The 43,159-nt window shown below is 72.7% G+C and carries 36 protein-coding genes and 2 pseudogenes; 21 read left to right on the top strand and 17 right to left on the bottom strand.

Annotation, left to right across the window (positions count from 1 at the left end; genetic code table 11):
* Window positions 1-98: 98 nt before the first annotated feature.
* On the top strand, window positions 99-770 hold the full coding sequence (locus GKQ77_RS02745; RefSeq protein ID WP_219686958.1) for a class I SAM-dependent methyltransferase: 672 nt from the start codon (window positions 99-101) through the stop codon (window positions 768-770).
* A gap of 42 nt (window positions 771-812) precedes the next feature.
* On the opposite strand, the gene GKQ77_RS02740 is transcribed toward GKQ77_RS02745, so the two are convergent.
* The 3 genes from GKQ77_RS02740 to GKQ77_RS02730 all read right to left on the bottom strand — a co-directional run bounded on the left by GKQ77_RS02740 (window position 813) and on the right by GKQ77_RS02730 (window position 1,980).
* Window positions 813-1,175: a VOC family protein gene (locus GKQ77_RS02740; RefSeq protein WP_219686957.1), complete on the bottom strand. Its 363-nt coding sequence runs from the start codon at window positions 1,173-1,175 to the stop codon at window positions 813-815.
* Window positions 1,176-1,304: 129 nt separating this feature from the next.
* The gene (locus GKQ77_RS02735; protein WP_219686956.1) at window positions 1,305-1,676 is read right to left on the bottom strand and encodes a fic family toxin-antitoxin system, toxin component; all 372 of its coding nucleotides are present in this window, start codon (window positions 1,674-1,676) and stop codon (window positions 1,305-1,307) included.
* Between the two features lie 4 nt (window positions 1,677-1,680).
* Window positions 1,681-1,980 carry an antitoxin gene (locus GKQ77_RS02730; RefSeq protein ID WP_219686955.1) on the bottom strand — a complete coding sequence of 100 codons (300 nt, stop codon included), beginning with the start codon at window positions 1,978-1,980 and terminating at the stop codon, window positions 1,681-1,683.
* Window positions 1,981-2,145: 165 nt separating this feature from the next.
* Between GKQ77_RS02730 and GKQ77_RS02725 the strand changes: the two genes are divergently transcribed.
* From GKQ77_RS02725 to purB, 7 genes are all read left to right on the top strand, one after another.
* Window positions 2,146-3,024, top strand: a complete 879-nt coding sequence (locus GKQ77_RS02725; RefSeq protein ID WP_258020742.1) for an ABC transporter ATP-binding protein — start codon at window positions 2,146-2,148, stop codon at window positions 3,022-3,024.
* Window positions 3,025-3,037: 13 nt separating this feature from the next.
* The gene (locus tag GKQ77_RS02720; RefSeq protein WP_219686954.1) at window positions 3,038-5,602 is read left to right on the top strand and encodes an ABC transporter permease; all 2,565 of its coding nucleotides are present in this window, start codon (window positions 3,038-3,040) and stop codon (window positions 5,600-5,602) included.
* 90 nt (window positions 5,603-5,692) lie between these two features.
* Window positions 5,693-6,118, top strand: coding sequence for a GNAT family N-acetyltransferase (locus tag GKQ77_RS02715; protein ID WP_219686953.1), 426 nt, complete (start codon window positions 5,693-5,695; stop codon window positions 6,116-6,118).
* A gap of 172 nt (window positions 6,119-6,290) precedes the next feature.
* Window positions 6,291-7,622: a hemolysin family protein gene (locus tag GKQ77_RS02710; protein ID WP_219686952.1), complete on the top strand. Its 1,332-nt coding sequence runs from the start codon at window positions 6,291-6,293 to the stop codon at window positions 7,620-7,622.
* Window positions 7,619-8,632, top strand: coding sequence for a hemolysin family protein (locus tag GKQ77_RS02705; RefSeq protein ID WP_219686951.1), 1,014 nt, complete (start codon window positions 7,619-7,621; stop codon window positions 8,630-8,632). Before GKQ77_RS02710 ends, GKQ77_RS02705 begins: the two co-directional genes overlap by 4 nt.
* Before the next feature lie 78 nt (window positions 8,633-8,710).
* The gene (locus GKQ77_RS02700) at window positions 8,711-9,490 is read left to right on the top strand and encodes an SGNH/GDSL hydrolase family protein (protein WP_219686950.1); all 780 of its coding nucleotides are present in this window, start codon (window positions 8,711-8,713) and stop codon (window positions 9,488-9,490) included.
* A gap of 77 nt (window positions 9,491-9,567) precedes the next feature.
* Window positions 9,568-11,010, top strand: coding sequence for an adenylosuccinate lyase (gene purB, locus GKQ77_RS02695; RefSeq protein ID WP_219686949.1), 1,443 nt, complete (start codon window positions 9,568-9,570; stop codon window positions 11,008-11,010).
* A gap of 83 nt (window positions 11,011-11,093) precedes the next feature.
* On the opposite strand, the gene lysA is transcribed toward purB, so the two are convergent.
* Both lysA and GKQ77_RS02685 read right to left on the bottom strand, forming a co-directional pair.
* On the bottom strand, window positions 11,094-12,524 hold the full coding sequence (gene lysA / locus GKQ77_RS02690) for a diaminopimelate decarboxylase (protein WP_219686948.1): 1,431 nt from the start codon (window positions 12,522-12,524) through the stop codon (window positions 11,094-11,096).
* A 26-nt stretch (window positions 12,525-12,550) separates the two neighbouring features.
* A complete protein-coding gene (locus GKQ77_RS02685; RefSeq protein WP_219686947.1) occupies window positions 12,551-12,970 on the bottom strand; it encodes an SAV_915 family protein in 420 nt (139 codons plus the stop codon).
* Window positions 12,971-13,262: 292 nt separating this feature from the next.
* On the opposite strand from GKQ77_RS02685, the gene GKQ77_RS02680 reads away from it, so the two are divergent.
* From GKQ77_RS02680 to GKQ77_RS02665, 4 genes are read left to right on the top strand one after another with little or no spacing between them, the layout of a single operon-like run.
* Complete coding sequence (locus GKQ77_RS02680) at window positions 13,263-15,110, top strand: methylmalonyl-CoA mutase family protein (protein WP_219686946.1); 1,848 nt, start codon at window positions 13,263-13,265, stop codon at window positions 15,108-15,110.
* Complete coding sequence (gene scpA / locus GKQ77_RS02675; RefSeq protein ID WP_219686945.1) at window positions 15,110-17,311, top strand: methylmalonyl-CoA mutase; 2,202 nt, start codon at window positions 15,110-15,112, stop codon at window positions 17,309-17,311. Before GKQ77_RS02680 ends, scpA begins: the two co-directional genes overlap by 1 nt.
* Window positions 17,312-17,329: 18 nt before the next feature.
* On the top strand, window positions 17,330-18,337 hold the full coding sequence (meaB, locus tag GKQ77_RS02670; RefSeq protein WP_219686944.1) for a methylmalonyl Co-A mutase-associated GTPase MeaB: 1,008 nt from the start codon (window positions 17,330-17,332) through the stop codon (window positions 18,335-18,337).
* A gap of 57 nt (window positions 18,338-18,394) precedes the next feature.
* A complete protein-coding gene (locus GKQ77_RS02665) occupies window positions 18,395-19,462 on the top strand; it encodes an enoyl-CoA hydratase/isomerase family protein (protein WP_219686961.1) in 1,068 nt (355 codons plus the stop codon).
* Here GKQ77_RS02665 and GKQ77_RS02660 read toward each other — a convergent pair.
* A complete protein-coding gene (locus tag GKQ77_RS02660; RefSeq protein WP_219686943.1) occupies window positions 19,459-19,926 on the bottom strand; it encodes a hypothetical protein in 468 nt (155 codons plus the stop codon). The genes GKQ77_RS02665 and GKQ77_RS02660 overlap by 4 nt on opposite strands.
* Window positions 19,927-20,204: 278 nt before the next feature.
* Here GKQ77_RS02660 and GKQ77_RS02655 point away from each other — a divergent pair, with 278 nt between their 5' ends.
* The gene (locus GKQ77_RS02655) at window positions 20,205-21,362 is read left to right on the top strand and encodes an ROK family transcriptional regulator (RefSeq protein ID WP_219686942.1); all 1,158 of its coding nucleotides are present in this window, start codon (window positions 20,205-20,207) and stop codon (window positions 21,360-21,362) included.
* Window positions 21,363-21,520: 158 nt separating this feature from the next.
* On the opposite strand, the gene GKQ77_RS02650 is transcribed toward GKQ77_RS02655, so the two are convergent.
* Both GKQ77_RS02650 and GKQ77_RS02645 read right to left on the bottom strand, forming a co-directional pair.
* Window positions 21,521-22,282 (bottom strand): GntR family transcriptional regulator, encoded by a 762-nt coding sequence (locus GKQ77_RS02650; protein ID WP_219686941.1) that lies wholly within the window; start codon window positions 22,280-22,282, stop codon window positions 21,521-21,523.
* Between the two features lie 306 nt (window positions 22,283-22,588).
* Window positions 22,589-23,476, bottom strand: coding sequence for an RNA polymerase sigma-70 factor (locus GKQ77_RS02645; protein ID WP_219686940.1), 888 nt, complete (start codon window positions 23,474-23,476; stop codon window positions 22,589-22,591).
* Between the two features lie 200 nt (window positions 23,477-23,676).
* Here GKQ77_RS02645 and GKQ77_RS33165 point away from each other — a divergent pair, with 200 nt between their 5' ends.
* Window positions 23,677-24,507, top strand: coding sequence for an alpha/beta fold hydrolase (locus tag GKQ77_RS33165; protein WP_258020740.1), 831 nt, complete (start codon window positions 23,677-23,679; stop codon window positions 24,505-24,507).
* Between the two features lie 477 nt (window positions 24,508-24,984).
* Here the strand turns inward: GKQ77_RS33165 and GKQ77_RS34215 are convergent.
* Window positions 24,985-25,392, bottom strand: a pseudogene (locus GKQ77_RS34215) (EamA family transporter); the annotation flags it as partial.
* Between the two features lie 147 nt (window positions 25,393-25,539).
* On the opposite strand from GKQ77_RS34215, the gene pdxR reads away from it, so the two are divergent.
* Window positions 25,540-27,006, top strand: a complete 1,467-nt coding sequence (gene pdxR, locus GKQ77_RS02635) for a MocR-like pyridoxine biosynthesis transcription factor PdxR (protein ID WP_219686960.1) — start codon at window positions 25,540-25,542, stop codon at window positions 27,004-27,006.
* Here the strand turns inward: pdxR and GKQ77_RS02630 are convergent.
* Complete coding sequence (locus GKQ77_RS02630; RefSeq protein WP_219686938.1) at window positions 26,964-27,374, bottom strand: VOC family protein; 411 nt, start codon at window positions 27,372-27,374, stop codon at window positions 26,964-26,966. The genes pdxR and GKQ77_RS02630 overlap by 43 nt on opposite strands.
* 277 nt (window positions 27,375-27,651) lie before the next feature.
* Here GKQ77_RS02630 and GKQ77_RS02625 point away from each other — a divergent pair, with 277 nt between their 5' ends.
* Together GKQ77_RS02625 and GKQ77_RS02620 are read left to right on the top strand one after the other, a co-directional pair.
* Window positions 27,652-29,232 (top strand): alkaline phosphatase D family protein, encoded by a 1,581-nt coding sequence (locus tag GKQ77_RS02625; protein ID WP_219686937.1) that lies wholly within the window; start codon window positions 27,652-27,654, stop codon window positions 29,230-29,232.
* Window positions 29,233-29,383: 151 nt separating this feature from the next.
* Window positions 29,384-30,826, top strand: a pseudogene (locus GKQ77_RS02620) (GNAT family N-acetyltransferase); the annotation flags it as partial.
* Here GKQ77_RS02620 and GKQ77_RS33160 read toward each other — a convergent pair.
* Window positions 30,816-32,150 (bottom strand): trans-sulfuration enzyme family protein, encoded by a 1,335-nt coding sequence (locus GKQ77_RS33160; protein ID WP_258020743.1) that lies wholly within the window; start codon window positions 32,148-32,150, stop codon window positions 30,816-30,818. The pseudogene GKQ77_RS02620 and the gene GKQ77_RS33160 sit on opposite strands and share 11 nt — an antisense overlap.
* Before the next feature lie 84 nt (window positions 32,151-32,234).
* Here GKQ77_RS33160 and GKQ77_RS02615 point away from each other — a divergent pair, with 84 nt between their 5' ends.
* Both GKQ77_RS02615 and GKQ77_RS02610 read left to right on the top strand, forming a co-directional pair.
* Window positions 32,235-32,750 carry an Lrp/AsnC family transcriptional regulator gene (locus GKQ77_RS02615; protein WP_219686935.1) on the top strand — a complete coding sequence of 172 codons (516 nt, stop codon included), beginning with the start codon at window positions 32,235-32,237 and terminating at the stop codon, window positions 32,748-32,750.
* A 32-nt stretch (window positions 32,751-32,782) separates the two neighbouring features.
* Entirely contained in the window at window positions 32,783-34,498 is a 1,716-nt protein-coding gene (locus GKQ77_RS02610) for a DUF885 domain-containing protein (RefSeq protein WP_258020739.1), read from the top strand.
* Window positions 34,499-34,548: 50 nt separating this feature from the next.
* Here GKQ77_RS02610 and GKQ77_RS02605 read toward each other — a convergent pair whose 3' ends face one another.
* Together GKQ77_RS02605 and GKQ77_RS02600 are read right to left on the bottom strand one after the other, a co-directional pair.
* Entirely contained in the window at window positions 34,549-35,394 is an 846-nt protein-coding gene (locus tag GKQ77_RS02605; RefSeq protein WP_219686934.1) for an SDR family oxidoreductase, read from the bottom strand.
* A 152-nt stretch (window positions 35,395-35,546) separates the two neighbouring features.
* Entirely contained in the window at window positions 35,547-36,074 is a 528-nt protein-coding gene (locus GKQ77_RS02600) for a rhodanese-like domain-containing protein (RefSeq protein ID WP_219686933.1), read from the bottom strand.
* 94 nt (window positions 36,075-36,168) lie between these two features.
* Here GKQ77_RS02600 and GKQ77_RS02595 point away from each other — a divergent pair, with 94 nt between their 5' ends.
* Window positions 36,169-36,615 (top strand): Lrp/AsnC family transcriptional regulator, encoded by a 447-nt coding sequence (locus GKQ77_RS02595; protein WP_125510884.1) that lies wholly within the window; start codon window positions 36,169-36,171, stop codon window positions 36,613-36,615.
* Window positions 36,616-36,648: 33 nt separating this feature from the next.
* Here the strand turns inward: GKQ77_RS02595 and GKQ77_RS02590 are convergent, their stop codons facing one another.
* From GKQ77_RS02590 to GKQ77_RS02575, 4 genes are all read right to left on the bottom strand, one after another.
* Window positions 36,649-37,194: a hypothetical protein gene (locus tag GKQ77_RS02590; RefSeq protein ID WP_219686932.1), complete on the bottom strand. Its 546-nt coding sequence runs from the start codon at window positions 37,192-37,194 to the stop codon at window positions 36,649-36,651.
* Between the two features lie 147 nt (window positions 37,195-37,341).
* Window positions 37,342-40,392, bottom strand: a complete 3,051-nt coding sequence (locus GKQ77_RS02585) for an AAA family ATPase (RefSeq protein ID WP_219686931.1) — start codon at window positions 40,390-40,392, stop codon at window positions 37,342-37,344.
* Window positions 40,389-41,552: an exonuclease SbcCD subunit D gene (locus tag GKQ77_RS02580; protein ID WP_219686930.1), complete on the bottom strand. Its 1,164-nt coding sequence runs from the start codon at window positions 41,550-41,552 to the stop codon at window positions 40,389-40,391. Before GKQ77_RS02580 ends, GKQ77_RS02585 begins: the two co-directional genes overlap by 4 nt.
* 95 nt (window positions 41,553-41,647) lie before the next feature.
* Window positions 41,648-42,274, bottom strand: coding sequence for a YigZ family protein (locus GKQ77_RS02575; RefSeq protein WP_219686929.1), 627 nt, complete (start codon window positions 42,272-42,274; stop codon window positions 41,648-41,650).
* A gap of 160 nt (window positions 42,275-42,434) precedes the next feature.
* On the opposite strand from GKQ77_RS02575, the gene GKQ77_RS02570 reads away from it, so the two are divergent.
* On the top strand, window positions 42,435-43,124 hold the full coding sequence (locus GKQ77_RS02570) for a 4'-phosphopantetheinyl transferase family protein (protein ID WP_219686928.1): 690 nt from the start codon (window positions 42,435-42,437) through the stop codon (window positions 43,122-43,124).
* Window positions 43,125-43,159 lie beyond the last annotated feature (35 nt).

Below are 43,159 nucleotides of genomic sequence, written 5' to 3'. Positions count from 1 at the left end.
GCGTACGCCCCGCGAGGGACCCGTCGCCGTGGGCGGGAGGGGAATGGGGCCCACCGGGGCACCATTGCGGTAACCGCTCGCCCCGCCGAGGAGGGCCCATGTCACCGCGCTCCGCCAGACCGGCGTCCCGGGACGCCGTGCACCACCCCGTCTTCGCCCGGTTCTACGCTCGCCAGAGCGTGGCCGTCGAGCCCGTGATCTCCGCCCACCGCGAGGAGCTGCTCGCCGGGCTCTCCGGCCGGATCATCGAGGTCGGAGCGGGCAACGGACTGAACTTCGCGCACTACCCGGGCGCGGTCTCCGAGGTCGTGGCGATCGAACCGGAGCGCGTCCTGCGGCGGCTCGCCGTCTCCGCGGCCCTGCGCGCCGACGTCCCCGTCGACGTGGTGCCGGGTGCCGCGGAGGCGCTGCCCGTCAAGAGCGAGGCGTTCGACGCGGCCGTCGCCTCGCTGGTGCTGTGCAGCGTGCGCGATGTGCGGCGGGCGCTCGGCGAGCTGCGCAGGGTGCTGCGACCCGGCGGTGAGCTGCGCTTCTTCGAGCACGGGCGGGCCCCGGGCGCCTTGATGGCCGCCACCCAGCGCGTCCTGGACCGCACGGTGTGGCCCCCGCTGTTCGGGGGTTGCCACGTCGCGCGGGACCCGCTGGCGGCGCTGCGCGAGGCGGGCTTCGAACTCGGCGCGTACCGCCGGGTCCTGGTGCCCGCGAAGGGGCCTCGCCTGCCCACCTCGTACTGCGTACTGGGCACGGCGCGCCGCCCGCGGGACTCGTGACGCCCGGGGCTCGGGTCGCGCCCCGGGCGCCCGTGCCCGGGGTCAGATCGGCTGGGTCAGGTTGAGCGCGTTGCCGTCCGGGTCCCTGACGTGTGCGACGCGCTGGCCCCAGGGCATGTCGTTCGGCTCCCCCAGCACCGTCCCGCCAAGCGGCTCGACCCGCTTGAGCACGTCGTCCACGGCGTCCACCCGCACGCTCAGAAGCACCCGCCCCGGTGTGCCGGTCACGGCCTCGGCGTTGGCGACGATGCCGAGTTCCGCGTCGCCGATCCGCAGGCCCACGAAGAAGACGTCGCCGTCCGGCGGATACCGCTCGGCCGGCTCGGCTCCGAGGAGGTCGCGGTAGAAGGAGTGGAGGCGGTCGACGTCCGGGGTGACGACGATCGGATGGATCGCGGCGGGCATGGGGTTCTCCTCCTGCTGACGGGCGTGACTGTCCTCTCTGACTGTTCTCGAGGTGACAACTCATCGCCCGGCCGTGGCCCAAAGTGCTCTAGTGCTCTAGGGCACAAGGGGCTCAAAGGGCTCGAGGGTTCAAAGGCTCCACTGGCGCAACCGCTCCGCGATCGCGTGCACGCTCGCGCCCTCCTCCTTCGCCAGGCGGGCCAGGTCACGCACCTGCTCGGGCGAGGTGACGACCTTCAGGCCGCTGGAGACGAGGTAGGCGTAGGCGACGGAGCAGGCGAAGAGCGCGTTCGAGCGTTCCAGCGCGGGGATGTGGAGCAGCAGTTGCAGGAGCGCCGCGGCCTTGTCGTGCGGCGTTTCGTAGACGGGCACGCCGAATATCTCCGCCTCGTGCCGGCTGAGGGCGGCGACGAGCGCGCCCCAGTCGGTGACCTGGGGGTCTCCGGGGGTCTTGTGTTCGGCGATCATCAGGAGCCAGGCAAGATCGATTCTGAGGTTCAACGGCTCAACGACGACCTTCACCGAGCGGCCGCGCGGCGTCCTGCACGGTGTGCACGAGGCGGGGGGCCTCGCGGACCGGGCGGCTTCCCTCGCGGTCCGTCCCGAACTCCTCGGCGAACACGCTCTCGTACTGCTTCATGAAGTCGGCGGCCGCCTCGACGAACGTATGCCCGACTTCGCCCGCGTCCTGTCTCACAAGTTCCTCTATGTAGCGGTTCACACTCATGCCTCGGGCCAGCGCGCGCTCCCGCGCGGCCCGGGCGGTGTCCTCGTCCACCCGCACGTTCAGCTGCGTCTTCGCCATGCCTTCAAGCTAGCGCCGGGGTGCTAGCGCGACAAGGGCCAGAAAGTCATGTCCCTTACATACGTCTACGGGGCCCGACTTCGGAGGGATACCGCAGCGCCGGTCCCCACCACTACTCTCGGCGCAGTCAAGGGAGTTGACACGGGCACAACCCAGGAGGCGGCCTTGTCCACACCTGCTTCGGCACCGTTCACCGGCCGCTCCGGAGCCGCCGGGACCGCCGCGCGCGCCCGCGGCCTGACCAAGGCGTACGGTTCGGGCGAGACGACCGTGCTCGCCCTCGACTCGGTCGACGTGGACATCGCGCGCGAGCGGTTCACGGCCGTCATGGGCCCTTCGGGTTCGGGGAAGTCCACGCTGATGCACTGCCTCGCCGGGCTCGACAACGTCTCGGCGGGCCAGGTGTGGCTCGGCGACACGGAGATCACCGGTCTCAAGGAGCGGGAGCTGACGCGGCTGCGGCGCGACCGCGTCGGCTTCATGTTCCAGTCGTTCAACCTCATCCCCACGCTCAGCGCGCGGGAGAACATGACGCTCCCGATGGACATCGCGGGGCAGCGGCCCGACGAGGCCTGGCTTGAACACGTGATCGACACGCTGGGGCTGCGGGACCGGTTGACGCACCGCCCCGCGCAGCTCTCCGGAGGGCAGCAGCAGCGGGTGGCCTGTGCGCGGGCGCTGGCGTCGAAGCCGGAGCTGATCTTCGCCGACGAGCCGACGGGCAACCTCGACTCGCGGGCCGGCCTCGAAGTCCTCGGCTTCCTGCGCGACGCGGTCGACCAGCTCGGCCAGACCGTCGTCATGGTGACCCACGACCCCGGCGCCGCCGCCCACTCCGACCTGGTCCTCTTCCTCGGTGACGGGCGGATCGTGGACGACATGGAGCGCCCGACGGCGGACGCGGTCCTCGAACGCATGAAGCGGTTCGACACCCTGCACGCGGTGGCGAGCGGCCCACCACCCGGCTCGCGGGGCGGCCACGACACCGCCCGCGGTGCGCACAGCGGGCAACCGCCCACCGACAGCGCGTCCGAGCAGAGCTGAGGCGGGGGCCACGGTGCTGAAGGCGACACTCAGGAGCTTCCTCGCGCACAAGGGCAGGCTCGTCCTGTCCGCCCTCGCCGTCATCCTCTCGGTCGCGTTCGTCGCGGGCAGCCTGATCTTCTCGGACACGGTGACCCGCACCTTCGACCGCCTGTTCGCCTCCACCTCGGCCGATGTGCTGGTCGCGCCGGAGGAGGACCTCGACGAGTCGGTGCCCTCCGGGCGGACGCCGACCCTGCCCGAGAGCCTCAAGGAGAAGGTGGCGCGGGTCGAGGGTGTCGCGGACGCCCATGTCGACGCCTCCGTCGAGAACGTCACCGTCGTCGACCGCGACAACGAATCGGTGGGGCCCACGACCGGCGCGCCGACCATCGCCACCAACTGGTACGTCACCGACCGCAGCCCCGTGGAGCTCACCTCGGGCCACGCCCCGCGCGGCGCGGGGCAGGCGATGCTCGACGCGGACACGGCCGACGCGAAGAACGTGGAGATCGGCGACACCCTCACCGTCCTCGCCCGCCCCGGCTCGTTCAAGGTGGAGATCGTCGGCATCGCCACCTTCACCACCACGAACCCCGGCGCCGCCCTCGTCTTCCTGGACACCCCGACCGCCCAGCGCAAGCTCCTCGGCTCGGCGGACGTGGCGTCGAGCATCTCGGTGACCGCGGAGAAGGGCGTGGACGACGGCGTGCTGAAGCGCCGGATCGCCGCCGCAGTGGGCGGTGGCTACGACCTGCAGACCGCCGATGAACAGGCCGAGTCCGCCGCGTCCTCGCTCGGCGGCTTCCTGGACGTCATCAAGTACGTGATGCTCGGCTTCGCCGGTGTCGCCGTGCTCGTGGGCATCTTCCTGATCGTCAACACGTTCTCGATGCTGGTCGCGCAGCGCACCCGCGAGCTGGGCCTGCTGCGCGCGCTCGGCGCCGACCGCAGGCAGGTGCGCCGCTCGGTGCTGATCGAGGCGCTGCTGCTCGGTCTGGTCGGCTCGACGCTGGGGCTCGCCGCCGGCATAGGGCTCGCCCTCGGCCTCATCGCGCTGATGGGCACGTTCGGGATGAACCTCAAGTCGACGGAGATGGTCGTCACCTGGGTGACCCCCCTCTCCTCGTACGTCGTCGGGGTCGGCGTCACCTTCGTCGCGGCGTACCTCCCCGCGCGCCGGGCCGCGCACGTCTCGCCCATGGCGGCGCTCGCGGACGCGGAGATCGCCGGGGTGGGGCGGCCGCTCAAGGTGCGGGCGGTGGCGGGGTCCGTCGTCGCGGTGGCCGGGGCGGCCGCGCTGGTGGGCTGCGCGGTCGCCGACGAGACCTCGTCGGCGGCCTCCCTGCTCGGGCTCGGCATCGTCCTCACCCTCGTCGCCACCGTCATCGCGGGGCCGCTCCTGGTGCGCCCGGTGATCCGGGTGCTCGGCGGCGCGTTCCCCGCGCTCTTCGGCTCGGTCGGCCGGATGAGCCAGCGCAACGCGCTGCGCAACCCGCGCCGCACGGGCGCGACGGCGGCCGCGCTGATGGTGGGGCTCGCGCTGGTCGGTGGCCTCTCGGTGGCGAGCGCGTCGATGACCAAGTCGTTCGATCGGCAGATCGACGAGACGCTGGGCGCCGACTTCGTCGTGCAGAACAGCAACTTCACGCCGTTCTCCCCGGAGATCACCGGGAAGGTCGAGGAGACCGAGGGCGCGGGCCTCGTCGTACGCCAGCGCTTCAGCCCCCTGAAGGTGGCGCTGCCCGACGGCGAGAAGGTGGAGACGACCGCGGCGGGGTACGACACGCGGCTCGACGAGGTCGCCAACGTCAAGTTCGCCGAGGGCGGTTCGCGTGCCGCGCTCGCGCCGGGGCGCATCGGCATGGACAAGGAGTTCGCGGCCGAGCACGAGGTGCGCGTCGGTGACGTGCTGCCGGTGACGTTCCCCGGTGGGCGTACGGCGAAGCTGACGGTGGGGGCGTTCACCGACCAGGCCTCGCCCGAGGGGTTCGCCCTCGAGGGCGGGCTCTTCCTCGGGCTCGACACGGTCGAGAAGTACGTGCCGGACGGGCAGGACTCGGCCGTGTACGTCAACGCGGCCCCCGGCACGGACGCGGACGCCCTGCGCGCCCGCCTGGAGAAGACGCTCGATCCGTATCCGCAGGTGCAGGTGCGCGACCAGGCCGACTACAAGGAGCTGATCCGCCAGCAGATCGCCGTGATGCTCTACCTCGTCTACGCGCTGCTGGGGCTCGCGATCGTCATCGCGGTGCTCGGGGTGGTCAACACCCTGGCGCTGTCGGTCGTGGAGCGCACCCGGGAGATCGGACTGCTGCGCGCCATCGGTCTCGGGCGGCGCCAGCTGCGCAGGATGATCCGCCTGGAGTCGGTGGTGATCGCGGTGTTCGGGGCGGTGCTGGGGCTTGCGCTCGGTCTGGTCTGGGGTGTCGCCGTGCAGCAGGTGCTCGCGCTCCAGGGCATGAAGGACCTGGCGTTCCCGTGGGCGACGATCGTCGCGGTGGTGATCGGCTCGGTGGTCGTGGGCCTGGCCGCGGCGCTGCTGCCCGCGCTGCGCGCGTCCCGGATGAACGTGCTGGAGGCCATCGCGCACGAGTGACGGGCCGGGTCCGCCGGTCGGTGGACCCCGCCCTGTCCGCATCCTGGAAAGCGTCTGCGGCACGGCCCGGGCCGGTGATGAGATGGATCCATGGACGATCTCCGGATTCGGGCCGCCGTGCCCAAGGACCTGGACGCGGTGCTCGCCTTCTGGAAGGTGGCCGCCGAGGGCACGAGCATCAGCGACGACAGCACGGGAGTGGAGCGCCTGGTCTCCCGCGACCCCGAGGCGCTGATCCTCGCCGAGCGCGGCGGGGAGCTGGCGGGCACGGTCATCGCGGGCTTCGACGGCTGGCGCTGCCACCTGTACCGCCTCGCCGTCCACCCCGAGCACCGGCGCCGGGGTGTGGGGTCGGCGCTGCTGGCCGCCGCGGAGGAGCGCTTCGTACGCCTGGGCGGGCGGCGCGGCGACGCGATGGTCCTGGACCGCAATGACCTCGCCCACCACACCTGGCGCGCGGCGGGCTACGCCCCCGAACCGCAGTGGAGCCGCTGGGTGAAGCACCTCACGGAGTGAGTCCGGACCTTGCTCCAGGGGAGTTCCGGAGTGGTTTTGCTGATCCTTTACCATGGACGCACCACTCGTATCCGACTGAAAGGTGTGAGCGTCCGCCCATGGGCGAGCCTCCTAGTACCCGACATCGCGCATTCCTCCCGCCCCTGCCCGATCATGGGACGGAGGTGACCCGATGACCGAAGTGCTCCTGCTCCTCGTGGCGGTGCTGCTCTGCGTGATGTGCGGTGTCTTCGTCGCGGCGGAGTTCTCCCTCACCACGGTCGAGCGCAGCGAGCTGGAACGGGCGGCCGAGCGCGGCGAGCGCGGCGCCGCCGGCGCCCTCAAGGCCGTCAAGAACCTCACCTTCCAGCTCTCCGGCGCCCAGCTCGGCATCACCGTCACCAACCTCGTGGTCGGCATGCTCTCCGAGCCCTCGATCGCCAAGCTGATCGCGGGCCCGCTGCGCGACGTCGGCCTGCCCCGCTCGGCGGCGTCCTCGGTGGCCCTGGTCATCGGTACGGCGCTCTCGACGGTCTTCTTGATGGTCATCGGCGAGCTGGTCCCTAAGAACTGGGCGATCTCCTCCCCTCTCACCATCGCCAAGCGGGTGGCGACGCCGCAGCGGCTGTTCAGCGCCGCGTTCCGGCCGTTCATCGCCCATCTGAACAACACGGCGAACCGTTCGGTGCGCCGCTTCGGCATCGAGCCCACCGAGGAGCTGGCCTCCGCGCGCGGCCCCAAGGAACTCATCGCCCTGGCCCGGCACTCCGCCAAGGAGGGCGCGCTGGAGGCGGACACCGCCGAGCTGTTCGTGCGCACGCTGAACCTCGCCGACCTCAGCGCGGAGAACGTGATGACGCCGCGCGTCCAGGTGATGGCCCTCGACGCCCACGCGACCTGCGAGGACGTGGCGAACGCGACGCGCGCCACGGGGCTTTCCCGCTTCCCCGTCTACCGCGGCAATCTCGACTCGGTGGTCGGCGTCGCCCACATCAAGGACGTACTCGCCGTACCGGCCGAGCGCCGCGCACGCGTGCCCGTCGCCGAACTGATGCGGGAACCCCTGCTCGTCCCGGAGTCGCTGACCGTCGACCGGCTCCTTGACCGGCTCTCGGGCAAGCGCACGATGGCCGTGGTCATCGACGAGTACGGCGGCACGGCCGGGGTCGCCACCCTGGAGGACATCGTCGAGGAGGTCGTCGGCGAGGTGCGGGACGAGCACGACCCGCACGAGACGCCCGACATCGCCCACGCGGGCGCCGACGACGACGGCAGGGCGCTCTACTCCGCCGACGGCGCTGCCCGTACCGACCAGCTCGAGCGGGTCGGCCTGCGCGCCCCCGACGGGCCCTACGAGACGCTTGCCGGACTCGTCGCCACCGAACTCGGCCGCATCCCGGCCGTCGGCGACAGCGTCGAGGTCGGCGGCTGGCGGCTCGACGTGACGGACGCCGCCGGGCGGCGCGCCGCGCGCGTCCTGCTGCATGCCCCGTTGACCCCGGACAAGGCGGAGGACGCCCGATGATCGCCATCCAGTTGCTGATCGGTTTCGCGACGCTCGTCGTCAACGGCTTCTTCGTGGGCGCCGAGTTCGCCCTCATCTCCGTACGCCGCAGCCAGATCGAACCCCACGCCGACGAGGGCGACCGGCGCGCCGAGAGCGTGCTGTGGGGTCTCAAGCACGTGTCCGCGCTGATGGCGGCCGCGCAGCTGGGCATCACGCTGTGCACGCTCATCCTCGGTGTCGTCGCGGAGCCCGCGATCGCGCATCTCCTGGAGCCCGCGTTCGACGGGGTCGGGGTGCCGCACGGTCTGGTGCACCCCATCTCCTTCGTCATCGCGCTGACCCTCGCGACGTATCTGCACATGCTGCTCGGCGAGATGATCCCCAAGAACATCGCGCTCGCCGAGCCGGTGCGCACCGCGCTGCTGCTCGGTCCGCCGCTGGTGGCGCTGGCGCGGGCGCTGCGCCCGGTGATCTTCGCGGTCAACGCGTTCGCCAACGGTCTGCTGAAGCTGCTGCGGGTCGAGGCGAAGGACGAGGTCTCGGCGAGCTTCTCCGACGACGACCTGGCCCGCATGGTCAAGGACTCCGGTGACGCGGGCCTGATCGACGACCGCGCGCAGGAGCGGCTGCACGACGCGCTCGAACTGGGCCGCCGTCCGGTCAGGGACGTGGTCCTGCCGCTGGAGGACGTGGTCTACGCGCGCGTGGGCGTCACTCCGGAGCAGTTGGAAAGCCTCTCCGCCGAGTCGGGGTTCTCCCGCTTCCCGGTCGTCGACGAGGGCCGTCGCATCGTCGGCTATCTGCACGTCAAGGACGCCCTGGACCGGGCGCCGCGCGATCTGCCGTTCCGGGTGCCGGACATGCGGAAGATCGCCCAGGTGCGCGAGACGACACCGCTCGACGACGTGCTGACCGCGATGCGGGGCAGCCGTACGCACGTGGCGGCGGTGCTCGGCTCCGACGGCAGGCTCGCGGGCATGGTCACCATGGAGGACGTGCTGCGCGAGCTGTTCGGGCAGCGGGTGTGAGGTAACCCGCCGGGGCCCGGGCATGGCGGTGGTGGTGCCCGGTGACCTGACCCTCCGGCGGGATACCATCGCTTCGCCATGGAGATGAATGCCAACTACACCAGTCTTGTCGCGCTCGGCGACTCCTTCACCGAGGGCATGTCGGATCTGCTGCCCGACGGCACCTACCGCGGCTGGGCCGACCTCCTGGCCGCGCGGATGGCGGCGCACACGCCCGGCTTCCGCTACGCGAACCTCGCGGTGCGCGGCAAGCTCATCGGGCAGATCGTCGCCGAACAGGTGGACGTGGCGGCCGCGATGCAGGCCGACGTGGTCACCCTGGTGGGCGGGCTCAACGACACCTTGCGGCCCAAGTGCGACATGCAGCGCGTACGCGACCTCCTCGAAGAGGCCGTGGAACGCCTCGCCCCCTCCTGCAAACAGCTCGTCCTGATGCGCAGCCCGGGGCGGAACGGCCCCGTGATGGAGCGGTTCCGTCCGCGCATGGAGGAGCTTTTCGTCCACATAGACGACCTGGCCTCCCGGCACGGCGCGCTGGTCGTGGATCTCTACGGCGCGTCCGTCCTCGGGGACCAGCGCATGTGGGACGTGGACCGGCTGCACCTCACGGCCGAGGGGCACCGCAGGGTGGCCGAGGCCGTGTGGCAGGCGCTCGGCCACGCGCCGGAGGAGGACTGGCAGACCCCGCTCTCCGAGTCCGCGCCCCTCAGGTGGGCCGCCCGCCGCGTCGCCGACGCCCGGTTCGCCCGCCAGCACCTGGTGCCGTGGATCGGGCGCCGCCTGACCGGCCGCTCCTCCGGTGACGGCCGCCCGCCCAAGCGGCCCGAACTGCTGCCCTACGACGGCCCGCTCCCCTAGGACATGCCCCTCTCGTAGCTTCCGACGAACAGGGCCGTGGCGCTGGCCTGCATGAACGCCCAGTAGAATCCGTTTACGTGACTGCCGCGCCTGCAAAGCCCCGTATCCCGAACGTCCTCGCAGGACGTTATGCCTCCGCCGAGCTCGCCACCCTCTGGTCGCCCGAGCAGAAGGTGAAGCTGGAGCGTCAGCTCTGGCTCGCCGTGCTGCGCGCGCAGAAGGACCTCGGGATCGAGGTCCCGGACGCCGCCATCGCCGACTACGAGCGCGTCCTCGACCAGGTCGACCTGGCCTCCATCGCCGAGCGCGAGAAGGTCACGCGCCACGACGTGAAGGCCCGTATCGAGGAGTTCAACGCCCTCGCCGGGCACGAGCACGTACACAAGGGCATGACCTCGCGCGACCTCACCGAGAACGTCGAGCAGCTGCAGATCAGGCTCTCCCTGGAGCTGATCCGCTCCCGTACCGTCGCGGTCCTCGCCCGGCTCGGCAAGCTCGCCGGTGAGTACGCCGAGCTGGTCATGGCGGGCCGCTCACACAACGTGGCCGCGCAGGCGACGACGCTCGGCAAGCGCTTCGCGACCGGCGCCGACGAACTCCTCGTCGCCTACCGCCGCCTCGACGACCTCCTCGGCCGCTATCCGCTGCGCGGCATCAAGGGCCCGGTCGGCACCGCCCAGGACATGCTCGACCTGCTCGGCGGCGACGCGGACAAGCTCACCGAGCTGGAGGACCGGATCGCCGGGCACCTCGGCTTCGACCGCGCGTTCACCTCGGTCGGCCAGGTCTACCCGCGCTCCCTCGACTACGAGGTCGTCACCGCGCTGGTGCAGGTCGCCTCCGCGCCGTCCTCGCTCGCCAGGACGATCCGGCTGATGGCCGGGCACGAGCTGGTCACCGAGGGCTTCAAGCCGGGCCAGGTCGGCTCGTCCGCGATGCCGCACAAGATGAACACCCGCTCCTGCGAGCGCGTCAACGGCCTCACCGTCATCCTGCGCGGCTACGCCTCGATGACCGGAGAGCTGGCGGGCGACCAGTGGAACGAGGGCGACGTCTCCTGCTCGGTCGTGCGCCGGGTCGCGCTGCCCGACGCGTTCTTCGCGCTCGACGGCCTCCTGGAGACCTTCCTGACCGTGCTCGACGAGTTCGGCGCCTTCCCGGCGGTCGTCGCGCGCGAGCTGGACCGCTACCTCCCCTTCCTCGCCACCACCAAGGTCCTGATGGCCTCGGTGCGCGCGGGCGTCGGCCGTGAGGAGGCCCACGAGGCGATCAAGGAGAACGCGGTCGCCTCCGCGCTCGCCATGCGCGAGCAGGGCGCCGAGCGCAACGAACTGCTCGACAAGCTCGCGGCGGACTCCCGCATCCCGCTCGACCGCGCGCAGCTCGACGAGCTGATGGCCGACAAGCTCTCCTTCACGGGGGCGGCGAGCGCCCAGGTCGCCACGGTCGTCGCGCAGATCGAGGCGCTTCTCAAGGAGCACCCGGAGGCCGCGGCGTACACGCCGGGCGCCATTCTCTGAGGCTCGTGTCGCACGCCGCGGCCCCGGGGCATGGCGCCCCGGGGCCGCGGCGTTCTCCGTAGAGCTACAGCCCCGCGTCAGGGCTACAGGCCCACGTCCCTGCTGCGGAAGTCCTCAAGGGACTCGCGGCGCACCAGCAGCCTGGCGTGTCCGTCGGCCACCGCGACGACGGGCGGCCGGCCCACGAGGTTGTACCCGGACGCCATCGACAGGTGGTACGCCCCGGCCACCGGCACGGCGAGCAGGTCACCCGGGCGTACGTCGCCGGGGAGCGGCACGTCCGAGGCGAGGACGTCGCCCGCCTCGCAGTGCCTGCCCACCACCGTCATCGGCTCGGGCGCGGTGGTGGAGCGCCGGCCGACGAGGCGCGGCGCGTACCGCACCCCGTACAGGGCCGGCCGCGGGTTGTCGCTCATGCCGCCGTCCACCGCGACGAAGATCCGCTCGCCGGTCCGCTTGACCGCGAGGATCCGGTAGAGCGCCACCCCGGCGGGACCGGCGATCGCCCGGCCGGGCTCCACGATGAGCCGCGGCACGGGCAGGCCCGCCGCCGCGCAGCTCTCGGCCAGTTCGGCACGGACCTTGGGGGCGAGCGAGGCGATGTCGAGGGCGTCCTCGCCGGGGCGGTACGCGATGCCGTGCCCGCCGCCGAGGTCCAGTTCCGGGAGGGTGACCCCGTGCTGGTCCTTGATCCGTGCCATGAGCCCGACCAGGCGGCGCACCGCGCACAGGAAGGGCTTCTCCGCGGTGATCTGTGAGCCCAGGTGGCAGTGCAGGCCCACCAGGTCGAGGGTGGGCTGGCCCAGGATGCGGGTGATGGCGTGCTGTGCCGAGCCGTCCGTGAGGGAGAGGCCGAACTTCTGGTCGTCCGTGCCCGTACGGATCTTGGCGTGGGCGCCCGCCGCGATGCCCGGCACCACCCGGACCATCACCTTCTGGCGGCTGCCCGGCGGCACGGCAGCGGCCAGGCGCGCGATCTCCGACGCGCTGTCGATGACGATGCGGCCGACGCCGAGCCGGAGCGCGGCCCGCAGATCGTCGGGGCTCTTGGCGTTGCCGTGCAGCACGATGCGCTCGGCGGGGAAGCCCGTGGTGACGGCCAGCTCCAGCTCCCCGGCCGAGCAGACGTCGAGGCCAAGGCCCTCCTCGTCGATCCAGTGCGCCATCGCCCGGCACAGGAACGCCTTGGCGGCGTAGAGGACCTCGGCGTCCTTGAAGGCGTGCAGGTAGCCGCGGCAGCGGGCGCGTACGTCACCTTCGTCGAGGAGGTAGGCGGGGGTGCCGAAGCGCTCGGCGACCTCGGTGAGCGGCACACCGCCGACGGCGAGGTCACCGTGGGCGAGCGGCGTGGTGGACCCGGGCCAGACGGACAGGGCCCCGTCGCGCGGGGTGCCGGTACCGGGGCTGGTGCTGGTGTCGGCCCCGTCGCGCGGGGTGCCGGTGCCGGTCTCGTAGGCCGGGGACGGCGTACGGGCGGCGGGCGCCGGGAACGGGGGTACGTGCAGAGTGGTCATGGCAGCTTTCTCTCTTCGCCTCGTCCTCAGCCGGTCCACGGGGTCGGCGCGCCCACGAGGGCGGCCGTGCCGGTCGCGCGCGGTGCGCCAGGTGTCTGCGGGGCCCGGTCGCGCCGGACGTCGGCCCGCCGCTCGCCGGGCCGGACGGGCGCGTGGCCCACGGGGTGGGCGGCGAGCCGGGGGTCGACGGTGATGCCGCTGACGCCGAGCGGCACGGCAAGGGCACGCAGTGCCGGTTCCGAGAGCCTGATCCACGGCTGCCCGGCGCCGAGGGCCGCGCTCAGGCGGCCCCGGCTGGTGAAGGCGACGGCGGTGCGCTCGCCGACGGGTGTGCGGAACAGGCGGGCCACGCAGCCCGCGGGTCCCGGCCGGACGGGGACGAACAGCTGCCCGGCCGGGCCGGGTTCACAGGGTTCGGGGTCCTCGCCGCAACGAAGCTCTGCCATGGGGGGGTTCCTCCGGTTGGGGAGTGGGAGAGAGAAGGTGGCGCCTATGGAGACGTTATGCCCGGCACGCAGTGCCAACCGAGCCTCGGTGACGCGACGTTGACGCGTCGCCGTCTCTCCCTGACGCGATTCTGGCGCGCCTTCCGCCTACGCCGTCTACCGGTGCGTGCCCTTCCTGAGCCCGGGGCACGCCTAGCCGTCCACCCGTTCGAGATCAAGAGCGGCAAGAAGAGGGCAAGGTCACAGGCCCTGATGACACCGTGTGCCAGGGGTTGCGCCCTAGCATCAGGGCATGACGGTCCTGCCTGACGACGGGCTTTCCCTGGCCGCCGAGTTCCCTGATGCGACCCATGAGCAGTGGCACCGCCTGGTGGAAGGCGTGCTGCGCAAGTCGGGTAAGGACGTATCGGGCACGGCCGCCGAGGAAGCACTGTCCACCGCTCTCGAGGACGGGCTCACCACCCGCCCCCTGTACACCGCGCGCGACGCCGCGCCCGCTGTCGGCCACCCCGGCTTCGCCCCCTTCGTACGGGGCGGCACTCCCGGCGGCAGCGCCGCCGCGGGCTGGGACGTACGGCAGCGGCACGCGAGCGCCGATCCCGCCCGTGCGAACGAAGCCGTCCTCGGTGACCTGGAGAACGGCGTCACCTCGCTGTGGCTGGGCGTGGGCGCGAACGGCGTACCGGTGTCCGGTCTCGCGCGGACGCTGGACGGTGTCTATCTGGACCTCGCCCCGATCGCGCTCGACGCGGGCGCCGAATTCGGTCCCGCGGCGGGCGCGTTGCTCCGTCTGTACGAGACCGCGGGCGTCCCCAAGGAGTCCGCGCGCGGCACGCTCGGCGCGGACGTGCTCGGCCACGAGGCCCGGTCCGGCGAGGCGTTGGACCCGGCGGAGGCCGTCGAGCTCGCCCGGCTGTGCGACCGGGAGTATCCGGGGCTGCGGGCCCTCGCCGTGGACGCGCTGCCGTACCACGAGGCGGGCGGCTCTGCCGCGCAGGAACTCGGCGCCTCCCTCGCCACGGGCGTCGCCTATCTGCGGGAGCTGACCTCGGCGGGCCTGACGGTCGAAGGGGCCTGCGCGCAGCTGGAGTTTCGCTACGCGGCGACCGCCGACCAGTTCCTGACCATCGCCAAACTCCGTGCGGCACGCCGCCTTTGGGCGCGTGTGGCCGAGGTATGCGGGGCGCCCGGCGCGGGCGCGCAGCGGCAGCACGCCGTCACGTCGCCGGTGATGATGACCCGCCGCGACCCGTGGGTGAACATGCTGCGCACGACGGTGGCGTGTCTCGGCGCGGGTGTCGGCGGTGCCGACGCCGTCACCGTACTTCCGTTCGACCACTCGCTGGGTCTGCCGGACGCGTTCGCACGCCGCATCGCCCGCAACACCTCCACGATCCTGATCGAGGAGTCCCACCTGGCCCGGGTGATCGACCCGGCGGGCGGCTCGTGGTACGTGGAGCGGCTCACCGACGAACTCGCCCACGCGGGCTGGGAGTTCTTCCAGGAGATCGAGCGGGCCGGCGGCCAGGCCGCCGCCCTGCGCTCGGGGATGGTCGGCGAACGGCTCGCCGCCACCTGGGCCGAGCGCAGCACGAAGCTCGCCCGGCGCCGCGAACCGATCACCGGTGTCAGCGAGTTCCCCCATCTGGCGGAGCGCCCCGTGGAACGCGAGGCCGCACCGGCCGTGCCCGCCGGAGGGCTGCCCCGGGTGCGCCGCGACGAGGCGTACGAAGAGCTGCGTGCCCGCTCGGACGCGCACCTGGCGTCGACCGGCGCCCGCCCCAAGGTCTTCCTCGCCGCGCTCGGCCCCGCCGCCGCGCACACGGCGCGTGCCACCTTCGCCGCGAACCTCTTCCAGGCGGGCGGCATCGAGGCCGTGCACGAACCGGCCACCGTGGACGCGGCGACGGCCGCCGACGCCTTCAAGGCGAGCGGCGCCCCGGTGGCGTGCCTGTGCTCCAGCGACGCCCTCTACGCCGAGCAGGCCGAGGCGGTCGCCCGGGCGCTCAAGGAGGCGGGCGCGGAGCAGGTGTTCCTCGCGGGCCGCGGCGAGTACGACGGCGTCGACTCCTCTGTCTTCGCCGGTTGCGACGCCGTTGCCGTGCTCTCCTCCACCCTCGACCGTATGGGAGTGGCGTAATGCGCATCCCCGATTTCTCCTCCGTCGATCTCGGTCCCGGCGCGGCAGCGGAGGGCTCGCACGAGCAGTGGCGCACCGCGGTGAAGGAGTCCACGGGCAGGTCCGAGAGCGACCTGCTGTGGGAGACGCCCGAGGGCATCGCGGTCAAGCCGCTGTACACGGGCGCCGACCTGGAGGGCCTGGACTTCCTGGACACCTATCCCGGTGTCGCCCCGTATCTGCGCGGGCCCTATCCGACGATGTACGTGAACCAGCCCTGGACGATCCGGCAGTACGCGGGTTTCTCCACCGCCGAGGAGTCCAACGCCTTCTACCGGCGTAATCTCGCGGCCGGTCAGAAGGGCCTCTCGGTCGCCTTCGACCTGCCGACGCACCGCGGTTACGACAGCGACCATCCGCGCGTCACCGGCGATGTCGGCATGGCGGGCGTGGCGATCGACTCCATCTATGACATGCGTCAGCTCTTCGACGGCATTCCGCTGGACAAGATGACGGTGTCGATGACGATGAACGGCGCAGTGCTGCCCGTACTCGCGCTGTACATCGTGGCGGCCGAGGAACAGGGCGTGCCGCCGGAGAAGTTGGCCGGGACCATTCAGAACGACATTCTCAAAGAGTTCATGGTCCGCAACACCTACATCTATCCGCCGAAGCCCTCGATGCGGATCATCTCCGACATCTTCGCGTACACCTCGCAGAAGATGCCGCGCTACAACTCCATCTCCATTTCCGGCTATCACATCCAGGAGGCGGGGGCCACCGCCGACCTGGAGCTGGCGTACACGCTGGCCGACGGTGTGGAGTATCTGCGGGCCGGGCAGGAGGCGGGTCTGGACGTCGACGCGTTCGCGCCCCGGCTGTCGTTCTTCTGGGCGATCGGCATGAACTTCTTCATGGAGGTCGCCAAGCTCCGCGCGGCGCGCCTGCTGTGGGCGAAGCTGGTCAAGCAGTTCGATCCGAAGAACGCCAAGTCGCTCTCCCTGCGCACCCATTCGCAGACCTCGGGCTGGTCGCTGACCGCGCAGGACGTGTTCAACAACGTCACGCGTACGTGCGTCGAGGCGATGGCCGCGACGCAGGGCCACACCCAGTCCCTGCACACGAACGCCCTCGACGAGGCGCTCGCCCTGCCGACCGACTTCTCCGCCCGTATCGCCCGCAACACCCAGCTGCTCATCCAGCAGGAGTCGGGGACGACGCGCACGATCGACCCGTGGGGCGGCAGCGCGTACGTCGAGAAGCTGACGTACGACCTGGCTCGCCGTGCCTGGCAGCACATCGAGGAGGTCGAGGCGGCGGGCGGCATGGCGCAGGCCATCGACGCCGGCATCCCCAAGCTGCGCGTGGAGGAGGCCGCCGCGCGCACGCAGGCCCGCATCGACTCGGGCCGGCAGCCCGTCATCGGCGTCAACAAGTACCGGGTCGACACCGACGAGCACATCGACGTGCGGGCCGTCGACAACTCCTCGGTGCGCGCCCAGCAGATCGACAAGCTGCGGCGCCTGCGCGAGGAGCGCGACGACGCGGCCTGCCAGGACGCGCTGCGCGCGCTCACCGCGGCGGCCGAGCGCGGCGCGGGCCAGGGCCTCGAGGGCAATCTGCTCGCGCTCGCGGTCGACGCGGCACGCGCGAAGGCGACGGTCGGTGAGATCTCCGACGCGTTGGAGAGCGTGTACGGGCGGCACGCGGGCCAGATCCGTACGATCTCCGGTGTGTACCGCACCGAAGCAGGCCAGTCCCCGTCCGTGGAGCGCACGCGCGCGCTGGTGGACAAGTTCGACGAGGCCGAGGGGCGCCGCCCGCGCATCCTGGTCGCCAAGATGGGCCAGGACGGGCACGACCGGGGCCAGAAGGTGATCGCGAGCGCCTTCGCCGACCTGGGCTTCGACGTGGACGTCGGCCCGCTCTTCCAGACCCCCGCGGAGGTCGCCCGCCAGGCTGTCGAGGCGGACGTGCACATCGTGGGCGTCTCCTCGCTCGCCGCCGGGCACCTGACCCTCGTACCGGCGCTGCGCGAGGAGCTGGCCGCGGAGGGCCGCGAGGACATCATGATCGTCGTGGGCGGGGTGATTCCGCCGCAGGACGTCGAGGCGCTGCACGAGGCGGGCGCCACGGCCGTCTTCCCGCCGGGCACGGTGATCCCGGACGCGGCCTACGACCTGGTGAACCGGCTGGCGGCCGATCTCGGCCACGACCTGTGAGCCGGTGAGCGCCGACTCATGGCTGTGACGATCGACATCGACACGTATGTGAAGGGTGTTCTCGACGGGAAGCGCGCGTATGTCGCGCGCGCCATCACCCTCGTCGAGTCCACCCGGCCGCAGCACCGCGCCCTGGCGCAGCAGTTGCTGACCGAGCTGCTTCCGCACAGCGGGCGGGCGCGGCGGGTCGGCATCAGCGGGGTGCCGGGCGTGGGCAAGTCCACGTTCATCGACGCGCTCGGCACGATGCTCACCTCCCTCGGCCACCGGGTCGCCGTCCTCGCCGTCGACCCGTCGTCGACGCGCACGGGCGGCTCCATCCTGGGCGACAAGACCCGCATGGAGCGGCTTTCGCTGGATCCGGCCGCGTTCGTACGGCCGTCTCCGTCCGCCGGGACGCTCGGCGGGGTCGCCAAGGCGACCCGGGAGTCGATCGTGGTGATGGAGGCGGCGGGGTACGACGTGGTGCTCGTGGAGACCGTGGGCGTCGGGCAGTCGGAGACGACGGTCGCGAACATGGTCGACACGTTCCTCCTGCTGACCCTCGCCCGCACGGGCGACCAGCTCCAGGGCATCAAGAAGGGCGTCCTGGAGCTGGCGGACGTGATCGCCGTGAACAAGGCGGACGGCCCGCACGAGCGGGACGCCCGCTCGGCCGCGCGCGAACTGGCGGGCGCGCTGCGCCTGATGCATCCCGCCGACGCCGCGTGGACCCCTCCGGTGCTCACCTGCAGCGCCCGGGAGTCCAGCGGTCTCGACACGCTCTGGGAGCGGATCGAGCAGCACCGCACGCTCCTCGACTCCACCGGCCGTCTCGCGGCCAAGCGCCGCGACCAGCAGGTCGACTGGACATGGGCGATGGTGCGGGACGAACTGCTCGGCCGGCTCCTCGGCCATGCGGACGTCCAGCGTGTGGCGCCGGAGCTGGAACAGCGTGTGCGGGAGGGTACGTTGACGGCCACCTCGGCCGCCGAGCGGATCCTGGACGCGTTCCAGGGCAGCGGCCCCCACGCGCCCCCGGCCTGACCCGGGGGTTACGGTCTCCTTCGCACCGCGCCTCAAGTGAACAGAGCCACCCGCACCATGAACGCCTCCCCCGACGACGCTCCCGTCCTGCTCCGCCGCGAGGGCCGCGCCGGGCACCTCGTCCTGAACCGGCCGCGTGCCCTCAACGCCCTGAACCACGCCATGGTCCGGATGCTGGGCGACGCCCTGAGCGCCTGGCAGGACGACGAGTCGGTGACGACGGTCGTCCTCACGGGCGCCGGGGAGCGCGGGCTGTGCGCGGGCGGCGACATCCGCTCCATCCACGACGACGTCAGGGCGGGCGGCGGGGCCGCGTCGGCCGCGTTCTGGTACGACGAGTACCGCCTCAACGCCCGCATCGCCCGCTTCCCGAAGCCGTACGTCGCCGTCATGGACGGCATCGTGATGGGCGGCGGCGTGGGCCTGTCGGCGCACGGCGGCGTGCGGGTGGTCACCGAACGCTCCCGGGTCGCGATGCCGGAGACCGGCATCGGCTTCGTGCCCGATGTGGGCGGCACCTATCTGCTGACGCGCGCCCCGGGCCTGCTCGGCACGCACCTCGCGCTGACCGGCACCGCGGTGGGTGCGGGCGACGCGCTGCTGTGCGGCCTCGCCGACCACTACGTGCCCTCGGAGCGCCTGGCGGAGTTCACCTCGGCCCTCGCCGACACGGAGGCCTCCGACGCCGTACGGCGGTACGCGCGTCCGGCACCCGAGGGGGAACTCGCCGCGCACCGCGAGTGGATCGACCACTGCTACGCCGCCGACACCGTCGAGGAGATCGTGGACCGGCTGCACGCCTGCGGCGACCGGCGCGCGAAGGAGACGGCCGAGACGATCCTGACGAAGTCCCCGACCTCCCTGAAGGTCACGCTCGCCGCGCTGCGCCGGGCGCGTGAACTGCCGTCCCTGGAGGCCGTGCTCGACCAGGAGTACCGCGTGTCGTGTGCCGCGCTCGGCTCGCCGGACCTTGTCGAGGGGATCAGGGCGCAGGTCGTCGACAAGGACCGCAGGCCGCGCTGGTCGCCCGCCGCGCTTGAGCAGGTGACGCAGGCGGATGTGGACCGCTTCTTCGAGGGTGACGGCCTTTTCGAGGGTGACGGTCCGGTTCCGTCCGCGACTTAGGGCGGGTCGATCGCGGTGACCAGGGCGAGGAGTTGGAAGGGCAGCCCCTTGTCCCACTGGGCGACGCCGAGGGCTATCCAGCGGCCGTCCACGTGCCACAGGTGCAGGTCCGGCACGGACGCGCTGAGCTGGGCCCACGGCTCCGGTATCTCCTCGGCCTCCTCCTCGTCCCCCTCCCCCAGCGCCGCGTCCATGGTGCGCTCGAAGAGGCTTGCCAGGCTGAACCTCTGGGGCGGCCCCCAGCGCTCGGTGAGAAGGACGGTCAGGCCGTCGCGCTCGGCCTCGTACTGCTCCTCGGTGAGGTGCCAGAGCGTGCCGTCGTCCTCCCAGAAGGTGTCGCTCGTCAGTAACTCGGCGATGTGGTACCCGGGACCCTCGGAGCCGCACTCCGACCTGCCGTGCTCGGCGGGGAACTCCCGCGAGCGCAGCAGGTCGATCACGGCGAGATGCTGTGCGGTACTCATGACATCCAGTAAAGCGGGCACCACTGACAACGGGTCATGCGCCGTGGACACAGCGCGAGTCGGGCGGCGGCCCGGCGAGTTCCGCAAGCGGCGTGATCTACGCTGGCCGGATACCGGTCACCGTGACCGGCCACAGCCGGGCGGACCCGCTCGGCGATCCGGTCCCGTCTCGCCCGGATGACGGCTGTACGCAGGGTGAATGCGGGCCCGGACCTCGCCGCTGCCCCGTCCTACGAGTACGATCCGGCCATCACGCGCACGAGCTGGGAGGAAGGACGTTGGGGCAGCTGACCGGCGGGGACCCCTCTCTGTTGCGGCGGATCAACTCCGCGGTGGTGCTGCACGCGCTGCGCGCCACGGACTTGGCGACCCTCACGGAGATCACCCGAGTGACCGGGCTCTCCCGGCCCACCGTCGAGGGGGTCGTCGAGGGGCTCATCGAGGCCGGGCTCGTGGTGGAGTCCGCGCCCGAGGACACCGGCGCCCGGCGCCAGGGACGGCCCGCCCGGAAGTTCCGCTTCCGGGCGGAGGCAGGACATCTGCTGGGCCTTGAGGTCGGGCCGCACCGGGTGGCGGCCGTCCTCTCGGACCTGGACGGCACGGTCCTCGGTACGGCGTCCAAGGACGTCGGCGAGGAGGCCCCGGCGGACGAACGGCTCGAACGCCTGCGCACCACGGTCGCCGACCTGCTGCGCCGCGCGGGGGTGGCCCGCAGCTCGCTGCGCGCGGTCGGGGTGGGCAGCCCGGGCATCCTGGAGGCGGACGGCACGGTACGGCTGAGCACGGCGCTGCCCGAGTGGACGGGGCTCCAGCTGGGCGAGCGGCTGCGCCGCTCCTTCAAGTGCCCGGTGCTCGTGGAGAACGACGCCAACGCGGCGGCCGTGGCCGAGCACTGGAAGGGCGCGGCGACCGACACCGACGACGTGGTCTTCGTCCTCGCGGGGCTGAGCCCGGGTGCCGGGTCGCTGATCGGTGGGCGGCTGCACCGCGGCTACGGCGGCGCGGCGGGCGAGATCGGGGCGCTGCACCTGCTGGGCCGTGAGGTCACTCCGGAGACGCTGCTCTCCACCACGGGCGAGCCGCTGCACCCCCTGGACGAGCAGGCGGTCGCCGAGGTCTTCGCACACGCGCGGGAGGGCGACGAGCGGGCGCGGGCGGCGGTGGACCGTTTCATCCAGCGTCTGGTGCACGATGTGGCGGCCCTGGTGCTCGCCCTCGATCCCGAGCTGGTCGTCGTGGGCGGCTGGGCGGCGGGCCTCGACGGCGTACTGGAACCGCTCCACCGGGAGCTGGCGCGCTACTGCCTGCGGCCGCCCCGCGTCGCGCTCTCGGTGCTCGGCGAGGCGGCGGTGGCGACGGGAGCGCTGCGGCTGGCGCTCGACCACGTCGAGGAGCAGCTGTTCGCCGTGGAGGGCACGGTCACCGCCCGTCGGTGAGGGGCGCGGCGCGGGAGTGCGCGGCGGGCGGTGGGCTTGAGGGCGTCGCGGACAGCAACGCGCCCGGCACGTCGTGGGCCGGGCGCGGTCGCGTGTCTGTCCCGGAAAGGCTCCGCACGGAGGAAAAACTCCGCACGGGCGGCTTCCGGAGGAGGGCGTCAGGAAGCGTGCCGCTCCGGACCGTGGTGGATCTCCACGCCGCCGGAGTCGCCGAAGGTGAGCCGGCAGGTGTCCGCGCGGTAGGTCGCCACGGAGACCGCGGCCGTGTGGCCCTCGGCGAAGAAGCGGGTCGTCACGACCAGCACCGGGGCTCCCGGGAGCCGGTCCAGCGCCTTGGCGTCGTCCGCGCGGGCCGAGCCCAGCTCGACGGCCCTGTCCTGCCCCTCCAAATCGAGCCGCGCCAGCTCGCGCAGGACCACACGCGCGCGTGCGGCACCCGAGGGGGCGTCCATGCCGGTCAGTTCGGCGACGGACGACATCGGGACGTACAGCAGTTCGGTGGCGACGGGCTGGCCCTGCGAGACGCGGGTGCGGCGCACGGTGTGGACCTGGTCGTCGGAGTGGATCCCCAGGATGCGGGCGACGCCCACGGGCGGAAGCGCCGGTGCGCAGTCCGCGGGCTGCCAGGCATCGCCGACCGCGCCCGGCCACGTGCCGTGCGCGGAGCCGACGGCCACGCCCATCCGCGGCGGGGCCACGGTCGTGCCGACGCCGCGGCGGCGCTGCAGCCGGCCTTCCAGTTCGAGCTGCTCGAGTGCTTGGCGCAGGGTGGCGCGGGCGACGCCGAAGCGGGCGGCCAGTTCGCGCTCGTTGGGCAGGATCTCCCCGACGGCGAACTCGGAGTCGAGCGCCTCACTGAGCACGGTCTTCAGATGCCAGTACTTCGGCTCCGGCACCGTTTCGAGCTGCGTGGTCCCCACCCTGTCCTCCGCAATCGCCGTTCACCGGCGGCTTTTTAGCGCCCTTGTTTATTAAAGGTTCCTGCACTATCCCTGCGACCATAGGCCTGCACCCACCCTTGGTCAAGACCAATCCTCGATCCGTTACAGCCCGCACAGGAGTGATGCCACAGAGCATTCACGCGGTGTTCGCACGCGGCCAAGCAGGCGTAATCGGCCACGCGCGCGTGAAGGCGCGCCGAAATTCCGCAGAAAGAAACCCCCACCGGCCGGTGGGGGTTTCTTTCTGCGGAATTGTGCGGTTTCAGCCGTCTTTTCGTCGCGGCTCTACCGCGCGAGCGCGACGAGCTTGTCCGGATTACGGATGACGTAGATGCTCTGGATGCGGCCGTCGACGACATCGACCTGGAAGACACTGTCGATCTTGCCGTCCACGAGGATGAGCAGGGACTCCGCGCCGTTGAGTTCGGCGAAGCGGAATTCCATCTCGGCCCCGGCGGCGCCCTTGCCCGCGGCGCCGTGCAGGAAGCGGCCCACCTTGTCGGCGGTCTCGATGACGCGCAGCGGGGCCTTGGCCTTGCCGCCGCTGTCGCCGACCAGGCGGACGTCCGGGGCGAGCAGCGACATCAGTCCGGCGAGGTCACCGCCGGTCGCCGCCGCGAGGAACCGCTCGGTCAGATCGCGGCGCTCGGCCGGGTCCACCTCGTAGCGGGGGCGGCCCGCCTCGACGTGCTTGCGGGCCCGCCCGGCGAGCTGGCGCACCGCGGCCTCGCTGCGGTCCAGCGTCTGCGCGATCTCGGCGAACGGGAACCCGAACGCCTCCCGCAGCACGAAGACCGCGCGCTCCAGGGGCGACAGGGATTCCAGGACGACGAGGACCGCCAGGGAGACGGAGTCGGCGAGCACGGCACGCTCGGCGGTGTCGGGGACGGTGGGGCCGTAGTCGGTGACGTAGGGCTCGGGGAGCCACGGACCGACGTACGCCTCGCGCCGGGACTGCACATGGCGCAGCCGGTCGATGGCGAGACGGGTGGTGACGCGCACCAAGTAGGCGCGGGGTTCGCGCACTTGGCCGTGGTCGGCGGCGGACCAGCGGAGCCAGGCTTCCTGGACGACGTCCTCCGCGTCGGCCACCCGGCCGAGCATGCGGTAGGCGACGCCCATCAGGACGGGGCGGTGCTCTTCGAAGAGGTCGGTCACGCTGTCGGTAGCCACCCCTCCATCCCAGCTCACGGGGCATCCGCTGTCCAGAAGGAAACAGTGCGGCGCTCGGCACACCGGGCGCCTCCGGCCGGGCCCCGGCAAGTACGGGCGGCCTGCCTCTTGAAGTGGGGCCTACCGAGCGGTAATTGTTGCTGACAAGGTGTCTAACGTATCTGAGGATCCGTCGTCCGACGGCGGGGACAGGAGCAGTCATGCCCGCAGAGGTGTCCTTCGGCGTCGAGTCGCCCAGCGGACCGCGCACCGTGCGCATCGCCTACGAACGTCTGGGCGCGGGCGAGCCGTTGCTCCTGCTGCACGGCATCGGCCACCACCGGCAGGCGTGGGGCCCCGTCCTTGAGATCCTGGCCGCCGAGCACGACGTGATCGCGGTGGACCTGCCGGGCTTCGGCGAGTCGCCCGCACTGCCGGACGGTCTCGCGTACGGCCTGCCGACCTTCGTCCCGGTGCTCGCCGCGATATGTGACGCCCTGGAGATCGAGCGCCCGCACGTGGCGGGCAACTCCCTGGGCGGGCTCCTCGCCCTTGAGCTGGGCCGTGAGAAGCTCGTGCGCTCCGTCACCGCGCTCTCGCCCGCCGGGTTCTGGACGGCCGCCGAGCGCAGGTACGCGTTCGGCACGCTGCTCGCGATGCGCCGGGGGGCGCGCCTGCTGCCGCCGCCGGTGATCGAGCGGCTGTCCGCGAGCGCGGCCGGGCGCACGGCACTCACCAGCACCATCTACGCCCGCCCGTGGCGCCGTTCACCGGAGGCGGTCGTCGCCGAGACGCTCGCGCTGCGCCATGCCACGGGCTTCGGCGCGACCCTGACGGCCGGGCGCGACGTCCTGTTCCGCGACGATGTGCCGGATCTGCCGGTCACCGTCGCCTGGGGCACCCAGGACCGGATTCTCCTGCGCCGCCAGGGGATACGGGCCAAGCAGACCATCCCCGGCGCGCGGCTCGTGCGCCTCCCCGGCTGCGGCCACGTCCCGATGAACGACGACCCGGCCCTGGTCGCCCGCGTCATCCTCGACACCTGCCGCTGACGGGCGGCGGCGCAGCACCCCGGAGCCCACGGCCACCCCGGCACCGACGAGGGCGCTGCCGATGGCCTGGGCGGCGCCGTACGTGCCCGTGCCGACCAGGGGCGCGGTGCCCGCGGCGGCGACCGGGATGAGGCCCGAGAAGAGCGTGGCGCGCTCGGCACCGATGTACTGGAGCCCCGTATACCAGAGCACGAACCCGACGACGGTGACGATCACCGCCTGCCACAACAGGGCGGCGCCTTCGGTGAGGTCGGGCACCCGCACGAACTCGCTCCCGTCGACGACGGCCCCGACGCCACCGAGGACGGCCGACTCCGCCGCGGCGAGCGCGCACACGGTCGCCGCGAGCAGCCTGGGTCCGAGCGGGCGCACCACGGGAACCGCGAGCACCGCGAAGCCGACCTCCCCGGCGAGCGCGCCCACGGAGAAGAGGAGCCCGAGACCGTCGGTGCGCCCCCACCCCTGGACGACGAAGGCGCCCGCGGCGACGAACAGCGCCCCCTGGATGACGGTGCGTTGAGGAGTACGGCGTTCGAGGAGCGGCACAAGGAGGGCGACGACAACCGGGGCGCATCCTACGAAGACACCCGGTACGGCAGGTTCCGCCGAGCGTTCCGCGGCCAGGATGGCCATGTTGAATCCGACCATTCCGACGGCGGCCAGGAGCGCGAGGCGCAGCCAATGGAGCCGTGACAGACGCCGGAGCGCGGCGGTTCCGCCCCTTCCCAGCCAGGGGAGAAGGAGCAGGCAGGCCAGGCCGTAGCGGATGAACTGGCCACCGGTGTACGGATAGTCGCCCAGCAGACTGTTGGCGGTGAAGGAGCCGCCGACGAGGAGGCAGGCGAAGGCGGCGAGCAGCGCCCCGCGTGAGGAGTTCGCGTTCATGCCCCGACGCTAGGAAGCGGGGCGGTCCGCATTAAGGTCCACTTTCGTGGCTGGTTCGGGGACCACTTCCGGTCCGGGAACGCTTCCTGTCCGGGAACACTTCCTGTCCGGAACCACTCACGGTCCGGGACCACTTCGAAGAGGTGCATCGCTCTGACGTCACAAGGCCTGCAGGCGACCGCCGCCTGGGAACTCCTGCTGCCGGCCGCCGCCGCCCCCGCCCGCAGCCGGGGGCGCGGCCTGCGCTCCGCGCTGCGGGAGGCCGTCCGATCGGGCCGGCTCGCAGCCGGCACACGGCTGCCCTCCAGCCGTGCCCTCGCCGCCGACCTCGGTGTCTCGCGCGGCCTTGTCACCGAGGCGTACGAACAGCTGACGGCCGAGGGTTATCTGCGCAGCGACCGGGGCTCGGGGACCTGGGTGGGCGAGGCGGCGCGGGCCGCGGCGCCCCCGGTGCGCGATCGCGCGCCCCGCCCCGGGCACGCGCGCGTGGACTTCCTTCCCGGTCTCCCCGACCTCTCGCTCTTCCCGCGCGCGGCCTGGGCCGCCGCCCACCGCCAGGTCCTCGCCGAGCTGCCGCACCACACGCTGGGCTACCCCGACCCGCGCGGGCTGCCCCACCTGCGTACCGTCCTCGCGGAGCTGCTGGTGCGGCGCCGGGGTGTGGTCGCGGATCCCGAGCGCGTGCTCGTCTGCTCCGGAGTGGCACAGGCGATGACGCTGCTGGCGCTGGCGCTGCGCGCGCGTGGGGCGACGGCGGCCGGCGTCGAGTCCCCCGGCAGCCCCGAGCACGAGACGCTGCTCGCCGCCGCGGGGATCACCCCGGTGGGCATACCGGTGGACGACGAGGGCGTGGTCACGGGGGTGCTGCGGGAACGGGACGTACGCGCGGTCGTCACCACGCCCGCCCACCAGTTCCCCTCGGGGATCGGCTACTCCGCCAGGCGGCGCACCGAACTCCTGGACTGGGCGCGGTCGGTGGACGGCCTCGTCATCGAGGACGACTACGACGGGGACTTCCGTTACGACCGTGCCCCTGTGGGCGCGTTGCAGGGGCTCGACCCCGAACACGTGGCCTACACCGGGTCGGTGAGCAAGTCGCTCGCCCCGGGGCTGCGTCTGGGGTGGCTGCTGGTGCCGGACGGCCTCGCCGAGGAGGTCGTCGAGCACAAGCGCGTGATGGACCTGGGCAATCCGGCCCTTGACCAGGCGCTGCTTGCCCGGTTCGTGGAACGGGGCGACTACGACCGGCAGTTGCGCCGCTGCCAGCGCGCCTACCGGGACCGCAGGGACGCCCTGGTCTCGGCGCTGCGCGCGTGTCTGCCGGGTGTGCGCGTGACCGGGATCGCGGCGGGCCTGCACGTCATCGCCCGGCTGCCCGCCCGCTGGGGGCCGCAGGACGTCTTCCTGGAGCGGGCCGCCGCGGCCGGGGTCGCGCTCCGGCCGCTGAGCGACTACGGGACACCGGCCGGAGCGGGCGTGAGCCTCGTCCTCGGGTACGCCCATCTGACGCCCGCCCGGATCACCGAGGGGGTCCGGCTGCTCGCCGAGGCCGTCCAAGGGGCGCCGGAGGTTCAGGCGTTGGACCACGCGCGCGTGCAGAGCACCAGACGGTAGCCGTCGGGGTCCTCGACCGTGACGCCCCACTCGTTCCAGTAGGGGTTGGGCGACTGGACCCGCTTGCCGCCGTGTTCCTCAAGGCGCGTGACGAGTTCCTCGGGGACCTCGCCGTCCACGTAGACGACGAGCAGGTCCTCCTCGGTGGGGCGCGGCTGGACGGGGGCGGCGGCCTCGTGGACGAGTTCGAGGTGCCAGGAGGCGTCCGGCCACCCCGCCATGAGCAGGTCGTGCTCCCCGGGAGCGTCGCCGCCCTCGGCCCGGTACACCACCTTCAGTCCGAGTCCGTCGATCCAGAAGCGCTCCGCCGCGGCGAGGTCGCGGGAGGGGCGTGCGATACGGATGTGGCTCTGGCCGTTGACAGGCATGGGAGTCCCCCTTCGGTGCGGCGCGCCCGGTTGCGTGCCGTGGCCCGAGCTTAGGCAACCGGTGATCTTGTGACCATCGGTCGTCCGGCCTGGTACGTACGGCCCCGGGGCATCCGTCGGCGGACCTGCGACCTTCGGCGGAGGTCCAGGTGGTCCGCGCGCGCCGGTTCCCCCGCGCAGGCGGGGAGTTGTTCACTTGTGGTTCGCGTGGTCGCTGTGGCGCGTCCCTGGTCAGGCACCCGCACACTGGTCGCACACGTCAACTGGAGGCGCATTCATGTCACCACGTCAGCCGAGCCCCGCCCCCCGCCGCCGCAGCGTGCTGCGCGGATCGCTCGCCCTGCCGGCGGCGCTCGCCGTGCCCGCCGTGGCCGGGGCGGCGCCCTCGTTCGCCCTGTCCGGACGCCCGAAGGCCGGGTGGGGCGTACAGGCGGGGGACGTGAGCGCGCACGCGGGGCTCGTCTGGACGCGGTCCGACCGGCCCGCCCGGATGATCGTGGAGACGTCGGCGACGGAGTCGTTCCGGAATGCGCGGCGTTGGCGCGGGCCGCTGCTCGGCCCCGGCACGGACTTCACGGGGACGACGAGGCTGCGCGGGCTGCCCGCGGGCGAGCAGATCCACTACCGGGTGGTGCTCGCCGACCCCGACGACCCCCGGCGCACCGGCGAGCCGGTCACCGGCACGTTCCGTACGACACCGAAAAGCCGCAAAGAAGGGGTGCGCTTCCTCTGGTCGGGGGATATCGCGGGCCAGGGCTGGGGCATCAACCCGGACCGCGGCGGCTTCCGCGTCTTCGAGGAGATGCGCCGCCGTGACCCCGACTTCTTCCTGTGCAGCGGTGACAACATCTACGCCGACGGGCCGATCCTGCCGAGCGTCACTCTGCCCGACGGCTCGGTGTGGCGGAACATCACGACGGAGGAGAAGTCCAAGGTCGCCGAGTCACTGGCGGAGTTCCGCGGCGCGTTCCGCTACAACCTGCTCGACGAGAACGTACGGCGGTTCAACGCCCAGGTGCCGTCCCTCGTTCAGTGGGACGACCACGAGGTGCGCAACAACTGGTACCCGGGGCAGATCCTGGACGACGCCCGCTACACGGAGAAGAACGTCGACGTGCTCGCGGGGCGCTCCTTGCGGGCGTTCAGCGAGTACTACCCCCTCTCCACGCTGCGGCCGGGCGACGAGGACGGACGGGTCTACCGGGTGCTGCGGCACGGGCCGCTCCTGGACGTGTTCGTCCTGGACATGCGCACGTATCGGAACGCCAACTCCCCGAATAGACAGGCCGAGGACGCCACCGGCATCCTCGGCGCCCGTCAGCTGGCGTGGCTGAAGCGTGAGCTGTCGCGTTCGCGGGCGGTGTGGAAGGTGATCGCCTCGGACATGCCGCTGGGTCTCGTCGTGCCCGACGGCAGGGTGAACTTCGAGGCCGTGGCGCAGGGCGACCCCGGCGCCCCGCTCGGCCGCGAGCTGCAGATCGCCGACCTCCTGCGGCACATCAAGCACCGGAGGATCACCGGCACGCTGTGGCTGACGGCCGACGTGCACTACACCTCGGCGCAGCACTACGACCCCTCGCGGGCGGCGTTCAAGGACTTCGCGCCGTTCTGGGAGTTCGTCTCGGGACCGCTCGCCGCCGGCGGCTTCCCGGCGACGAAGCTCGACGCCACCTTCGGCCCCGAGCAGAAGTTCATCAAGGCCCCGGCCCGCGCGAACACCTCCCCGGCCGAGACCCCGCAGTACTTCGGCGAGGTCGACATCGACGGGGGCAGCGGCGACCTCACCGTGCGGCTGCGGCAGGAGGGCGGCGGCGTCCTGTTCACGCAGGTCCTGCGGCCGGGCCGGGTGGGGCAGTAGCCGGGCAGGGTGGCGACGGAGGCCCAGCCGGGTGGGGCAGGAGCGGGCGCGAAACAGAGCGAATCGGACAGATGGCCTCTTAACCCATCAGTCACAAGGCGTTCGTGATCACGCAACACCGGTCCCGCACAGTGTCCGTATGAGAGCTGAGATGCCTGACGTGACACGGACCAAGCACGGCCGCCCCGTTCACCACTGGCGGCGCGATGTGGTCGAGCTTGCCGCCCTGTTCACCGCCGTCGCGGTGGCGGACGCCGTGGCGAACATGATCGGCCACGGCCCCGACGGGCCCGCCCTGCTCGCGATCTCGGCCGTGGTGCTGCTCGCCACGGCCGGGTTCCACCTCTGGTGGGCACGGCGCCACGGCCATGCCCCGCCGAGCGCGCACGATACCGGCGCCCGGCCGCCCGCCGTCGCGGAGCAGGCCGGGCCCACCGCTTCCCCGTCCGCCGACGAGCACTCCGCCGGCCCGTCCGGGGCGAACTCCGGGGCGACGACCGGAGCGACGACCGGAGCGACGACGCTGTGGCGGATGCGTACGACCGTACGAGACGAGCCGGGTTCGCTGGCCGCGCTGTGCGTGGCCCTCGCCGACCAGCGGGTCGACATCCTGAGCCTCCAGGCGCATCCGCTCGCCGAGGGCACGGTCGACGAGTTCCTGCTGCGCACCCCCGAAGCGCTGTCCGCCGCCGAGATCACCCGGTCGGTCTCCCGGGCGGGCGGCACCGGAACGTGGATCGAACGCGCCGACGCCCACGACCTGGTGGACGCCCCCACCCGCATCCTGGGCCTCGCCACCCGCACCGCCCTCGACGCGGCCGAGCTGCCGCTCGCGCTGCGCCAGCTGCTCGGCCGCTGCACCATCCGGTCGCTGCCCGCCGGGGCGCGGGCGGTGGGGCGCCCGGACGAGGCGGCGCCCGGTCGGACCGTCCCGGTCGACGGCGTACTCGAAGGAACCGTGCTGCACCTCAAGGGCCCCGAGGGCGAGGTGATCAGCGTGGAGCGGCCGTACCTGCCGTTCACGCCCACGGAGTTCGCCCGCGCGCGTGCGCTGGTGGAACTCGACACCCGGCTCGGCCCGCGCGTCCCGCGCAGCCAGGACGTACTGACGCTGCCGGAGGGCAACTCCATCACCCTGCGCCGGGCCGACACCTCCGACGTCGAGGCCGCCAAGGCCATGCACGACCGCTGCTCGCGGCGCACACTCGACATGCGCTACCACGGCCCGGTGCGGGACGCCGACCGTTACCTCAACCACCTGCTCAGCCCGCGGTTCGGCCGCACCCTCGCGGTGCGGACCGCCTCCGGCCGGATCGTCGGCATCGGCCATCTGCTCTGGGACGGCGACGAGACCGAGATCGCGCTGCTCGTCGAGGACGCCTGGCAGCGGCGCGGCATCGGCGGCCAACTGCTCGGCCGGCTCGTGGCGATGGCGGTCGAGGCGGGCTGCGGGAGCGTGTACGCGGTGACGCAGGCTTCCAACACGGGCATGGTCGCCGCGATGCGTGGGCTCGGTCTGCCGCTGGACTACCAGATCGAGGAGGGCACGCTGGTGATCACGGCCCGCCTCGACGCGGCGGCCGTCAGTTCGCCATCGCCGTATGACCGTGAGCGGGACGACCGTGGGCGGGACGACCAGGTTCGCCCTGGGCAGGACGGCCGTAGGCAGGACGGTCGTACGCAGGAAGGCCGTGAGCCGGCCGACCGTGCGGAGCGGCATCAGCGGGCGGCCCGCTGACCGGGCCGAGCGCGCGGTCCAGGTCGCGCCACAGGTCCTCCACGTCCTCCAAGCCGCACGACATGCGCAGCAGCCGGTCGCTCACTCCGGAGGAGTGCCGGTCCGCCGCGTCCACCACGCGGTGACTGATGGACGCCGGGTGCTGGATGAGCGAGTCGACGCTGCCGAGGCTGACCGCCGGGGTGATCAGCCGCACCCCGGCGATCACCTCGTGCGGGTCGCCGAGCACCTCGAAGGCGACCATGGCGCCGCCGATCCGCGGGTAGTGGACGCGGGTCACGCGCGGGTCGTCGGCGAGGCGCCGCGCCAGCTCCGCCGCGTTCACCGACGCCGCCCGCACCCGGACGGGCAGCGTGGCGAGGCCGCGCAGCAGCAGATACCCGGCGAGCGGATGCAGCACCCCGCCGGTGGCGAACCGCACCTGCCGCAGCTGCCTCGCGAACTCCTCGTCGCACGCGACCACTCCCCCGAGCACGTCGCCGTGACCGCCCAGGTACTTCGTGGCGCTGTGCAGCACCAGGCGTGCCCCGCTCGCCGCGGGCCGCTGGAGTACGGGCGTCGCGAAGGTGTTGTCGGCGAGCAGCGGCACCTCGCCGCAGGAGTGGGCCACGGCGGCCAGGTCGAGTTCGGCGAGGGTGGGGTTGGCCGGTGACTCGACCATCACCAGACCGGTGTCGGGGCGGATGGCGTCCGCGATACCGGCCGGGTACGTCCACGTCACCTCGGTGCCGAGCAGGCCCGCGTTGAGCAGGTGGTCGCTGCAGCCGTACAGCGGGCGCACGGCCACGACATGGCGCAGGCCCGCTGCGCCACGTACGAGAAGCACCGCGGTCAGGGCCGCCATGCCGCTCGCGAACGCGACCGCGCTCTCGGTGCCTTCGAGGCGGGCGAGGGCGGTCTCGAAGCGGGCGACGGTGGGGTTGCCGAGCCTGGCGTAGACGGGCGGTCCGTCGTCGAGGGTCCCGTCGGCGGCGAAGGCGTCGATGCGGGCGGCCTCGGCGCGGCTGTCGTGGGAGGGGTACGTCGTGGAGAGGTCGATCGGCGGGGCGTGCAGGCCGAGACCGGCCAGATCGTCCCGGCCGGCGTGCACGGCCTCGGTGGCCAGGGCGCGCGGCACGGTGACCGCGTACGCCCCTGTCTCATCCGCCCCTCGTGCTCCGTCGGGCGGCACCTCGTGCATGGCTGTGTCCGTGTTCGCGTCCATGCCCCACAGGCTGAACATCGGCCGGGGTACGAGCGCCGAATGCCGTGTTACGTTCGCCCAATGACCGACTCAGTCGCACTGGACCCGGTGGACCTGCACATTCTGCGCCTGCTGCAGAACGACGCCCGGACCACCTATCGCGACCTCGCGGCGCAGGTCGGCGTCGCTCCCTCCACCTGCCTTGACCGGGTGACGCGGCTGCGGCGCTCGGGGGTGATTCTCGGACACCAGCTGCGGCTCGACCCGGCGAAGCTCGGGCGCGGCCTTGAGGCCCTGCTCTCGGTACAGGTACGGCCGCACCGCCGGGATCTAGTGGGGCCGTTCGTGGAGCGGATCCGGGCGCTGCCCGCGTCCTTGTCCCTGTTCCATCTCACGGGCCCCGACGACTTCCTGGTGCATGTGGCGGTGGCCGGTCCCGCGGATCTGCAGCGGCTCGTCCTCGACGAGTTCACGGCCCGGCGCGAAGTGGCGCGCGTGGAGACGAGGTTGATCTTCCAGCAGTGGGAGTGCGGTCCGCTGCTGCCGCCCGAGGCCGGCGCCGACGGGGCACGCGAAACCGCCGCCGATTCCTGGTGACGCGCGCCCTCTCCACGTACGAGGATGTCCGCATGTCAGCCACGATGAACCCGCATCCGAACACCGGACCCCTGCCCCGCGAGGTCGCCGACACCTACGTCGACGAACTCATCGCCCTCGACCCCGTCATCGGCACCTATCTCGGGGTGAAGGAGAGCCACGGCAAGCTCCCCGACACCTCACCCGCGGGCCAGGACGCCCTGGCCCGGCTGGCGCGGACGACCCTGGTCCGGCTCGACGAGGCGGAGGCCCGGCCGGGCGCCGACAGGGAGATCGAGCGCCGCTGCGGGCGGCTGCTGCGGGAGCGGCTCACCGCCGAACTCGCCGTGCACGACACGGGGGAGAAGCTGCGCTGGGTCGGCAATCTGCACACGGTCCCGCACGAGGTGCGCGAGATCTTCACCGTGACGCCGACGGAGACCGAGGAGGACTGGGCGGCGATCACCGAACGGCTGCGGGCCGTGCCGACCGCGTTCGAGGGCTACCGCGCCTCCCTCGAACTGGGTCTCGAACGCAAGCTGTTCGCGGCGCCGCGCCCCACCGCCACGTTCATCGGACAGCTCACCGAGTGGGCGGGCGAGGAGCCCGGCGCGGGCGGCCGCGGCTGGTTCGAGGAGTTCGCCGCCGCTGGCCCGGACGCGCTCCGCGCCGACCTGGACGCCGCGGCGCGCGCGGCCACCGCCTCCGTCGTGGCGCTGCGGGACTGGATGCGGGACGTGTACGCGCCCGCGATCGAGGGCTCCCCCGACACCGTGGGCCGGGAGCGCTACGCCCTGCTGTCCCGTTACTTCAACGGCACCGACCTGGATCTCGACGAGGCGTACGCGTACGGCTGGTCGGAGTTCCACCGGCTGCTCGCGGAGATGCGGGCCGAGGCGGAGAAGATCCTGCCCGGGGCGGCCACGCCGTGGGTGGCGCTCGCCCACCTCGACGAGCACGGGACGCACATCGAGGGCGTGGAGGAGGTGCGGGTCTGGCTGCAGGAGCTGATGGACGAGGCGATCGAGGCGCTGGACGGCACCCACTTCGAACTCGCCGAGCGGGTACGGAAGGTGGAGTCGCACATCGCCCCGCCCGGCGGCGCCGCGGCCCCCTACTACACGGGCCCGTCCGAGGACTTCTCCCGCCCCGGCCGCACGTGGCTGCCGACCATGGGTGAGACCCGCTTCCCCGTCTACGACCTGGTCTCCACCTGGTACCACGAGGGCGTGCCCGGCCACCACCTCCAGCTGGCCCAGTGGGCGCACGTCGCGCAGGACCTCTCCCGCTACCAGGCGACCGTCGGCATCGTCAGCGCCAACGCGGAGGGCTGGGCGCTCTACGCGGAGCGGCTCATGGACGAGCTGGGCTTCCTCACGGACGCGGAGCGCAGGCTCGGCTATCTGGACGCCCAGATGATGCGCGCGCTGCGGGTCATCGTCGACATCGGCATGCATCTGGAGCTGGAGATCCCGGCCGACTCGCCCTTCCACCCGGGCGAGCGCTGGACGCCGGACCTGGCGCAGGAGTTCTTCGACGCGCACTGCAGCCGTCCGACGGAGTACGTGGCGAGCGAGCTGACCCGCTACCTCACGATCCCCGGCCAGGCGATCGGCTACAAGCTGGGCGAGCGGGCCTGGCTGCTGGGCCGCGAGAACGCGCGCCGTCGCCACGGGGACGCGTTCGACGCCAAGGCGTGGCACATGGCGGCGCTCTCGCAGGGCTCGCTGGGCCTGGACGACCTGGTGGACGAGTTGTCCAAGCTGTGACGGGAGGGGCGGCGGGGCCGGACGCCTCCGGGTGCCCGCCCCGCCGCTCGTCAGCGGCGGAAGCCGCCCTCGGAGTCGATGACCTGGCCGGTGATCCAGGCCGCCTCGTCGGTGGCGAGCCAGGCGATGAGCCGGGCCGGGTCGTCGGGCATCCCCCAGCGGCCCGCCGGGAACCGGGCCTCGACTCGCGCGTATGCCTCGCCGGTGAGGTAATCCGTGTCCACGGGGCCCGGGTTGACGCAGTTCACGGTGGTGGCGAGGTCGGCGAGGCCGGTCGCGAGCGAGCGGGTCACCGAGGCGAGCGCGCCCTTCTGGAGGCCGTACGCGATCTCCTCCGGCATGCCGCCCGCGATGTCCTGCCCCGAGGTCATCATCACGACGCGCCCGCCGGGAGCCCGGGGCGCCGTCCGGGCGCGCAGCCGTGCGTACGCCTGGACGAGGAGGATCACGGAGCGGGTGTCGACCGCCCAGTGCGCGTCGAGCATGGCCGCGTCCACGGCGTCGAGAGGACCGTCGCTGCCGCTCAGCGCGTGGTTGGCGACGAGGATGTCGATCCGTCCGCCGAGCGCGTCGGCCGCCGCGCCGATCAGTTCGGCCGGAGCGGAGGGTTCCGAAAGATCACCGGGTCCCGCGCAGACCGTCGCGTCCGGGTCGCCGAGCGCCTGGCGCACTCCTTCGACGACGTCCTCCGGCCGGTCGGCGCCCCAGGGCATGGCGGCGTCGTGGGGGACGTGGTGGTGCAGATACACGCCGGCTCCCTGGGCGGCCAGCCGGCGCGCCACCGCGTACCCGATGCCGCCGCGCCGACTGGCGCCGGTGACGAGAGCGGTACGGCCGCGCAACGGAAGCGGGTCGCGGCGGAGTTCGGCGGGCGAGGGGGAAGGCAGGTGCGGCATGGCAGTTCATGATGGGCGCTGGGGCCGTGACGCGCACGGGGTTTTCGCGGAGCGGGGCTCACCAGGGCGCCCGTGCCCTGTGGAGCAGGCCGCTCACCAGGGCGCCCGTGCCTGCGAAACAGGCCGCTCACCAAGGCGCCCGCGCCCCGGCCTCAGCAGCCGCAGTCGTCCGCGTCGACGGGAGCCGTGAGCGCGTCCGGGGCGCGCTGCTCCTTGCCCTCCCAGGTCTCGAACGCGAAGCCCTCCCGCGCCCAGTACTCGAAGCCGCCCAGCATCTCCTTGACCTGGAAGCCCAGCCGGGCGAGGGCGAGGGCCGCACGGGTCGCGCCGTTGCAGCCGGGGCCCCAGCAGTACGTCACCACCGGCACCGACTTGTCGAGCAGTGCCTCGGCCTGCTCCGGGATGAGCGCGGCGGGCAGGTGGATCGCGCCCGGAATGTGCCCTTGGTCCCAGGACGCGGTGGAGCGGGTGTCGATCACGACGAAGCCGGGGTCGCCGTCGGCGGCCAGCGCGGACGCCACGTCCGAGACGTCGGCGTGGAAGGCGAGGCTCGCACCGAAGTACGCGGCGGCCGCGGCCGGGGAGGCCGACGGGATGCGCAGAACCGAATTCACGGCGTTGGCGACCGAGGCGGAGGCGACGGGGGAAGCGGCGCTGAGCTGCACGTTCGTGTTGTTCATGGCAGAAAATCTACGGCTGCGGGCGGCAGGTCTGAAGCGACGATCCCCGGCATCCCTCTTGATCAGCCGAGGATTTCCCTGTTACCTCTCGGGGATGACCGGTTATTCCACGGACGCCACCGACTGGCGCATCCTCGACGTCCTCCAGCGTGAGGGCCGCGCCAGCTACGCCGAATTGGCGCGCGCCGTCTCGATGTCCGCGAGCGCCGTCACCGAGCGCGTGCGGCGCCTGGAGGAGGCGGGCGTCATCCAGGGCTACGCGGCCGTGGTCGACCCGGAGCGGCTGGGCCTGCCCATTCTCGCGTTCGTACGGCTGCGCTATCCGACCGGCAACTACAAGCCGTTCCACGACCTGGTGGAGGCGACGCCGGAGATCCTCGAGGCGCATCACGTCACGGGCGACGACTGTTTCGTCATCAAGGTCGCCGCGCGGTCGATGAACCACCTCGAGGAGGTCTCCGGCCGGATCGGCGCGCTGGGGTCGGTGACGACAAGCGTCGTCTACTCCTCGCCCTTGCCGAGGCGCCCACTGGGGCGCTGAGGGCGCCTGCCGTCACCGAGGGCCGGCGTCAGGTCAGCGCAGGCCGTACTGCGCGCGGCTGATCACCTTGTTGTTGGTGAAGGTGAACGAGGCGCTGCCGTAGGTGCTGGACTGCTCGCACGTGTAGCTGGCGGACTTCGCACCGGTGGCCTCGGCGTCGGCGACGCGCACACACACGCCCTTGCCCGCGATGTCGTGCATCTGGGCGATGGTCTTGCCCTTGGTTATCTTCTTGTACTTCGCCTTCGTCATCTTGCCGTTGGACTTCTTGCCGTCGAGGCCGCCCTGCGACTTCATGCCGAGCTTGCCGTTGCCGAAGGAGAACATCGCGGAGCTGTACTGCTTGTTGCCCTTGCACTCGTAGACCTTGCTCGAGTAGCCCGAGCCGCCGCTGCTCGACGTCAGCTTGCAGGCGCCGCGGCCGGCGACGGAGTGCATCTTGGAGATGCTCGCACCGAGCTTGACCTTGTCGTACTCGGCGCGCGTGATGGTCGACGAGGCCGCCTGCGCGGTGGGGGCCAGGGTGGCGGTGAGGGCGGCGGCGAGCAGACCGGAGACGGCCAGCGTCTTGCGCGACATACGTGTTCCTGTTCTAGCGGGGGTGACATACCCGTGGCAGACATGACGGGGGCCGACGCCCCCAAATGATCATGACTCCCGAAATGGCCCCTTGGTTGTGCCCCCGGACCGAAAGGGTTCGGAATGTCCCGCCGCGAAGACCGCGCTTCACGCCGCGCCCCGCTGGCGCACGACCGAACCGGCGCGCCCCTTCACCACCTCCAGCTGCGCGTGCACCCGTCGGCGCAGGTCGGCGACGTGGCTGACGATGCCGACGCTGCGGTCCCGCTCGCGCAGGGAGTCCAGGACGTCCAGGACCTCGTCCAGGGTCTGGTCGTCGAGGGAGCCGAACCCCTCGTCGATGAAGAGCGTGTCGAGCCGTACGCCGCCCGCCTCGTCCGTGACCACGTCCGCGAGGCCGAGCGCCAGGGCGAGCGAGGCGAAGAACGTCTCGCCGCCCGAGAGGGTCGCCGTGTCCCGCTCGCGGCCGGTCCACGCGTCGACCACATGCAGACCGAGCCCCGAACGGCCGCGTCCCATACGGTCGTCGGAGTGCACGAGGGTGTAGCGCCCGGACGACATCCGCCGCAGCCGGACGGTCGCGGCGGCGGCCACCTGTTCGAGGCGGGCGGCCAGTACGTACGACTCCAGGCGCATTCTGCGTTCGTTGTCGGCCGAGGTGCCCGCGGCGAGGCCCGCCATCCGCGCCACCCGGTCGTGGGCGGCGCGCAGCGGCGCGAGTCCGCGCGTGGCGGCGGCGGTGCGGGCGGAGAGCCTGTCGAGTTCGGCGCAGCGCCGGGCCGCGGCGTCGCGCGCGGACGCGGCGGCCCGAAGGCGGTGCCCGGCCGCCTCGGCCTCCTCCCGCGCGGCGGGCAGGTCGGCGGGCGGCTGCCGCGCGGCGGCGGCCGTGTCCGGTTCGGCGAGGACGGAGCGGACGGCGGCCTCCTCGTTCCGCCAGGCGTCGATGCGGTGCTGGAGTTCGCGGTGGCGGGCGTCGTCGAGGAGGGCGTCGGCCGCGGCGGCCGGCGTGTCGAATCCGGCGCGGAAGGCCGCGTCGGCGAGGCGCGCGTCCGCCGTCTTGAGGCGCTCGGCCGTCTCGTCGGCGAGGCGCACGGCGTCCGCGGCCTCGGTGAGCAGGGCGGCCTGCCGCTCCAGCTGGGCGGCGCGGGCCGCGACGCTGCCGGTGGTACCGCGCGCGTGGGTCAACTCCTCTTCCAGGGAGTGCTGTTCGCGGTCGAGGGCTTCGCGCAGGGTGGCCCGCGACGCGGCGCGGCGGGCGGCCTCCTGCTGGCCGGTGACTCTGCGGTCGTACTCGCGCTCGGCCCGCGCCAGCGCCTCGCGCGCGGCGTGCAGCCCCGAGGCGCGGTCGCGCGCTTCGGTGTGGGCGCGCCGCAGCTCCTCGACGGCGGCGGCGAGTTCATCGACGGTCGGCTCGGTCTCCCCGGGCGCGGACTCGTCCGCCCCCGCTTCGCCGCCCCGCGCCGCCGCTGTCGCCGCCGCCAGCGAGGCCTGTACGTCGCTCAGTTCGCGCTCGGCGCCGGTGCGGGACTCCAGGGCGGCCCGGTGGGCGGCGAGCGCTTCCTCCTCGGCGCCTCGGTCCACGTGTCCGGCGCTCTTGCGGGTGGGGGCGGGGTGTTCCGTCGCCCCGCACACCGCGCACGGTTCGCCGTCGGTCAGGTGCGCGGCGAGTTCGGCGGCGATGCCGGTGAGGCGCTGCTCTTTTAGGGCGAGCCAGTGTTCGTGCGTGCCGGTGGCGTGTTCGCGGGCTGCGAGGGCACGGCCTTGTGCCGCCGCCGCGTCCTGGGCGAGGCGGTCGCGGCGGCGGGCCGCGTCCAGCCGGGTCCTCGCCGGTTCGAGGCGCCCCGCGAGCCGCTCGGCATGGGTGGCGGCTTCCTGGGCGGATTCGACGCGCTCCTGGAGGGCGGCCCGGGTGGCCTCCCAGCCCTCGAGCCAGCCCGCCGCATCGTGCGCCACCTCGTCGTCGGCGCGCTCCTGGCGGTCCAGGGCCGCGCGCTCGGCGGCGATGTCGGCGAGCCGCCGCTCGGCACGCCGGGCGGACCCAAGCCCGCCCAGCTCCTCGGCGGCCTTGCGCGCGGCGGCGGCGAGGCCGGACGCCCCGGCGGCCTCGAAGGTGTCGGGGAGGCGGCCACGCGCGCGTGACTCCTCCTGCGCGGCCCGGCGGTGCTCCGCCTCCGCGGTGTCGCGCAGTCCGAGCGCGGGGGCGACCGTCTCGGCCTTGCGCGCCCGCTCCAGGCGCTGCTCGCACTCTTGTCGCTCGGCCTCGCGCGCGTGCAGCCGTGCGGCGCGCTCCTGCGCCTCGGCGAACCGGCCCTGGAGCCGGTCCAGTTCGCGTACGTCACCGAGCCGGCGCTCCGCGGCGGCCTGCGCGGATTCGGCGGCGGTGAGCGCGCACTCCGCGATGGTGAGGCGCTCTCGGGCAGCCGTGCGGGCGACGGCGGCCCAGGCGAGGACTTCGGTGGCGAGGCCCGGGTCGCCGGGGGCGAGGTCGGGCAGGGGCAGCTCGGCCTCCTGGCCGTCGTCCGCCGCGGCCTGCTGCATGCGGTGCGCGTCGGCGAGGAGCGCCGCGTCGCCGTCCTTGACCTCGGCCTCGGTGGTGCGCCGCTGCTCGGCGAGCCGCTGCTCGACCGCGGCGAACCTGCGGGTGTCGAAGAGCCGTCCGAGCAGCTTGCCGCGCGCCTCCGCGTCCGCGCGCAGGAAGCGCGCGAAGTCGCCTTGCGGCAACAGGACGACCTGGCAGAACTGCTCCTTGCTCATGCCGAGCAGCTGGGCGATCTCCTCGCCGATCTCCTGGTGGGACCGGCTCAGGTCCTTCCAGCCACCCTCCGGAGTGCTCTCGCGGAGCCAGCTCTGTGCCTTCTCGGTGGTCGTGCCCGTGCCCCGCTTCTTGGGGCGTGCCCATGGTGGCTGGCGTGTGATCTCCAGACGGCGCCCGGCGACGGTGAGTTCGAGGCACACCTCCGTGCGTGTGCCCTGCTGCGCGTGGTCGCTGCGCAGCGTCATGCCCTGCCCGCTGCCCTGGCGGGCGCCCGGCACCGATCCGTACAGGGCGTAGCAGACGGCGTCGAGGACGGAGGTCTTGCCCGCGCCGGTCGGGCCGTGCAGCAGGAAGAGCCCGGCTGCGGAGAGCTCGTCGAAGTCGATGTCCTGGGTGGTGCCGAAGGGCCCGAAGGCGGTGACGCGGAGCCGGTGGAGCCTCATCGGGCGACCTCGCGCAGGGTGTCGTCGGCGCGGACCGCGTCGAAGGCGGACCGCAGCACGGCCCGCTCGTGCCCGTCGGGGCCCGCCCCGCGCACATGGGTCACGAAGTCCTCCGCGATCTGCTCGTCGCTGCGGCCCTGGAGACGCTGGGCGTACGAGACGTCCGGGTCGTCCGGGGCCCGGTCCGGGTCGAAGACGAGGCTGAGGGTGTGCGGGAAGCGCGCGCAGAGGCGGGCCATGGGGTCGTCGGGGCGCACCGCGTCGGTGAGGGTGGCCTCGACCCAGGCCTCCTCGTGGCGTGTGAGGCCGGGGTCGTCGAGGAGTTCGTCGAGGGTGCCGCGGATACGGGCGAGCGCGCGCGGCACCGGGCAGTCGACGCGCTCGGCCTCGATCTGCCCCTCGGGGCCGAGGTCGACGAGCCACATGCTCTTGCGGTGGTCGGCTTCGGAGAAGGAGTACGGCAGCGGGGAGCCGGAGTAGCGCACGCGCGTGCCGAGCGTCTGGCTGCCGTGCAGATGACCGAGCGCCGCGTAGTCGACGCCTTCGAAGACCCCGGCGGGCACCGCGGCGACCCCGCCGACCGTGATGTCCCGCTCGCTGTCACTGATCTGTCCGCCACTGACGAACGCGTGGGCGAGGACGACGGAGCGGGTGCCCCGAGCGCGGGTGGCGAGGTCGGCCCGCACCCGGTCCATGGCGGCCCCGATGACCGCCTCGTGGCCCGCCTTGGTCACGCCGAACTCGTCCTTGACCAGGGCGGGTTCGAGGTAGGGCAGGCCGTAGAACGCCACGTCGCCGTGGTCGTCGGCGAGGAGCACGGGCTCCGCGCAGGCGGCCGGGTCGGTGCGCAGATGGATGCCCGCGCGGTCGATGAGGCCCGCGCCGACGCCGAGGCGGCGCGCCGAGTCGTGGTTCCCGGAGATCATCACCGTCGGCACGCCGAGGTCGGCGAGCCGGTGCAGCGCGTCGTCGAACAGCTCGACCGCGGCGAGCGGCGGCACCGCCCTGTCGTACACGTCCCCGGCCACCAGGACGGCGTCGACCTCGCGCTCGCGCGCGGTCGTCACCAGGTGACCGATGAACGCGGCCTGGGCGTCCAGCATGTTCACACGGTGGAACGAGCGGCCCAGGTGCCAGTCGGACGTGTGCAGCAGCCTCATGATCCCCGAGACTAACGGGCGGGTCGGACATCACGGGCGGCTACTCCCGCAACCGCCGTCGTCCGGTGCCCCGGCTCCGTGGGGCGCGCCGCGTGTCAGGCGTCCCCGTACGCCTCTCCCCCGAGTGCGAACTCCGCGCTGCCCGCCGTGGCGTCGGCCAGCCAGCCCCGGAAGGCGTCCACGTCGGCGTCCGGGAGACCGATCTCGAGGGTGACCGCGTCGCCGTAACGAACGTCACGCACCTCGCGGCCCGCGGCACGCAGATCGTTCTGGAGCTTGCCCGCGCGCTGGTGGTCGACGGTGACGGTGGCGAGGCGGAAGCGGCGGCGGGTGACGGTGCCGAGGGTGTCGAGCGTCTCGCCGACCGCGCCTCCGTAGGCACGGATCAGGCCTCCGGCGCCGAGCTTGACCCCTCCGTAGTACCGGGTGACGACCGCGGCGACGTACCGCATGTCGCGGCGGAGCAGCATCTGCAGCATGGGGACGCCCGCGGTGCCGCTCGGCTCACCGTCGTCACTGGCCTTCTGGATCGCGGCGTCCGCCCCGATGACGTACGCGAAGCAGTTGTGGCTGGCGGTCGGGTGCTTCTTGCGGACGCGTGCGACGAAGTCCTGGGCCTCTCGCTCGGTGGCAGCGGGTGCCAGGGCGCACAGGAAGCGCGAGCGGTTGATCTCGGTCTCGTGCACGCCCTCGCGGGCCACTGTGCGGTATTCGTCCTGCATCACGCCAGCGTAGGCGCTCCTCAGGAGAGGCCCATGACCGGGAGCACCGTCGAGTGGCGCGGGTCACTGTCCACGCGCGCGTGCCGTGCGCCGGGTACCGTGATCTCTCGTGACGTCACCCTCGATATCCGTGCCCCAAGTCCCGGAAGCCTCGGGCCCCTTGGCATCCCTGCTGGCCGCCGTGCCCGTCACCGTCGTCGAGACCTATGGCGACCCGGCCGACGCCGTGCTCTTCCCCGAGGAGGAGGCGGTCGTGGCGAAGGCGGTGGCCAAGCGGCGCGACGAGTTCACCACCGTGCGGCACTGCGCCCGGGCGGCGCTGCACCTCATCGGCGTGCCGCCCGCCCCGATCCTGCCGGGTCAGCGGGGCGCGCCACGCTGGCCGGACGGCGTCGTCGGCAGCATGACGCACTGCGCCGGGTACCGCGCGGCGGTCGTGGCCCGCGCCGGTGAGGTGACCTCGCTCGGCGTCGACGCGGAGCCGGGCGAGCCGCTGCGCGACCCGGACGTGCTGACCATGATCGCCGACGAGTCGGAGCGCGCGGCCCTCGCCGACCTCGGCGTCCGCCACCCCGGCACACCCTGGGACCGCCTGCTCTTCAGCGCCAAGGAGTCCGTCTACAAGACGTGGTTCCCGCTCACCGGGCGCTGGCTCGGTTTCGAGGACGCGCGGGTGCGGCTCGATCCGGACGGGACGTTCACGGCGCGGCTGCTCGTCGAGGGGCCCGTGGTGGAGGGCGTCGAGCTGAAGGTGTTCTCGGGGCAGTGGATCGTGCGCGACGGGATCGCCGCGACGGCCATCGTCCTGCCGATCACCCCCGCCGATCAGCCCTCTGCTGTCCACGCGTAGAGGGTGGGCTCAGCGCGGGGTGGACGGGTGGGTGG

Origin of the sequence: Streptomyces anatolicus, assembly GCF_019400875.1 — a bacterium.
Classification (GTDB): domain Bacteria; phylum Actinomycetota; class Actinomycetes; order Streptomycetales; family Streptomycetaceae; genus Streptomyces; species Streptomyces anatolicus.
The sequence above is the reverse complement of the archived record's forward strand: the minus strand, read 5'-3'. Positions and strand labels throughout refer to the sequence as shown.

Coding starts and splice junctions, on each gene's coding strand:
- GKQ77_RS02745 (WP_219686958.1), top strand. CDS start 99: ATGTCACCGCGCTCCGCCAGACCGGCGTCCCGGGACGCCGTGCACCAC.
- GKQ77_RS02740 (WP_219686957.1), bottom strand. CDS start 1,175: ATGCCCGCCGCGATCCATCCGATCGTCGTCACCCCGGACGTCGACCGC.
- GKQ77_RS02730 (WP_219686955.1), bottom strand. CDS start 1,980: ATGGCGAAGACGCAGCTGAACGTGCGGGTGGACGAGGACACCGCCCGG.
- GKQ77_RS02715 (WP_219686953.1), top strand. CDS start 5,693: ATGGACGATCTCCGGATTCGGGCCGCCGTGCCCAAGGACCTGGACGCG.
- GKQ77_RS02710 (WP_219686952.1), top strand. CDS start 6,291: ATGACCGAAGTGCTCCTGCTCCTCGTGGCGGTGCTGCTCTGCGTGATG.
- GKQ77_RS02705 (WP_219686951.1), top strand. CDS start 7,619: ATGATCGCCATCCAGTTGCTGATCGGTTTCGCGACGCTCGTCGTCAAC.
- GKQ77_RS02700 (WP_219686950.1), top strand. CDS start 8,711: ATGGAGATGAATGCCAACTACACCAGTCTTGTCGCGCTCGGCGACTCC.
- lysA (WP_219686948.1), bottom strand. CDS start 12,524: ATGACCACTCTGCACGTACCCCCGTTCCCGGCGCCCGCCGCCCGTACG.
- GKQ77_RS02685 (WP_219686947.1), bottom strand. CDS start 12,970: ATGGCAGAGCTTCGTTGCGGCGAGGACCCCGAACCCTGTGAACCCGGC.
- GKQ77_RS02680 (WP_219686946.1), top strand. CDS start 13,263: ATGACGGTCCTGCCTGACGACGGGCTTTCCCTGGCCGCCGAGTTCCCT.
- scpA (WP_219686945.1), top strand. CDS start 15,110: ATGCGCATCCCCGATTTCTCCTCCGTCGATCTCGGTCCCGGCGCGGCA.
- meaB (WP_219686944.1), top strand. CDS start 17,330: ATGGCTGTGACGATCGACATCGACACGTATGTGAAGGGTGTTCTCGAC.
- GKQ77_RS02665 (WP_219686961.1), top strand. CDS start 18,395: ATGAACGCCTCCCCCGACGACGCTCCCGTCCTGCTCCGCCGCGAGGGC.
- GKQ77_RS02660 (WP_219686943.1), bottom strand. CDS start 19,926: ATGAGTACCGCACAGCATCTCGCCGTGATCGACCTGCTGCGCTCGCGG.
- GKQ77_RS33165 (WP_258020740.1), top strand. CDS start 23,677: ATGCCCGCAGAGGTGTCCTTCGGCGTCGAGTCGCCCAGCGGACCGCGC.
- GKQ77_RS02630 (WP_219686938.1), bottom strand. CDS start 27,374: ATGCCTGTCAACGGCCAGAGCCACATCCGTATCGCACGCCCCTCCCGC.
- GKQ77_RS02625 (WP_219686937.1), top strand. CDS start 27,652: ATGTCACCACGTCAGCCGAGCCCCGCCCCCCGCCGCCGCAGCGTGCTG.
- GKQ77_RS33160 (WP_258020743.1), bottom strand. CDS start 32,150: ATGCACGAGGTGCCGCCCGACGGAGCACGAGGGGCGGATGAGACAGGG.
- GKQ77_RS02615 (WP_219686935.1), top strand. CDS start 32,235: ATGACCGACTCAGTCGCACTGGACCCGGTGGACCTGCACATTCTGCGC.
- GKQ77_RS02610 (WP_258020739.1), top strand. CDS start 32,783: ATGTCAGCCACGATGAACCCGCATCCGAACACCGGACCCCTGCCCCGC.
- GKQ77_RS02605 (WP_219686934.1), bottom strand. CDS start 35,394: ATGCCGCACCTGCCTTCCCCCTCGCCCGCCGAACTCCGCCGCGACCCG.
- GKQ77_RS02600 (WP_219686933.1), bottom strand. CDS start 36,074: ATGAACAACACGAACGTGCAGCTCAGCGCCGCTTCCCCCGTCGCCTCC.
- GKQ77_RS02595 (WP_125510884.1), top strand. CDS start 36,169: ATGACCGGTTATTCCACGGACGCCACCGACTGGCGCATCCTCGACGTC.
- GKQ77_RS02590 (WP_219686932.1), bottom strand. CDS start 37,194: ATGTCGCGCAAGACGCTGGCCGTCTCCGGTCTGCTCGCCGCCGCCCTC.
- GKQ77_RS02585 (WP_219686931.1), bottom strand. CDS start 40,392: ATGAGGCTCCACCGGCTCCGCGTCACCGCCTTCGGGCCCTTCGGCACC.
- GKQ77_RS02580 (WP_219686930.1), bottom strand. CDS start 41,552: ATGAGGCTGCTGCACACGTCCGACTGGCACCTGGGCCGCTCGTTCCAC.
- GKQ77_RS02575 (WP_219686929.1), bottom strand. CDS start 42,274: ATGCAGGACGAATACCGCACAGTGGCCCGCGAGGGCGTGCACGAGACC.